Source organism: Microbacterium saccharophilum (assembly GCF_007992455.1).
GTDB classification, from domain to species: domain Bacteria; phylum Actinomycetota; class Actinomycetes; order Actinomycetales; family Microbacteriaceae; genus Microbacterium; species Microbacterium saccharophilum.
In genome coordinates, this window is the sequence record NZ_BKAH01000002.1 from 346,030 (window position 1) to 389,269 (window position 43,240).

General features: G+C 70.1%; 35 protein-coding genes, 1 tRNA gene and 1 pseudogene (1 of these 37 cut by a window edge). 23 read left to right on the forward strand and 14 right to left on the reverse strand.

Features of this window, described 5'->3' with window-relative positions:
• The 3 genes from MSA03_RS03605 to MSA03_RS14620 all read left to right on the forward strand — a co-directional run.
• A protein-coding gene (locus tag MSA03_RS03605; RefSeq protein ID WP_147049651.1) for an ABC transporter ATP-binding protein crosses the window boundary here: on the forward strand, positions 1–544 show its 3' portion. It extends 389 nt beyond the left edge of the window; 544 of the gene's 933 nt are visible here — the last part of the coding sequence; its start codon lies beyond the left edge, outside the window; its stop codon occupies positions 542–544.
• Entirely contained in the window at positions 541–1,623 is a 1,083-nt protein-coding gene (locus MSA03_RS03610; RefSeq protein WP_147049652.1) for an ABC transporter permease, read from the forward strand. Before MSA03_RS03605 ends, MSA03_RS03610 begins: the two co-directional genes overlap by 4 nt.
• A gap of 131 nt (positions 1,624–1,754) precedes the next feature.
• Complete coding sequence (locus MSA03_RS14620) at positions 1,755–4,874, forward strand: S8 family serine peptidase (RefSeq protein WP_147049653.1); 3,120 nt, start codon at positions 1,755–1,757, stop codon at positions 4,872–4,874.
• Between the two features lie 70 nt (positions 4,875–4,944).
• Here the strand turns inward: MSA03_RS14620 and MSA03_RS03620 are convergent, their stop codons facing one another.
• The 5 genes from MSA03_RS03620 to MSA03_RS03640 all read right to left on the reverse strand — a co-directional run bounded on the left by MSA03_RS03620 (position 4,945) and on the right by MSA03_RS03640 (position 8,268).
• On the reverse strand, positions 4,945–5,283 hold the full coding sequence (locus tag MSA03_RS03620) for a DUF8738 domain-containing protein (RefSeq protein ID WP_244946306.1): 339 nt from the start codon (positions 5,281–5,283) through the stop codon (positions 4,945–4,947).
• A 187-nt stretch (positions 5,284–5,470) separates the two neighbouring features.
• Positions 5,471–6,421: a manganese catalase family protein gene (locus MSA03_RS03625; protein ID WP_147049654.1), complete on the reverse strand. Its 951-nt coding sequence runs from the start codon at positions 6,419–6,421 to the stop codon at positions 5,471–5,473.
• Between the two features lie 122 nt (positions 6,422–6,543).
• Positions 6,544–7,119 carry a DUF3618 domain-containing protein gene (locus MSA03_RS03630; RefSeq protein WP_028497299.1) on the reverse strand — a complete coding sequence of 192 codons (576 nt, stop codon included), beginning with the start codon at positions 7,117–7,119 and terminating at the stop codon, positions 6,544–6,546.
• Entirely contained in the window at positions 7,116–7,529 is a 414-nt protein-coding gene (locus MSA03_RS03635; protein WP_028497300.1) for a phage holin family protein, read from the reverse strand. The genes MSA03_RS03630 and MSA03_RS03635 overlap by 4 nt, the downstream gene beginning before the upstream one ends.
• Entirely contained in the window at positions 7,507–8,268 is a 762-nt protein-coding gene (locus MSA03_RS03640) for a hypothetical protein (protein WP_147049655.1), read from the reverse strand. Before MSA03_RS03640 ends, MSA03_RS03635 begins: the two co-directional genes overlap by 23 nt.
• Positions 8,269–8,491: 223 nt before the next feature.
• Here MSA03_RS03640 and MSA03_RS03645 point away from each other — a divergent pair, with 223 nt between their 5' ends.
• The 3 genes from MSA03_RS03645 (at position 8,492) to MSA03_RS03655 (ending at position 13,237) form a co-directional block, all read left to right on the forward strand.
• Positions 8,492–9,316 carry an FUSC family protein gene (locus MSA03_RS03645; protein WP_147049656.1) on the forward strand — a complete coding sequence of 275 codons (825 nt, stop codon included), beginning with the start codon at positions 8,492–8,494 and terminating at the stop codon, positions 9,314–9,316.
• Positions 9,317–9,358: 42 nt separating this feature from the next.
• Positions 9,359–9,748, forward strand: a complete 390-nt coding sequence (locus MSA03_RS03650; protein WP_147049657.1) for an ester cyclase — start codon at positions 9,359–9,361, stop codon at positions 9,746–9,748.
• A 123-nt stretch (positions 9,749–9,871) separates the two neighbouring features.
• The gene (locus MSA03_RS03655) at positions 9,872–13,237 is read left to right on the forward strand and encodes a DEAD/DEAH box helicase (protein ID WP_170245443.1); all 3,366 of its coding nucleotides are present in this window, start codon (positions 9,872–9,874) and stop codon (positions 13,235–13,237) included.
• 16 nt (positions 13,238–13,253) lie between these two features.
• On the opposite strand, the gene MSA03_RS03660 is transcribed toward MSA03_RS03655, so the two are convergent.
• The gene (locus MSA03_RS03660; protein ID WP_244946307.1) at positions 13,254–13,907 is read right to left on the reverse strand and encodes a nuclease-related domain-containing protein; all 654 of its coding nucleotides are present in this window, start codon (positions 13,905–13,907) and stop codon (positions 13,254–13,256) included.
• A gap of 309 nt (positions 13,908–14,216) precedes the next feature.
• Here MSA03_RS03660 and MSA03_RS03665 point away from each other — a divergent pair, with 309 nt between their 5' ends.
• Both MSA03_RS03665 and MSA03_RS03670 read left to right on the forward strand, forming a co-directional pair.
• Entirely contained in the window at positions 14,217–15,359 is a 1,143-nt protein-coding gene (locus tag MSA03_RS03665) for a glycoside hydrolase family 32 protein (RefSeq protein ID WP_147049659.1), read from the forward strand.
• Positions 15,356–16,270, forward strand: coding sequence for a carbohydrate kinase family protein (locus MSA03_RS03670; RefSeq protein ID WP_147049660.1), 915 nt, complete (start codon positions 15,356–15,358; stop codon positions 16,268–16,270). Before MSA03_RS03665 ends, MSA03_RS03670 begins: the two co-directional genes overlap by 4 nt.
• 38 nt (positions 16,271–16,308) lie before the next feature.
• Here the strand turns inward: MSA03_RS03670 and MSA03_RS03675 are convergent, their stop codons facing one another.
• Entirely contained in the window at positions 16,309–17,328 is a 1,020-nt protein-coding gene (locus MSA03_RS03675) for an ROK family protein (protein WP_244946308.1), read from the reverse strand.
• A 316-nt stretch (positions 17,329–17,644) separates the two neighbouring features.
• On the opposite strand from MSA03_RS03675, the gene MSA03_RS03680 reads away from it, so the two are divergent.
• The 8 genes and pseudogenes from MSA03_RS03680 to MSA03_RS03720 all read left to right on the forward strand — a co-directional run bounded on the left by MSA03_RS03680 (position 17,645) and on the right by MSA03_RS03720 (position 27,375).
• Positions 17,645–18,922 (forward strand): extracellular solute-binding protein, encoded by a 1,278-nt coding sequence (locus MSA03_RS03680; RefSeq protein ID WP_147049662.1) that lies wholly within the window; start codon positions 17,645–17,647, stop codon positions 18,920–18,922.
• Positions 18,922–19,872 carry a carbohydrate ABC transporter permease gene (locus tag MSA03_RS03685; RefSeq protein ID WP_147049663.1) on the forward strand — a complete coding sequence of 317 codons (951 nt, stop codon included), beginning with the start codon at positions 18,922–18,924 and terminating at the stop codon, positions 19,870–19,872. The genes MSA03_RS03680 and MSA03_RS03685 overlap by 1 nt, the downstream gene beginning before the upstream one ends.
• On the forward strand, positions 19,872–20,714 hold the full coding sequence (locus tag MSA03_RS03690) for a carbohydrate ABC transporter permease (protein ID WP_147049664.1): 843 nt from the start codon (positions 19,872–19,874) through the stop codon (positions 20,712–20,714). The genes MSA03_RS03685 and MSA03_RS03690 overlap by 1 nt, the downstream gene beginning before the upstream one ends.
• A 2-nt stretch (positions 20,715–20,716) precedes the next feature.
• Positions 20,717–22,309, forward strand: coding sequence for a glycoside hydrolase family 66 protein (locus tag MSA03_RS03695; protein ID WP_147049665.1), 1,593 nt, complete (start codon positions 20,717–20,719; stop codon positions 22,307–22,309).
• Positions 22,296–24,032: a glycoside hydrolase family 13 protein gene (locus MSA03_RS03700; protein ID WP_147049666.1), complete on the forward strand. Its 1,737-nt coding sequence runs from the start codon at positions 22,296–22,298 to the stop codon at positions 24,030–24,032. Before MSA03_RS03695 ends, MSA03_RS03700 begins: the two co-directional genes overlap by 14 nt.
• 144 nt (positions 24,033–24,176) lie before the next feature.
• Positions 24,177–24,860, forward strand: a complete 684-nt coding sequence (locus MSA03_RS03705; RefSeq protein ID WP_147049667.1) for a GntR family transcriptional regulator — start codon at positions 24,177–24,179, stop codon at positions 24,858–24,860.
• Positions 24,857–26,107, forward strand: coding sequence for an MFS transporter (locus MSA03_RS03710; protein ID WP_147049668.1), 1,251 nt, complete (start codon positions 24,857–24,859; stop codon positions 26,105–26,107). The genes MSA03_RS03705 and MSA03_RS03710 overlap by 4 nt, the downstream gene beginning before the upstream one ends.
• 5 nt (positions 26,108–26,112) lie before the next feature.
• A pseudogene (locus MSA03_RS03720) lies at positions 26,113–27,375 on the forward strand (glucodextranase DOMON-like domain-containing protein).
• A gap of 124 nt (positions 27,376–27,499) precedes the next feature.
• Here MSA03_RS03720 and MSA03_RS14305 read toward each other — a convergent pair.
• Positions 27,500–27,575, reverse strand: a tRNA-Met gene (locus MSA03_RS14305).
• 89 nt (positions 27,576–27,664) lie between these two features.
• The gene (locus tag MSA03_RS03725; protein ID WP_028497304.1) at positions 27,665–28,066 is read right to left on the reverse strand and encodes a YccF domain-containing protein; all 402 of its coding nucleotides are present in this window, start codon (positions 28,064–28,066) and stop codon (positions 27,665–27,667) included.
• A 94-nt stretch (positions 28,067–28,160) separates the two neighbouring features.
• Between MSA03_RS03725 and MSA03_RS03730 the strand changes: the two genes are divergently transcribed.
• From MSA03_RS03730 to MSA03_RS03745, 4 genes are read left to right on the forward strand one after another with little or no spacing between them, the layout of a single operon-like run.
• Positions 28,161–29,333 (forward strand): PP2C family protein-serine/threonine phosphatase, encoded by a 1,173-nt coding sequence (locus tag MSA03_RS03730; protein ID WP_147049671.1) that lies wholly within the window; start codon positions 28,161–28,163, stop codon positions 29,331–29,333.
• A complete protein-coding gene (locus MSA03_RS03735; protein WP_147049672.1) occupies positions 29,330–31,288 on the forward strand; it encodes a glycosyltransferase family 2 protein in 1,959 nt (652 codons plus the stop codon). Before MSA03_RS03730 ends, MSA03_RS03735 begins: the two co-directional genes overlap by 4 nt.
• Complete coding sequence (locus MSA03_RS03740; protein WP_147049673.1) at positions 31,285–31,617, forward strand: STAS domain-containing protein; 333 nt, start codon at positions 31,285–31,287, stop codon at positions 31,615–31,617. The genes MSA03_RS03735 and MSA03_RS03740 overlap by 4 nt, the downstream gene beginning before the upstream one ends.
• The gene (locus tag MSA03_RS03745) at positions 31,607–32,026 is read left to right on the forward strand and encodes an ATP-binding protein (protein ID WP_147049674.1); all 420 of its coding nucleotides are present in this window, start codon (positions 31,607–31,609) and stop codon (positions 32,024–32,026) included. The genes MSA03_RS03740 and MSA03_RS03745 overlap by 11 nt, the downstream gene beginning before the upstream one ends.
• Before the next feature lie 91 nt (positions 32,027–32,117).
• Here MSA03_RS03745 and MSA03_RS03750 read toward each other — a convergent pair whose 3' ends face one another.
• Positions 32,118–33,605: a serine/threonine-protein kinase gene (locus MSA03_RS03750; protein WP_244946309.1), complete on the reverse strand. Its 1,488-nt coding sequence runs from the start codon at positions 33,603–33,605 to the stop codon at positions 32,118–32,120.
• Positions 33,606–33,724: 119 nt separating this feature from the next.
• Entirely contained in the window at positions 33,725–35,257 is a 1,533-nt protein-coding gene (locus MSA03_RS03755; RefSeq protein WP_147049675.1) for a M16 family metallopeptidase, read from the reverse strand.
• A 96-nt stretch (positions 35,258–35,353) separates the two neighbouring features.
• On the opposite strand from MSA03_RS03755, the gene MSA03_RS03760 reads away from it, so the two are divergent.
• The 3 genes from MSA03_RS03760 to ligD all read left to right on the forward strand — a co-directional run bounded on the left by MSA03_RS03760 (position 35,354) and on the right by ligD (position 39,951).
• Complete coding sequence (locus MSA03_RS03760; RefSeq protein WP_028497310.1) at positions 35,354–37,798, forward strand: ATP-dependent helicase; 2,445 nt, start codon at positions 35,354–35,356, stop codon at positions 37,796–37,798.
• Between the two features lie 74 nt (positions 37,799–37,872).
• Positions 37,873–38,871 carry an SseB family protein gene (locus tag MSA03_RS03765; protein WP_147049676.1) on the forward strand — a complete coding sequence of 333 codons (999 nt, stop codon included), beginning with the start codon at positions 37,873–37,875 and terminating at the stop codon, positions 38,869–38,871.
• Between the two features lie 54 nt (positions 38,872–38,925).
• A complete protein-coding gene (gene ligD / locus MSA03_RS03770; protein WP_028497312.1) occupies positions 38,926–39,951 on the forward strand; it encodes a non-homologous end-joining DNA ligase in 1,026 nt (341 codons plus the stop codon).
• Between the two features lie 3 nt (positions 39,952–39,954).
• Here ligD and MSA03_RS03775 read toward each other — a convergent pair whose 3' ends face one another.
• The 3 genes from MSA03_RS03775 to MSA03_RS03785 form a co-directional block, all read right to left on the reverse strand.
• Positions 39,955–41,145, reverse strand: coding sequence for an AI-2E family transporter (locus MSA03_RS03775; protein WP_051526436.1), 1,191 nt, complete (start codon positions 41,143–41,145; stop codon positions 39,955–39,957).
• 32 nt (positions 41,146–41,177) lie between these two features.
• Entirely contained in the window at positions 41,178–42,488 is a 1,311-nt protein-coding gene (locus MSA03_RS03780; protein ID WP_028497313.1) for a threonine/serine exporter family protein, read from the reverse strand.
• 195 nt (positions 42,489–42,683) lie between these two features.
• Positions 42,684–43,240, reverse strand: a 557-nt coding sequence (locus MSA03_RS03785; protein ID WP_443093794.1) for an ATP dependent DNA ligase, incomplete at its 5' end; no start/stop codon positions are given.

The following is a 43,240-nucleotide window of genomic DNA, read 5'->3' on the forward strand; positions in this document are numbered from 1 at the left end:
CGACGCCCCGGCGCGGGTCCTCTCCCGCGGTCAGAAGCAGCGGCTCGGCCTCGCCCGAGCGCTCGTGCACGACCCGCAGGTCCTCCTCCTCGACGAGCCGGCGTCCGGCCTGGACCCGCAGGCGCGGATCGACCTGCGACTGCTGCTGCGGCGTCTGGCCGCCGAAGGGCGCACCATCCTCATCTCCAGTCACATCCTCTCCGAGCTGGAGGAGGTCGTCGACGACGCCGTCTTCCTCATCGCGGGGGAGACCGTCAGCGCCGAGCGCGTCGCCGCGGCCGCAAGCCGCGGACGGATGTGGCGTCTGCGCCTGGCCGACCGCGACGCGACGGCCGCCGCCCTCCCGGTCGCGCAGGCGCTCGGCTGGGATGTGAACCACATCCCCATCGAGCGCCGCGACCTGCTGCTGCACTTCGCCACCGACACCGACGCGGCGGCCGGGATCGCCGCGCTCGTGCGCGCGGGGCTCCCGGTGGCCGAGTTCAGTGCCGCGACGGGCCTCCTCGAACACACCTTCCTCGACCTCGAAGGGGGTGCGCGATGAACCTCGCCCGACTGTGGACCATCGCCCGGCTGGAGCTCGTCCAGCGGATGCGGACGGTGTCGTGGTTCGTCCTCCTCGGCATCTTCGCCACCCTCCTCGCGGGGGTCACGCTGCTGTCGTTCTTCGCCTTCCAGCGCACCGAGCAGAGCGGCGCCGCGATCTACTCGACGGTCGTCTACATCACGCTGCTGCTCGTGATCCTCGTCTCCCCGACGCTGAGCGGGAACAGCATCAACGGCGACCGGGATGCCGCGACCCTCGCCCCCGTGCAGGTCACGCTCGTCACGACCGGGGAGATCCTGCTCGGCAAGTTCCTCGCCGCGTGGATCACGGGCCTCGCGTTCGCCGTGGTCGCCGTGCCGTTCCTCGTCATCGCCTCGTTCGGCGGCGGCGTGCAGGCGGCGACGGTGCTGGTGTCCCTTGCCATCCTGGTCCTCGAGACCGGCATCATCGCCGCGATCGGCATCGCGATGAGCGGCATCCTGCCCCGCCCGCTGTTCTCCGTCGCCGCGACCTACCTCGTCGTCGCGGCCCTCGCGATCGGGAGCGTCATCGGGTTCGGGCTCGTCGGCGCGAGCATCACGAGCGAGGCCACGAACTCGTACCGGACGGCCGTGTACGACGACACCACCGGCGAGCCCGAGTGCAAGGACGGCGCCGAGAACTGCTGGAACGATCCGGAGGAGATGATCTGCGGCGAGTGGCAGGTCGACACCTGGCACGTCCCGCGCTTCGACCACGTCTGGTGGATGCTGGCGGCGAACCCCTTCGTCATCCTCGCGGACGCCACCCCCACGCAGTTCGACCGGCAGGGGAACGCCGTCGACGCGTTCGGCGCCCTCAAGTTCGGTGTGCGCTCCGCGCAGCTGCCGCCCGAGCTCGAGCAGCGCTGGGACGAGTGCGCCCCGTACGAGGAGCAGCGGTTCCCGAACGCCCGAGAAGTGATCGGGAAGACCGTGCCCAGCTGGTTCGTGGGGCTCGGGGTCCAGATCGCCCTCGCCGCCGCGCTGCTCTGGTGGGCGTGGGCGCGGACCCGCACGCCGGCGCGGCAGCTGCCTCCCGGGACGCGCATCGCGTGACCCCGTCCCGAGTAGATGAGAGCCTTCTCATCTACCCAGGACTATCGGCAACTGTCAGTCGATGCATAGCCTCCTATCAGCCTCCGCACACGAAGCGGGGGCAGTGCTCTGCACAGAAAGGCGGTCCCCCTTTGCACCGACGAATCCTGGCAGCAGCCGGCGTCATCGCGCTCTCGCTGCCCACGTCCGCGGCATTCGCCGCGACAGCCGACGACGACCCGTCGTCGCGTTTCACCCAGACGGAGGCCACCGGTCAGATCGACTCGAGCTTCCGTCCCGCCGCGCTCGACGCCTCGGGCCGTGTCACGGTCGTCATCGAGATGGCGGGCGACCCCGTCGCCGTCGTCCAGGCCGAGAAGGGGCGCGACCTCACCGCGGATGAGCGGTCATCGGTCAAAGCACAGCTGAAGCAGGCGCAGGACTCGATCCGCGGCTCGATCACCGGCAAGGGCGGCAAGATCCAAGCCCAGATGCAGTCCGCGTACAACGGCTTCCAGGCCTCCGTGCCGGCCGCCGAACTCGACGCCGTCGCCCAGCTCCCGGGCGTCGTCGCGATCCACCCGGTGCGCACCTACGAGATCGACAACGCCGTCTCCGTCCCGTACCTCGGCGTCCCCCAGGTCTGGGAGAACACCGGCTACACCGGCGAGAACGTCAAGGTCGCCATCCTCGACACCGGCATCGACTACACCCACGCCACCTTCGGCGGGCCCGGTACGGTCGCCGCGTACGAAGCCGCCAAGGCCACGTCGACTCAGCCCGCCGACCCGGCGCTCTTCGGCCCCGACGCGCCGCGCGTGAAGGGCGGCATCGACCTCGTCGGCGACGCCTACGACGCCGGCGGCACCGGCGCCGCGCTGACCCCCGTCCCGGACACCAACCCGCTGGACTGCCAGGGGCACGGCTCGCACGTCGCCGGCACCACGGCCGGCAGCGGCGTCCTCGCCGACGGCTCCACCTACGCGGGCGCCTACGACTCGACGACGTCGTCGAACTCGTTCCGCGTCGGCCCCGGTGTCGCCCCACAGGCCGACCTGTACGCCGTCCGCGTGTTCGGCTGCGACGGGTCGACGGATGTCGTCGTCCCCGCCATCGACTGGGCCGTCGCGAACGGCATGGATGTCATCAACATGTCGCTCGGCTCGTCCTTCGGCCGCGGGGATGACCCCGACGCCGTCGCCGCCTCCAACGCGGTGGGCGCCGGCGTGGTCGTCGTCGCCTCCGCCGGCAACTCCGGCCACAACCCGTATCTGACCGGTTCGCCGGGCACGGGCGACGGCGTCATCGCGGTCTCCGCGGTGGACAGCGCGGAGAGCTTCCCCGGCGCGACGATCACCGTCAACGGCACCGCGATCGAAGCGATCAACGCCAACGGCGCGTCCCTCGAGGGCATCGGCGACCTCACTGTCGTCCGCCTCGTCGACGACCCGGCCACGCCCGAGAACGAGGCCCTCGGGTGCTCCGTCGCGGCGTACACGAAGGCCGGAATCACGGCAGGCGGCAACCAGCTCGCCGTCATGCAGCGCGGCACCTGCGCCCGGGTGGCGAAGGCCATCTACGCGCAGCAGGCCGGAGCGGCAGCGGCGGTCATGGTCAACTCCGACAACACGCTGCCTCCATATGAGGGCATGATCACCTCGAACCCCGACGACGGCACACCGTACGTCGTGACGATCCCGTTCCTGGGCGTCCGCGCCTCGGACGGCGCCGCGCTCGTCGCCGGTGCCACCGCGACCCTCGCGGCGGCGCAGATCGCCAACCCCGGGTTCCGCGGCTACGCGTCGTTCACCTCCTCGGGCCCCCGCAGCGGTGACAGCGCCATCAGCCCCGACGTCGCGGCGCCCGGCGTCTCGATCGCGTCGGCGGACGTCGGCTCCGGCAACGGGGCGGCGATCATGTCGGGCACGTCGATGGCGGCCCCGCACGTCGCCGGTGTGGCGGCCCTGTCGGTGCAGGCGCACCCGGCCTGGTCGGCCTCGCAGGTGTCGGCATCCATCGTCTCCACGGCGGACCCGGAGAAGGTCGCCGGTCAGAGCCTCACCCTCGGCGGCGTCGGCCTCGTCGACACGGCGCAGGCTGTCGCGACGACCGTGACGGCGACCGGTGACGCGTTCCGCACGGAGAGCGGCTGGGCGCGCGAGTCGGCGCTGAGCTTCGGCTTCCAGGAGTCCCAGATCGGCTTCGGCGGCGTGAAGACCGTGACGATCCGCAACGACGGCAGCAGCGCCGTCACGTACGCGGTGTCGACCACGCCGTCCGCGGCGTCGCAGAACGCGAAGGTCAATGTCAGCGCGAAGTCGGTGACCGTCCGCCCGGGCGGCACGGCCAAGCTGCTCGTGACGGTCGCGGCCCTCGCGAAGGACATCCCGACGTCGAACGCCGGCGACGACCAGTTCTCGTTCTACGAGATCTCGGGCGACATCGTCCTCACGGCGGCGGACTCCACCCTGCGGGTTCCGTACCTCCTCGTGCCGCGCTCGAACAGCACGGTGACGGCGAACGCGACCGGCCCCTGGTTCTCCAAGAACCAGAAGGTGAAGGACGGCACGAAGCAGGTCACGCTGCGCAACACGCGCGGCGCGCTCGACGCGGACGCCGACTTCTACACGTGGGGCCTGTCCGACGCGAAGGATGCGACGAAGTCGCTTCCGGACAACGGGTACGACATCCGCGCGGCCGGAGTGCAGTCGTTCGATGTCGGCGGCGGCGACAAGCTGGTCGTCTTCGCGGTGAACACCCACAACCGCTGGTCCAACGCGGCGAGCAACGAGTACGACGTCATCATCGACACGGATCGGGACGGCGAACCCGACTGGATCGTGCTGTCGTACGACTCGGGTGCGGTGCGCGCGGGAAGCGCGAACGGGCTGGCCGAGACGTTCCTCGTGAACGCCGAGACCGGTGCGCTGTACCCGAGCGGCTTCCTCACGGCGGCTCCGACCGACAGTAGCACCCTGCTGCTGCCGGCGTTCGCGAGCGACCCCGGGATCACGGGCGCGTTCAACTACACGGTGCAGACCTTCGGGCTCTCCGGTGGCGAGGATGCGGTCCCCGCGTGGGCCACCTACGACCCGGCGGCGCCGGCGATCAGCAACGGCCAGTACGAGACGGTCCCGACGCGCGGCAGCGTGACGGTGGACGTCGCGGTGGATGCGGCCGCCTACGCGGCGCAGCAGCCGCTGGGCAGCATGATCGTCGTGCTCGACAACAAGTCGGGCGCTGACGAGGCCCTGCTCGTCAAGATCAAGTAGCACCGATGTGGGGAGGCCCGGATGTGCGAGCATCCGGGCCTCTTCGCGTGCGCGTCGCCGCGCTCAGCGCTCAGCGCTCGCAGAGCGTGGGGGAGTCGCCGGTGCCGAAGCGGTAGTCGTACTGCGCGTCATCCGTCGCGACGATCACGCGCACGCCGTCGATGATGGCCTGGGTGTAGGACTGGCCGGGCTTCGCGCAGCCGAGCGACCCGTCGGTGAACGTCACGGCCTCGGCGGAGACGATCTCCGGAGTGCCGGAGACGCCGCGCGACTCGAGATCGGCGAGGATGGCCGACCAGCGGGCGTCGGAGAGCTGCACGGGCGCACCCGTGGGCATCAGGGGACTGGTCGTGATGAACGGAGGCCGGCTCGAGCCGGAGGGTGAGCCGGGCGTGGCGTCGTCGGACATGGGACTCCCTGCACAGGCGGTGAGCGCGAAAGCGAGAGCGGCGGCGGATGCCGCGACCATGTGACGTCGTGTTCGCATGGCGCCTCCCTCGAAGCCGTTCACGTGACACTGCCAGCGTAGGGCCGTGGTCTGCGAAACGGCGGGGAGTTTCCGGCATCCGCCGCCTGGTCTCAGCTCATTCGGCGTCTCACTTCATGCGGCCGAAGGTCGCGTCGATGTCGGCCATCTCCATGGCGGCCGTCGCCTCGATGAGGGCGCGGAGGTCGGCGTCGGCACCGGGGGAGAACTCCTCGGGACGCTCCGGGGCGATCGTCATGGGAGCGCCGGCGGGCGTCTGCTCGCTGGCATCCAGGTGCGTGCCGTCACCCGACGGGGACATCCCCTGCACGATCTTCCCCGCCTGCGACTGGCCCGTGAGGTCGAACGAGTAGATCTTGCTCTGGAGGCCCATCTCCAGCAGCCGCTTGACCTCGGGGAACGACTCCGCGTTCGTCTTCGGGATCGGCAGCGATGTGCGCCAGTTGACCCCCAGCGTCTCGAGGGCCTTCGCGTAGGCGTTCTCGTGCGCCTGATCACGCACGATCAGATAGGAGATCGTGGACCGGGCGGTCTTGTTGTCGGTCATCTCGTAGAGGCGGCATTTCTGCAGCCGACCGGTGGATTCGAGCATGAGGTTGTAGAGCAGGTCGAGCACGAGGTTGCCGGAGTTGTACACGTAGCTGCCCATCCAGGGGTTCCCGACGGCGTCGACCGGGAGGGCGCCCTGCGCGCCGACGAGGTAGTGGTGGATGTTGTCCTCGGACAGCGCGATGTTCAGGGGGACAGCGCCACCGGAGCCCGGCTTGTCGACCGGATCGGCGGGCTTGCCCTGGTAGCGCGGCGACCCGTCGAGGAGACGCGCGATCGTCGTGCCGATCAGCTCGACGTGGCTGATCTCCTCGGTGCCGATGCCCTGGATGAGGTCCTTGTACGGCTTGCCGTCGGGGCCGCGGAAGTTGATGCTCTGGAAGAGGTACTGCATCATCGTGCGCATCTCCCCGAACTGTCCGCCGAGCCCCTCCTGCAGGGCGTTGGCGGCGGCCGGGTCCGGCTCGTCGGCGGCGATCTCGTTGATGAATTCCTGGACGTGGAAGTACATTGATGCCTCCGGGGTGGATCAGTCAGGATGGAGGTGTCAGGGGCCTCCGTTTTGCCTGGCGGGGTGGACGCTGCGCGCCCTGCGGGGCGAGGGCAGGTGCCCCCGCCCCGACGGTTGCGCGGTCAGCTGCCGCTGATGTTCGACCGCGCCTGCTGCGCCTGATCGGACACCGTGCCGGCGGCGTCGGTCGCCTCGCTCTTGACGTTCTCGACGGCCTCGGTGGCGCGGTCCTTCACCGCCGCCGCCGCCTCCTGCGCCGGTGCCTTGAGGTCGCCGGCGACCTCCTTGGCGACACTCGCGACCTCGTCGACGAGGGGCTGCGCGGTGTCCTTCACCGACTCGGCGATCTCCCTCTCCTTGCGGGAGGCGGGGATCAGCGACGCGACGAGCAGGCCCACGCCGAAGGCGATGAGGCCTACCGCGAGGGGCGCGCCCTCCGCCTTCGCCTTCACATCGTGGGCGATGTCCGCGGCGCCGTGCGCCACGCCGGACGCAGCCGACGACGCCGACGACGAGGCGTCGTCAGCGGCGCCCATGATCCGGTCGCGGACGGAGCCGAACACTCCGCGGACCTTGTCCGCCTGGCGCTGGGCGATCTTGGACGGGGTGACCTTGTCGGCGAGGGCGTCGACGTCGAGCCCCAGCTCCTCCCGGGTGCGCTCGATGTCGGCGCGGATCGCTTCGGGTGAATCGCTCATCGGTTCTCCTCATTTCTCTTGAATGCTTCGGGGATCTCCTGCAGCGTCTCCACGGTCTGCGGAGCGCCCTTCACTTCGTTCAGCTGCTTGCGACCGACCGCGTACAGGATCGCGGCGATGATCGCCCACAGCACGGCCACGACGACACCGGACCAGCCCGCGCCGATCAGGTCCGACAGGGCGGCCCAGAGCGCGATGGACAGGAACAGCACCGTCATGGATGCCGCGTACCCGGCCCCGCCGAGCATCCCGGCGCCCTTGGCCGACGTCGTCGCCGTTTCTTTCAGTTCCGCCTTCGCGAGCGCGAGCTCCTGGCGCATGAGCGTCGAGAGGTCGCGCGTCACCTCGCCGAGCAGATCGCCGAGCGATGTGTCGGCGGCGCGGCGCTCAGACGGAGTCGGATCGCTCACCTGACACCCCCTGTCCGGTACCGCTCAGGCTCGTGCCACCCTGTGCCGTGCCACCCATGCGCGACTCGGACTCGGAGTACCGCGGCGTCTCCGCGTACGTCGGGGTCGTCTCGATGACCGGCGGCGGCGGGACGACGGTGACGTTCGACGGCAGAGCGGGAGTCCCGGATGCCGGCGCCCACGCGTCGGCCTCGGACTGCTCCTTGGCGTTGGTGGCCAGTGCGCGCGTCAGGCGCCCGACGAGCACTCCCGCGACAAGGGCGCCGCCGATGAAGGCACCGGGGCGACGCCGTGCGAACGCCTTGACATCCGTCAGCACCGCCGACGGGTCGCGGCTGCTGAGCCAGGAGGCCGCACCCGAGACGCGCTCGGAGACCTTCTGGACGAGGTCGCCGGCGACCCCGCTCCCCTCGGAATTGCGCGCCATCGATCCGAGCTCGTCGCCGAGCGCGCTGAGCCCCGTGGCGATGCGCTCCTGCTGCTTCGAGGCCTGATCGGTGAACTCGTGCCGGGCCTGGTGGTACAGATCGGTGACCTGCGCCTTGGTCTCCTGCGCGACGGAGGCGGCCTCGTCCTTCGCGGTCCCGGCGACATCCTTCGCCGCGCCCGTGGCCGTGTCCTTCATGTCGGCAGCTTCCTGCTTCGCGGTGTCGAGGGTGTGCGACTCTCCGCTCCCTGCTGTCTGGGGCTGGGCTGTCTGGGGCTCGCCCGCGCCCAGGCCGTCATTGCCGTATGACATGGTCTCTCCTTCGTTGGGGACCCATCGGGTCGTCGATGGGATACCCGGTCTACGTGGCCGTTCCGGCGTGGCGGAGGGGCTTGCATCACGCCGCGAGGTATGGCATGAGCGCGCGCGGAGGTCTGCCGGAGTGCCGTTCCGGCGCCGATCGCCGATCCGCAGGCCGGGGGCTCCGGAGTCAACCCCCTCCGTTGGTCCAGGTGAGCGCAGTTACCGTGACGGGATGGCCCGAGATCCCTCCGTCGCGCGACGGCGCCGCCTCGCGGGCGCTGTCCGCACCGCCGGCGGCGAGGTTTTCGCCGCCTCCCGGCTCGTGCTCGCGCTCAAGACAGCGATTGCCGTGGCCGTCGCCTGGTATCTGGCTCCCCTGGTCCCCTTCGCCGACGCTGAGTACTCCTACTACGCTCCGTTGGGCGTCCTCGTGGCGATGTACCCGACCGTCGTCGATTCGGCGAAGTCGGGGATTCTCGCACTCGTCGGGCTGGCCTGCGGGATAGCCCTGGGCCTCGGCGGCCTCGCAATCGTCGCCCTGGGGGCGCCGGCGATCGTCGGAGTCGCTTTCGTCGTGGGTGCGGGCGTGGCGCTCGGCGGCATCCGCGCGCTCGACGCCGGGCGCGACTGGATCGCCATCGCAGCGCTCTTCGTGCTCCTTCTGGGCGGGCACGAGACGGAGGAGTTCTCCAGCTCCTACATTGTGACCATGGCCTTCGGCGTGCTCGTCGGGGTCGCGGCGAACTATCTCCTGCTGCCGCCGGTCTACCTCCGCGACGCCGCGGCGCGCCTGTCCGAGTTGCGCGAGCATCTCGAGGAACAGCTTCGGCTGATGGCGGAGATGGTGGATGTGCGGAAGGTGGATGCCGAACGGCTCACGACCGGGAGCGATGCGCTCGCCGAGCGGGCCGCTGCGGTCGCCGACGACGTCCACGAGGCCGCCCGCAGCCGGCGCGCCAACCCGCGGGCTCGACGTCTCGACGACCTGCACGACGAGAACGCGCGGCGCTGGTGGGCGCTGGGCCGGATCATCGAGATCTCGCGGCCGTTTGCATGATGCACGCACGGGCGGGGCGCGGCCGGCGTCGATAATGGGCGGGTGGAACCGTGGGAGATGCGCGCGTGGCATGCGGAGTACCTCGACGCGTGCAACAGCCACGACCTCGATGCGATTCGCTCGTTCGTCGATCCGGCCGTGCGCCGCGCGCACCTGCCGGGCGGCAGCGATGCCTGGGTCGCGGACCTGGCCGACCTCTTCCACGCGTTCCCGGACTGGCGGTGGCGACGCATCCAGCTGATCGTCGAGGACGACCGGGTCGCTGTTCATCTTCGCGGCGCCGGCACGCATCTCGGCGCCTTCCGCGGCATCGCTCCGACGCGACGCCATGTCAACGTCGCCGAATTCGCGATGCACCGGGTGGCCGACGGCCGCATCGTGGAGTCCACCGGCACAGACGCCGTCGAACTGATCATCCACCTCGGGGCATGACTCGGATGTGACGATGGAGGGCGCCACCACCTCTCTGCGGCGGTTGGTAGCCCGCTCACCGTGAGCAACTGCCACTCGATGACCGATGCCTGGGTACGCTTTCCCAGACATGGGAGAGCGACGGTGAGTTCGGCGGCCGAGCCTCGACGGCTGTCGAACTACGGTGACGGCGCTGACCTGCTCGCCGCGCTCACGGAGGCATTGTCGAGCGCTCGTGTACGCCTCTGGGTGAAGGTGCCGTGGTGGGATGTCTCGCCGCTCGCGCGGCGGCTCCTCGACGGTGTGCTCGCGGCCCACCGGCGCGGTGTCGATGTTCGCGTGCTGTGCCGGCCTGAGGCGTCCAATGACGCGGTGATGCGGACGCTCCGCGATGCCGGCGTGTCGGTCACCGCCGTGCGGTACATCCACGAGAAGGAGATCATCGCCGACGAGCTTGCGATCACGCACTCGATGAACTTCACGTCGGCGGAGATCTCGCGCAACCAGAACTCCGGGTTCGTGCACACCGATCCCGCGATGATCGAGGCTGTCGAACTCGGCTTCCGGTCGCTGCTCGAGAACGCGTCCACGGTCGCGGAGGGCGAGGAATCCTGGACTCCCGCTTCCGCACTGATTCCTGACTCGCTGCGCACGTACCTCGACCGGTTCGGTCGACTGAACCCGTTGCAATCGAAGGCCGTGCCCGTCGTGCTCGCGGCGGCGGGTCATGTGATGGTGGTAGCGCCGACCAGCTCCGGCAAGACTCTCATCGGGGAGGTCGCCGCGCTGCGTTCCATCGTGACCGACGGCAAGCCGGCGGTGTGGCTCCTGCCTGCGCGGGCCCTGGCCGCAGAGGTCGCCGAGATCGCACGGCGGTGGAACGCCCACGGCATCCGAACGATCGAACTCACCGGCGAGACCAACATGTCGAGCGACGCAGTGGCGCAGGCTCAGCTCTGGGTCGCGACGACGGAGAAGTTCGAGGCGCTGTACCGGCGGGCCTCGCTCAAGGACGTCATCGGCCGGATCGGATGCCTCATCATCGACGAAGTCCATCTGGTCGGCGACCCCTCCCGCGGTGCCACGCTCGAGTCGATGATCGCGCGGCTCCGCGTCGCCGAGGGGCGCACCCGGATCGTCGCGCTCTCCGCGACCGTGTCGAACGCCCATGAACTTGCGGCGTGGTTCCATGCGGACCTCGTGCGCTCGACGTGGCGGCCGACGGTCCTCACGACGCAGCTCGTGCCATACGACCCGCCGGTGCACGGCAAACGCGAGCAGTTCGAATCCGCGAAGGACGACATCGTCGTCCCACTCCTCCGAAGCCTCGTCGGCGCGGACCTCGGCGCCGAGTCTCCGTCCGCTGACGGCGGTTCGAGCGCGGTCGTGTTCTGCGGAAGCAAGGCCGCGGTGATCCGCACCGCCGCGCGGGCCGCCGGTGTGCGCTCCCACGGTGTCGAACTGGAGACGGTCGTGGAGGAGTGCTTCCGCCGCGGGGTCGGCATCCACTTCCGCGACGCACCCCGCGCTGGCCGCGCGCTGGACGCATTCCGCGCGCGGCAGCTGCGCGTACTCGTCGCCACGTCCGGGCTGTCGACGGGCGTCAACACGCCGGCCAAGTTCGTCATCATCCGCGACCTGGAGCTCGGGATGACGCCGCTTGAAGTCAGCCAGGCGCAGCAGATGTTCGGGCGGGCCGGCCGTGCCGGTCAGGAGCCCGAGGGATACGGGTTCATGCTCGTCCCGCGCGCCGACGAGGGAACGTGGAAGATCAAGCTCAGCGACGGCTACGCGGCGAACAGCCGCATCGTCACTCAGCTCGGCGACGCCATCCTCGCCGAGCTGCTGCTCGGATCGGTCACCGACCGCGCGAGCGCGCGCTCGTGGTTCGAGCAGACCCTCGCCTTTGCGCAGAATCGGACGTCCGTCGACCTCGACGATGTCATCGACAGCCTGCTCGCGCGCAGCTTCGCGACCGAGATCGACGGGCAGCTCGCGCCGACCGAGATCGGGATGCTGACATCCCGGCTCATGATCGAGGTCGATTCCGCGGGCGAGATGCTCCGAGCCCTCGCCGCGCTTCCGCTCCCTTCCACAGCCGATGAGGCGGAGGAGTTGGTACTCCAGACCGTCGCGAGCGCGGCCGCCGCGCTGCGGGAACGACCCGTCAATGAGCGGGCCTACACCGGCTACGTCGACGAGCTGCTGACCGCGTGGTCGCCCCGTGTGCTCGCTCGCACGCGCGACTGGTTCGGGGCCCGACTGTGCATGGCAGCGGCGCAGATCGCGCTCCGCTCGCCGGCTCGGGCCCGCGACACCCTGCCGGCGGGAGTGTCGATGGCGGAGCTTCGTCGCGCCGTCGAAGACATGCCGCGATATCTCGCATGGGTCGCAGCGCTCGGATACGCGGACGCCGCGACCTGGGCTCCCGCGGTGGCCGGCGACCTCGCCCGCCGACTGACCTGGTGGCAGCTCACGCCCCACCCAGAGCGGGGCACGGGGCGCCTCCTGTGGATGCTGGAGCGCATGCTCGATCCTCAGCATCACCGCGCCCGGATGTCCGATCTGTGGCGCCGGGCACGCGGCGCCGGGTTTGCATCGCCGGATGGGATCAACGCACGGCCGCGTGGCGTGGACGTGACTGCGGAAGGGTTCGCCGACATCGTGGGCTCGCGCGCCGACATCAGTCTGGAACCGCTCGTCGACCTCGAACTGACCTACCGAAGCCCGAACACGCACGCGCGCGTGACAGCCATGACGTCGACCGGCGCGGCACGCGCCATCGCGACGACGAGACCTGCTCAGGGCCCGATCGACATCATCCTGCCGCCGAGATCTTCCGGCACCGTCGCCGCCGACGTCTTCCTCTACACGCGCGACGGCGACTTCGGATACGCCAGCCTCCTCGCGGACGTGCCGGAGAGTGCAGCGTCCGTCGGCCCGGTCGAGGAATCGGTCGCACTCATCGCCGATCTGCCCGACGTCCACTCCGTTCTCGCGCATCCCCGCGGTGTCCGCCGGCTGTTCCAGGGCGAACGGAAACGGCTGCGGGACAGCATGCGACCCCTGATCTCCCCCGACCCGCGTCTCGGACCGGTCGCTGTCGCGCTGTCGGAGCATCACACCGAATCCCGGCTAGCGATCATCGCCCTGCGTACCAACCTTCGCGCGCTGCTGCGCGAGGCGAGCCGGACCGACCTCAGGCCGCCGCACGCCGTGCTGCGCTCACGCGAAGCGTCGGAGGCCGAAGTGCAGATCACGCTCGCCGCACTTCTCGCCGCGCTGCACATGGATACCGGCATCGCGACCGCCGACGGTCACCCGCTCGCCGTGGTCAGGGCGGACGACGGGTGGGCACTCGCGGGTCCGCGGCATGCCCAGCCCGGGCGCATCGAGCCGCTCATCCCGAACTCGCTGCCGCCGCAGATCGAGGCGGTCTCGGCGCCGCCGGAGACTGCCGAGGTGGAGACGGCGCCACGATGCGCGTGGATGTCGGAGTTCGTGCTGTAGCGACGATCCCGCTCACCTACGCGACGGGAAACGCCTCCGCGAGACACCCATGAGCGGCATCGACATCGAAAGCCGCGACGGTTGCTTCCGTCATGCGCTCGATGAGGAGGCGCGGCCAGAGGACGTGGACGTCGTCAACGGCGAACGAGCCTCCGAGGAGCGGCCAGTCGGCCTCGAGGAAGCACAGCACGCCCGCGATCGGGATCGTGTCGTCGGCGAGCACGTCGCGGACGCGCTGGACCTGCCGCTTCACGCCGTCGACGAGTTTCGTTCCGTCGCGACCGTCGATGCGGAGCGATTCCACACGCGGTCGGAAGATGCCGCCCTCGACGCGGAGTTCCGGTCGTTTTTCCTTATACCGCTTCGCGTCGATGACCCAGACGCCGGAGGGCCCGATCGCGATGTGGTCGATGTTCGCCTTCGTGCCGCGGATGCGTCGGTCGTGCAGCACGCGGAATGTTTCGGGCAGGTCGGCGAGTCGCTTCGCCATGAGCTCTTCGCCCAGCGCGCCGCGCTCCCACGCCTTGGTGCTCTGCGGGTCGTCGGAGAGTGCGAGGATCAGGCCGCGGAGCCTAGGGTGCTTCGCGCGGATCCGCTGCTCACGGACATCCCTGCGGCGTTCGTACTCCCGGCGCGCGGAGGCGCCGGCTTCGCCGTTCGATGTCTCCATTGTCGGCATCCCGACGGGCAGGACATCGACGGCCGGTGGGTCGCATTCCACGCATCGGATCGCCTTCAGCGGCCGTTCGTGATTGCCTCCGCGCCCGCGTCATGCGCCCGACCGCATAACCGACAGGTTCCTCCATAGCGCAGTCGCATGCGTTTGTCGTCGGTCCCGAGCTCGAGTGTCACGAGCCCGAAAGTAGCAGCATCCCCGGTGGCAGTACCGGCTCTCGCCCGGCCGTAGACGCGACGGCGGGAGTCGAAACTGCGGTTGCGCTGATTTTGACGCTGCTGGAGAAGCGCGGAATCACGCGGGTTGGGCCGTCCTGCCGCGGAGAATCAACGAAGTGCGGGCTGTGCTCGAGACGTGTGTCGTTCGGTTCTGATCAGAGGAACCGGTCTGGATCTGCGCGGTTTGTGTCCACACTGTGTCCACGCGGAGCTCGCGGTCGCAACAGACGTCGGTGCGGCCGCCTTCTACGCGTCCCCCGATCTGCAGCGCTGGACGCGCGTCGGTGAGTTCGCACGCGACGACCTCGGGCTGCTCGAGTGCCCGGACATCTTCGAGATGACCGCCGACGACGGTTCGACCCACTGGGTCCTCGGTGTCAGCGCCAACGCGAGGCATCGCGATCTGCCCGCGACCTACGCCTACTGGACGGGAGCGTTCGACGGTGCTGACTTCATCCCCGACGCCCACGAGCCGCGCTGGCTTGACTGGGGATTCGACTTCTACGGCGCCGTCACCTATCCGCATCACGCTGCCGACGGTCGCGAAGACCCGGGTCTGCGCCACGTCATCGGGTGGGCGAACTTCTGGGACTACCCGCACAACACGCCCACACTCGTCACGGATGGCTACAACGGGGACGATATGATCGTGCGCGACCTCCGCCTCGTGCGAAGAGACGGTGGCTATCACCTCGCCTCCTCGCCGACGGCGGCGCTCGGCGAATACTCGACCGCCACACACGAGATCGGCGACATCCGGGTCGAGGGCATCCACGAACTCGCCGTGCATTCACTCTCCTTCGAGTTGTCGTGCGAGATCGAATGGGATCCGGCCCAGCCACCCGAGGACCTCGGAATCGAGGTATGCCGTGCGCAAGGCGGATCGCGTCATGTGGATGTCGGCATCCGTCCGGGCGATGCGGTGAGCTACCTCGACCGCCGACTCACGATCAACCCCACTGCAGGCCGGACCTCGGCCGCTCTGGGCGACGCCGACGGGAGGATGGCCATCCGCCTGCTGGTCGATCGCACGAGCGTCGAGCTCTTCGTGGGCGACGGACGTGTCGTCCATTCGCACCGTGTCTTCCCGCTGGCCGGCGACGACGGCATCCGGCTGTACTCGCACGGCGGGGGGAGCGTCTTCCGCGATTTGCGCGTGCACGAGCTGTCGCTGAAGCCGGCAGCCGCTGCGGACGTCGAGATGGCCCCGGCGGGACCGGTCCCATGAGTCGTGTCGGCGTCATCGGCGAGGCCCTCATGGATATCGTGCGGCGTCCCGACGGAAGCGTGCACACCGCGCCCGGTGGTAGCCCCGCGAATGTCGCGCTCACACTCGGTCGCCTCGGCATGGACGTGCGCCTCTTCACTAGCCTTGGCCAGGATGCGTCGGCCAAGGCCATCCGCACGTGGCTTGGTGAGTCTCGTGTCGACGTCTTTGCTGCGGAGGCCGAACGGACCTCGACCGCGATCGCCTGTCTGGATGCCACCGGGGCGGCGCAGTACGAGTTCGATCTCGTCTGGGAAGCGCGACGGATGCGACTCGACGGCTGCGGCCTTCTGCACGTCGGGTCGGTGACCGCACTGCTGGCCCCCGGCGCGGACGAGGTGCTCGCGGCGGCGCAGGCGGCCCGACCAAGTGCGCTGATCACCTACGACCCGAATATCCGCCCCGCACTGCTGGTCGAGCCCCGCGCGCATCGTGACCGGGTGGAGCGGCTCGTGGCCCTCGCCGACGTCGTGAAGGCGAGCGACGAGGACCTCGACTGGCTCTACCCAGGGGTCGATCCCCTCGATGTCGCCCGCGGATGGCGGCGCAGGGGAGCGGCGCTCGTCGTCGTCACCCGCGGCGGAGCCGGAGCGGACGCGGCGACCTCTGGCGGTGTCGTCCACGTCGAGCCGCCCTCGGTCGTCGTAGCGGACACGGTCGGAGCGGGCGACACGTTCATGGGCACGCTCATCGCGGAGCTGGTGACGCGGGGATATGCGCAGCACGGCCGCGCCGCCCTGCGGGGCGTCGACGTCGGTGTTGTGCGGTCGATGCTCGAGGCCAGTGCGCGCGCAGCAGCGGTGACCGTGTCACGGCCCGGCGCCGATCCGCCGTGGGGCGAAGGGGTCCGGCCGCTGACGCGGATCACCTGACCGGTCGGCGGGCGCGGCCAGCCGGGCGCTGGGTCGCCTCACGCAGACGCAGGTCTGCGCTCTGCCGATGAGTGCTCGACGCTGGCATCGCCGCGGCCGAGGACGAACCGGCGGATGCCCAGGACTGCTGCTCCTCGGCACCACTCCTCGTTCGTTCCGGGCACCAACTCGATGCGGACTTCGGATGCGCGGGCGTCGCGATGTTCTGCCAGGCCGCGATGGATGTCGGCGCGCGCCACCTCGGCGAGCTCCACCCCCTCGCCGCCGATGACCACGAACTCGGGTGCCGTCAGGTTCGCCACCGCCGCGATGAGCTGTCCTAGCGCTCGGCCGGACCGGGACAGAAGCCGGGTGAGGGTCTCATCTCCTCGTCGAGCCCGAGAGACGATCTCCTGCCACGGCACGTCCTCGCCGGTGGCGAAGTGCACAGCGCGCTCGATGGACGGGATCGTCAGCATCGCCTCCGCGCAACCCTGGTGGCCCTGTCGGCACAGGGGGCCGAGCGGATCGAGCGGCCAGTGCCCGACGAGGCCGACTCCCGAATCGGGGCCCGTCAGCGCCCGACCATTCGCGATGCACCCGTAGCCCACGCCGATGCCCAGAGTGAGGGCGGCGAAGTTCGAGTGACCCGAGCCGACGCCGAACCAGTGCAGCGCGTCGACGAAGGCCTCGAGATCGTTCGCGCAGGCGGTCGGACGCCCCACCGCGTCCGCCGTCGCCGCCGCCAGCGGGACGTCGGTCCAGCCGAGGAATGGCGCGGAGGTGATCGTCCCGTCCGCGTCGACGACCCCGCCGACGGCGATTCCGACGGCGTCGATCGGGTGCCGCGACTCGGCATCGTCGACGAGCGCGCCGATGATGCCGACGACGTCCTCGGGGGCTCCGGAATGCCGTCGTTCCCCGAGAGTGCGCACGACGTTCGCGCGCAGATCTGTGACCACGGCGAACAGGGACTCGCCGGCGAGCTTGACCCCCAGGAAGTGATGCGCTGCCGGGACGACGTCCAGGGGAGTGGTCGGTCGCCCGCGCCCCTCTATGACCTGGGAAGTCTCCGTCACGATCCCCGAGCGGATGAGTTCGGAGCTGATGCGCGTGAGAGTCGCGGGAGCGAGATCGAGTCGTCGAGCCAACTCTGCACGACCCAACGGGCCGTGCAGCAGTACCTCGAGTGCGACGTCCTGCGTGAGCTGATCGCTCGGTTGCCACCCCATCGTGATTTACCTCCGTAGCCGAATATATCGCGCATCGAAGTCTGTGAGAAGTTGGATCTTGCGCAGGCTTTACTTCATATGCTCAAATAAATCATCGGCAACGACTGCCGCGTCGGAGGAGGGCACCCCCCTCCGTGTACCACCTGATACTGGGAGATCTGCAATGAGGCATTTACGTTCTGCGACGACGGTCGTCGCTCTGGTGGCGGCGGGTGCTCTGCTCGCCGGCTGCAGCGGTGGCGGCTCGCCGTCCGCGTCGGACGACGCGGTTACCCTCACCTTCTGGGGCACATACGGCAACGGTGGAAACAGCGCCCAGACCGACGAACTGGAGAACGAATTGATCCCCGCGTTCGAGAAGGAGAACCCGGGCATCACCGTCGAGTACGTCGACATGCCGTACGACGGTTTGAAGCAGAAGCTCACGACCTCCGCGGCCGGCGGTGAACTGCCGGACCTCATCCGATCGGACATCGGCTGGGTCGCGCAGTTCGCCAAGCTCGGGGTCTTCAAGCAGCTCGACGGCACGATGCCCGGGTTTGAGGACCTCGCCGACGCCGTCTACCCCGGCACTCTGGAGACGACCTCGTGGAACGGGCACTACTACGGCATCCCGCTGAACACCAACACCCGCGTGCTCGTGACCGACGCCGCCACGCTGCAGAAGGCAGGCCTCTCGGCGCCGCCGGCCACGTTCGACGATCTCGAGAAGCTGGCGGCAGGTCTGGACGGGTCGGGAACGTTCGCCTTCGCCGACAGTGGTCTGAGCGCCTGGAACGTCATGCCGTGGATCTGGTCGGCCGGCGGTGACATCGCCGATGCCGACCTGACCACGTCCACGGGCTACCTCGACAGCCCGGAGAGCGTCGCGGGCGTCCAGCTGCTGGTCGACCTGTATCAGAAGGGGCAGATCCCCAACCTCATCACCGGGAACACCGGCGCCACGGGCACGAGCGACGGGCTGCCGGGCGGACTGTACGCGTCGATTCTCGACGGCCCGTGGATGCAGGACATCTGGGCCGGTCAGTACCCGGACTTCGCACCGGCATATTCGCCGATGCCCTCCGGTGACGGCGGGTCGATCAGCGTCGTCGGTGGTGAGAGCCTCGTCGTGACCGAATCCACCGCGCACGCCGACGCCGCGTACAAGTTCCTGGAGTTCAGCCAGAGCGAGACCTTCCAGCTCGGCATGGCAAGAGCCGGCCAGATGTCCGTCAAGCCGGAGTTCGCGCAGAAGCAGGCTGACCTCGTGCCCTACTTCGCGACGTTCTCCGATCAGCTGGAGACCGCCCGCGCGCGCCTGCCCATTCCGCAGGCCGGCGAGGTGGACACCATCCTGAACGACGAGCTCGTGCCCGCCTTCGAGGGCAAGGTCACTGTGGCGGATGCGCTCACCGCTGCCGCCAAGAAGATCGACGCGCTCCTGGCCGACAACGGCTGATGACCCTCACCGCCGGCTCGCGCGGGGCAGCCACCGCTGCCTCGCGCGAGCCCTTCCCCCCGCGCCGTCGGCGCAAGCCGAACCTCACACCCTGGCTATTCATCGCGCCCGGGGCCATCCTGTTCGGGCTGTTCATCCTGTACCCGATCGTTCAGGCGCTGCAGATGAGCCTGTACGACTGGAACATCCTGCGCGGTGCGGCGAGCGAGTTCGTCGGACTCGACAACTACACCCGCGCCGTGCAGGACGACCGCTTCTGGCTGAGTCTGTCCAACAGCGGCATCTACATGCTGTTCACCGTCCCACCGCAGATCATCCTCGGGCTCGCGGTGGCCATGCTGCTGCGCTCCAAGGCGCCGGCGCAGCCGCTGTTCCGCGTGCTCTTCTATCTTCCGGTGGTCACCAGCTGGGTCGTCGTCTCCCTGCTGTTCAAGTATCTGTTCGCCGATCAGGGCCTCGTGAACTGGGCACTCGGCGACATCGTGCCGCTCACCGACGGCAGCACCTCCTGGCTGTCGGGGCGGTGGACGGCGCTCGTCGCGATCTGCGCGCTCGGAGTGTGGAAGGGCGTGGGCTGGTCCATGATGATCTTCCTCGCTGCGCTGCAAGGCGTCCCGCAATCCCTCGAAGAGGCGGCCGCGCTGGACGGCGCGAACTGGTGGCAGCGGTTCCGTGCCGTCACGATTCCGGCGATCTGGCCGGCGATGCTGTTCGTCGTGGTCATGCTGGTCATCGGCGGCTTCAACGTGTTCACGTCGGTTCTGCTGATGACGGCCGGCGGACCTGGCGGTCAGACCGAGGTGGTCTTGACGTTCATGTACCAGCAGGCGTTCTCCAACCTCGACTTCGGGTACGGGGCCGCCATCGCCGTGCTGCTGACAATCGTGGTGTTCATCTTCTCGGTCGTGCAGCTCCGCGTGTTCCGCGACCGTTCCGACGAGGAGGCGTGATGAAGCGCTCGAGCGTACAGCGCCGCGCCCTGACCGGGATGCGGCTGGTCGCCCTGGTCGTCGGCGCGATCGTCATGATCACGCCGTTCCTGTACATGGTGTCGACGTCTTTCAAGCCGCAGGCCTACGTGCTGACGACGCCCCCGCAGTTCATCCCCGACCCGTTCACGTGGGCCAACTACGTGCAGGCGTGGACGAGCCAGGACTTCTCCCGCTACGCGCTGAATTCGGTGATCGTCGCCGTGGTCTCCACCGCGCTGTCGGTGCTGATCAGCTCGATGATGGCCTATGGCTTCGCCCGGTTCGAGTTCCGCGGCCGCGAAGTGATCTTCCGCATCATGCTGATCGGCCTGATGGTGCCGGCGATGATGCTGATCATCCCGCAGTTCGTGCTCGCGAAGTACTTCGGCCTCTTGGATTCGCTCGCAGGACTCATCGTGTTCTACGTGGCCGGCTCGCTGGCACTGAACGTGTTCCTGCTGCGCGGGTTCTTCGCGGCGATCCCGGGTGAGCTCGATCAGGCGATGCAGGTCGACGGCGCGAACGCGTGGATCCGATACTGGCGGCTGGCCATTCCGCTCGCCAGACCGGCGCTCGCCACTGCCACGATCTTCACCTTCCTCGCCAGCTGGGACGAGTTCGCGTGGGCCCTGACCATCATCAACAGCCCCGAGAACCGCACCCTGCCAATCGCGATCCAACTCTTCCAAGGACAGAACGCGACGCAGTGGGGTCTCGTCTTCGCGGCGTCCGTCATCGCGGTGATCCCGGTCATCGTCGTGTACCTCATCTTCCAACGCCACTTCGTACAAGGCCTCACCTCCGGGGCAGTCAAAGGATGACCGTGACCGACCTGACACTCCTGCCCGCCCGCGCCAGCTTCGCGCCGGGCGAGAATCTGCACGTGGAGATCCGCGGAGCGGCGCCGGTGGACGGCAGCCTCTCTGTGTGGCGGCTCGGCGAACTCGTGCATCGCCAGCCGGTCCGCCCCGGCGCTCTCCAGACGCTTCCCGACCTGTCGCCCGGATGCTACGGCGTCGACCTCGAGCATGCGGGCGGCGTCGTCCGCACGGCGATCGAGATCACAGACGATGCGCGCGCCCGGCTGCGCTACGGGTTCGTCGCCAGCTACGCGCCCGGCAAGGACGTCCACGCCGTCGCCGACCTCGCGCGCAGACTCCACCTCAATGGCATCCAGTTCTACGACTGGGCGTACCGGCACGCGGATCTTCTCGGTGGCGGCGAGCAGTACGACGACGCGCTGGGCCAGCCGATCACTCTCGAGACGGTCCGGGCGCTCGTGGACGCGCTGCGCGCAGCGGGCGCGGCTTCGTACGGGTACGCCGCGGTGTACGCGGTCGGTCCCGAAGAATGGCCGCGGTGGCAGCAGCACGCGCTGCTGCGTCCAGACGGGGAGCCTTATGCGCTCGGTGATTTTCTCTTCATCCTCGATCCCGCGTCACCGCCCTGGCTCGCCCACTTCGCACAGGATCTGCGCGCGTCGGTGGAACAGGTCGGCTTCGACGGTTTCCACCTCGACCAGTACGGGTACCCGAAGCACGCCGCCACCCCGGACGGCACCGCGATCGACGTGGCCGAGTCCTTCCACCGGATGATCGACGTGGTGCGCGACAACCTGCCGGACGCGCGGCTGATCTTCAACAACGTCAACGACTTCCCGACGTGGGACAGCGCGTCGGCGCCGCAGGACGCGGTCTACATCGAACCGTGGAAGCCGGTGCTCACACTCGGCGCGCTTGCTGCCGTGGCGACACGGGCGCGGGCGGTGGCCGGGGACAAGCCCGTCGTCCTGGCCGCCTATCAGCACGTGTACGACCAGGCTCCCGCCGACGCATCCGATCGTGCGACGGCCTTCACCATGGCGACCCTCCTCTCGCACGGGGCCACCCAGCTCCTGGCCGGCGAGCACGGTAGGCTGCTCGTGGACCCGTACTACGTCCGCAACCACGAAGCCGAGCCGCGGACGCTCGAGTTCCTCACACGCTGGTCGGATTTCGCGCTCGAGCACGATGCCCTGCTGCTGGATCCGCAGATCGTCGACGTGACCGCGTCGTACGTCGGCGACTACAACGACGACCTCGACGTGGCCTACGCCGACGTCGCCGTCGCCGAGACGGCGGTAGCGGGGGCGGTGTGGCGGCGGGTCACCCGCGCCGACGACGGTCTCGTCGTGCACCTGATCAACCTGGCGGGGCAGGAGGACACCTCCTGGGATGCGCCGCGGAACGAGCCGGCCGCCACCGGCGACGGGGAGCTGCGCTTCCGACACATCCGCGGCCGGATGCCACGCGTGCGCGTCGCCGATCCCGACGCAGGCGGCCGCTTGAGCGATCTTGAGGTGCGTCTCGAAGAGAACCACGCCGTGGCCGTCCTGCCGCCGGTGCACATCTGGCAGGTAGTCCATGTCGCTCTCTGAGGGGCTCTTTCCCGGTGCGGACGTGCCGGCCTCGTCGCAGTGGTGGAAGAGGGCGGTCGTCTACCAGATCTACCCGCGGAGCTTCCAGGATTCCGACGGCGACGGGATCGGCGATCTGCGGGGTATCCTGCAGCGCCTCGATCATCTGGAACGGCTCGGCGTGGACGTGATCTGGCTCTCGCCGATCTACCCATCGCCGCAAGCCGACAACGGCTACGACATCAGCGACTACCAGGGCATCGACCCGGTCTTCGGCACCCTCGATGACTTCGACGAACTGCTGACGGCGTTGCACTCTCGCGGCATGAGGCTCGTGATGGACCTCGTCGTCAACCACACCTCCGACGAGCATCCGTGGTTCGTCCAGTCGCGGTCCTCGATCCACAGCGCCAAGCGGGACTGGTACATCTGGCGACCGCCGCGAGCGGGGCACGCCCCCGGCGAACCCGACCGCGAGCCCACGAACTGGGAGTCCTTCTTCTCGGGGCCGACGTGGACGCTCGACCCCGAGACGGGGGAGTACTACCTGCACCTTTTCGCGCGGAAGCAGCCCGATCTCAACTGGGAGAATCCCGAAGTTCGTCAGGCGGTGTACGAGATGATGCGCTGGTGGCTCGACCGCGGGGTCGACGGCTTCCGGATGGATGTCATCAACCTCATCTCCAAGAACCCGGACTATCCCGACGGACCCGTCCGTCCGGGTGCCGAGTACGGCGACGGATTCGCGCACTACTCCGCCGGCCCCCGCCTGCACGAGTATCTGCAGGAGATGCGCCGCGAGGTCTTCGACGGGCGCGGTTCACTGCTGACAGTCGGCGAGACGCCGGGCGTCACGAAGGACGCGGCGCCGCTGTTCTCCGACCCCGCGCGGCGCGAGCTCGACATGGTCTTCCAGTTCGAGCACGTGAGCCTCGACCACGGCGACGGGAAGTTCCGTCCACGCGCCCTCGAACCGGGGGAGTTGGCGGCATCCTTCACCGAGTGGCAGGACGCGCTCGCCGACGCGGGATGGAACAGCCTGTACCTCGCAAACCACGATCAGCCCCGCCCGGTGAGCCGCTTCGGCGATGCCGGCGAGTGGTGGCGGGAATCGGCCACCGCGCTGGCCACGGTCCTGCACCTGCAGCGCGGCACCCCGTACGTCTATCAGGGCGAAGAGCTCGGCATGACCAACGCACCCTTCGACGCGATCGAGGACTACCGCGACGTCGAATCGCTCAACTACTACGCGCGCGCCGTGGCGCGCGGAGAGAAGCCCGAAAGGGTGCTTTCGGGGCTCATGAGGATGAGCCGCGATCACGCGCGGACGCCCGTGCAGTGGGACGCCAGCGCGAACGCGGGATTCTCGACGGTCGTTCCATGGATTGCCGTCAACCCGAACCACCGTCACGTGAACGCGCAGGCGCAGTACCGCGATGCCGCTTCGGTGTTCTCCCACTACCGGGCGCTGATCGCTCTGCGACACCGGCTTGCCGTGGTCGCTGACGGCGACTTCGAGCGACTGGACGTCGGCGCGCCGGCCGTGTTCGCCTTCCGACGCACCCTCGGCGCCCAGCGCCTGCTGGTGATCGCGAACCTGTCCTCGTCGGCGGTGACCCCGCACCTCCCCGAAGCCGAGCGCGACTATTGGCGCGACGAGCGTCCGATCTTGAACAACGTGGTCGGCGAGGATCGTGCCGATGCCGCCCTGAGTCCGTGGGAGGCGAAGGTGTACGCCCGCTGACGTCGCTCCGGCGGGGACCAGCTCACCGGGTATGCCCCCGACGACGCCGGGCGGTGCCGCGCGCCGATGCGCGGGAACCGCCCGGCCGTTCGAGCGGGACTCGACCAGTCGATTCATGACATAGATGCGACTAGTATCTATGTCATGAATACGTTGGAGAGCGACATCGCCGCAAGCTCGACCCGCGCGGTCGACACGCGCTCCGCGGCGGAGATTGCTTATCAGGTCGTCAAGCAGCGGATTCTGGACGGAGAGCTGCCCGGTGGGTCGATGGTCAGCGAGGGCTCGATCGCCGAGTCGCTCGGGATGAGCCGCACGCCCGTGCGTGAGGCATTCTTGAGCCTGCAGGCCGAGGGGTGGATGCGGCTGTATCCCAAACGCGGGGCCCTCATCGCCGAAGCCCAGCCGCACGAACTCGAAGACGTCGTCGACGCCCGCGTGCTCATCGAGACGGATTCCGTGCGCCGAGTCGGTCGCGACAGCGAGCGGGCGCAGGGCCTCGTGGCCATCCTCACCGCCATCATCGAGCGGCAACGCGCGGCCTTCGTCGAGCAGGATCTCGACGGACTCGCCGAAGCCGACACCGCCTTCCACGCCGCCATCGTGGAGGCGGGTGAGAATGCCCTGCTGGGCGGATTCTTCGCGACGCTGCGGGACCGTCAACGACGGATGGTCACGCGCTCGCTCTGGCGGCGAGAGGATCGCACCCCACAGGTGCTCGCCGACCATGAGCTGCTCGCACGCCTCATCGGCGATCGTGACCCGGATGCCTTCGAGGTGGCGCTCGCGCGGCACATCCGCAACACGCACCGGGATCTGCTGTCGTGAGCGCAACCGCCGAGGTTCCGACCGTCGCTGCCGCGCCCCGCGCTGCCGCGTCCCGCGCTGCCGCGCCGTGGCTGAGCGTGGGCGCCGCGCTGTTCGCCGTCGCGTGGGGAGGGAACGAGTTCACCCCGCTGCTGGTCATGTACCGCCAGATCGACCACATGAGCGCGCTGACGGTCAACGTCCTGCTCGGTGCCTACGTGCTCGGCATCGTACCCGCGCTGCTGCTGGGCGGTCCGCTCTCGGACCGCTACGGCCGGCGCCCGCTCTTCGTGCCGGCACCGCTGATCGCCGTGGCCGGCAGCGCTCTGCTGGCGGTCGGCGCGGCTTCGGCGCCCCTGCTGTTCGCCGGCCGGGTGCTCTCGGGCGTTGCCCTGGGCCTGGTGATGGCTGTGGGGACCAGCTGGGTCAAGGAGCTCTCCGAGGCGCCGTTCGAACTCGACAGCGCCGACGGCCGCGGCGCGTCGCGTGCCGCGCTCGCGCTGACGTCGGGCTTCGCGCTCGGCGCCGGCGTCGCCGCCGCGCTCGCGCAGTTCGGACCGTTGCCGGCGGCATCCCCCTACGTCGTGCACATCGCCATCACCCTGGCCGCCTTCTTCGTGCTGCTGCAGGCGCCCGAGACCCGCCGGCGCCGCCGGGACGCCGCGCCGCTGCTCGATGACCTGCGCATACCGACCGCAATGGACCGGCGGTTCCTGCTGGTTGTCGTACCCATGGCGCCGTGGGTGTTCGGCACTGCCGCCAGCGCCTACGCCATCCTGCCGGGGCTGATGATGTCGCAGGTGCCGGGCCTGGAGGTGGGGATCTCGGGCCTGCTGTGCGTGGTCGCTCTCGGCTGCGGCGTCGCCGTGCAGAAGCTCGCCGCCCGGGTCGACTCGCCGCGCTCCGCGCGCGGCGTCGTCGCCGCGCTGGCGGTGACCGTCCCCGCGATGTGCCTGGCCGCCGTCGCCGTCGGCCTGCACTCGCTGCCCTGGGCGTTCGTCGCGGCCGCCGCGCTGGGCACCGCCTACGGCATGCTGCTGGTCGGCGGTCTGCGCGAGATCCAGCGCATCGCAGGACCCGACGACCTCGCGGGGCTCACCGCCGTGTACTACTCGCTGACCTACCTGGGCTTCTTCATCCCGGCCATCCTGGCGGCGCTCGGCGCGTGGATCACGTATTCTGCGATGTTCCTCGCGGGCTCCCTGATCGCAGCCCTCAGCCTCGGCGTGGTCGCCATGAGCGGGCGTCGCCACCTGCCGACCGGCTGACACCAGTGATCGCGGGGCAATGTCTCTGCGGGCCTCGGCGATCAACCCTCGGCACCCTGCCCGGCTCGGTCGAGGATCCGGTCGGCGACGACAACGGGCCGGGTACGTACACCTATCCGACCGGCAGCTTCGACCTGACGGGCCTGGATGTGTATCGGGACGGCGACCTCGTGCGATTCGTCGTGGCGACGGGTGGCGAGATCCACAATCCCTGAGGTGGCTCGGGCATGAGCACGCAGCGGGTCAACATCTACGTGCGCGACGGCTCGTCGACCGCGGTGAATCCCATGCTGCCCGGTACCAACACCTCCACAGAGGGCGCCTGGACGCACGCGATCGTTGCGGACGGCCGGTATGCGGATGCCGCGTTCGGTGGCGGTGTCTACGACGCCGACCACCGGCGCGTCGGCGCCGTCACCCTCGACCCGAGTGGGTCGATCGTCGCCACCGTGCCGGCCGCAGCCTTCGGGGGGAGCGACCTGGCCGCGACCGGATACCAGGTGGCCATGTTCAGCGACGCAGAGGACGGTGAGGGCGTGGGCAACGTGCGCCCCGTCTACAGTGCGGAGTGCGCGCAGGGTGTCGACTGCCCCGACTTCGTCGGCCCCTTCCGCGGCGGCGGCGGAGCAGGAAGCTTTACCGACCAGGACCCCTCGCGAGTTACCGACACGTCCGACTCGAACGCATTCGACCTGTTCACCGGCGCGAGGCCGCAGGCCGAGGTGATGGACTGGACGCGCGGTCCGGTGATCGCGCCCTACGTCGTGCTGGAACGTGCCGCCGACCCCGGCACCGACCCCGGTACCGATCCGGGCACGGACCCCGGGACCGATCCGGGCCCGGACCCCGGGGCCGATCCGGGCACGGACCCGACGATCGCCATCGCGGGCGGAACCGTCGCAGCCGGCGGCAAGGTCACGGTGACCGGCGCGGGCTTCGCACCGACCGAGTCGCTGCAGGTGACGCTGCACTCCGATCCCGTGGACCTCGCCCTGGCGGCATCCGACGCCTGGGGCGCATTCTCGACCGTCGTCACCGTCCCTCGCGACACGCCACCGGGCGCGCACCGCATCGAGGTGCGGGGAGCGGCGTCCGGCTCGGCATGGGCGAACCTCACCGTGACGGCGGCCGCCGCACCGACCGGAACGCTCGCCGTCACCGGCGCCGACGTGCCGATCCTGCTACTGACGGCGCTCGCGCTGGTGACCCTCGTGGGCGGCGCCGCACTGATCTACAGCCGCTCCCGTCCGAAACGCCATCGGCCGTAGATCGACGGCGCGATACGGATCGCTGTGCTCGGAGTGTGTCCAATTGGCGTCCAGGCGGTTATCGTCGGGCGGGGAGAAGTGGCCGCGACCCCTTGAAAACATTGGGATAGCGTGCGTTCGCGAATGGACGCGGCGTGGGGAGTCGAACCCGCAACGCACCCGGGTATGAGCCGGTGCCCGGGACCACCCGGGTCGCCGCGATGGATCGACGCTAACCCGGACCTGCGGCTCCCGTCCGTGGCGTGACACGCGGTGTCTCACCGTGACGCCGTGTTGCGGCATCCCGTTGTCAGCGAAGAGGGCGGTCGAACGCGCCCTGACGCGTCGAAACGATGTCTTTGCCGAGGGGCATGAGCGAGATCGGGATCATCTTGAAGTCGGCGAGCGCGAGCGGAATGCCGATGATCGTGATGAACAGCGCGATGCCGGAGAGCAGGTGCCCGATCGCCAGCCAGATCCCGGCGAAGACGACCCAGATCACGTTGCCGATGAAGGAGCCGACGCCCGCGCCCGGCTTGTCGACGATCATGCGGCCGAACGGCCACAGCACGTAGTTGGCGGTCCGGAACGACGCGATCGCCCACGGGATCGTGATGATCGGGATGCACAGCAGCACGCCGGCGAGGACGTATCCGAGGAACAGCCAGAATCCGGCCAGGACCAGCCAGATGATGTTCAGCAGGGTGCGCATGCATCCATTGTCGCGCGTGCGTGCCACCGATACATCCGCGCGCAGCGCGGCTCGGCGGCTTGCCAGGAGCCGCCGTTCATACCAGGGTGCAGGTATGGCCTTATTGGAGCAACCCGTCGACTCCGAGGTGGTGCGCCAGCGAGCCCTTGAGGCCCTCGAGATCCTCGACACCCCGCGCGATGAACGCGTCGATCGCATCACCCGGCTCGCACACGAGTTCTTCGACGTGCCGATGGTGAGTGTGTCGCTGCTCGACCGCGACCGGCAGTGGCGGCTCTCGGAGTACGGCTTCGACGGTGAGCGCGAAGCGCCGCGGGCGGACTCGTTCTGCGACGCCACCGTCGGCAAGGGCAGCATGCTCGTCGTCGAGGACGCCACCGTCGACGCCGACTTCGCCACCAACCCGTTCGTGACGGGCGACCCTCATCTGCGGTTCTACGCCGGTCAGCCGCTTGAGGCCCCGGGTGGCGAGACGGTCGGAACCCTCTGCCTCATCGACACGAAACCACGGCAGCTCAGCACCAAGCAGCGCGAACTCCTGCGTGAGCTCGCGTCCTGGGTGCAGGCCGAGATCGCTCGGGAGTATGAACTCGATCAGGCCGCCGTGGTCCAGAGGGCGTTGCTGCCGCGCCGCACGCCCGCCCTCCCCGGCTACACGCTCGCGGCCGCCGCGGTGCCGGCCGGGCAGGTGATGGGTGACCTGTACGACTGGGAGGTCCACGGCACCCGCCTCCGCCTGACCCTCGCGGACGTCATGGGAAAGGGCATCGGGGCGGGCATGATCGCCGCCGGCGTGCGGGCATCCCTGCGCACGGCGCCGGATCGCCCGCTGCTGGAGGCCGTGCGCGACGTCGACCGCATGCTCGCGCGCGACCTCGACGACCTGCACATGTTCGTCACGGCGCTGCATGCCGACCTGGATGCGGAGTCCGGCCGGGTCAGGTTCGTCGACGCCGGTCACAGCCTCGCTTTCATCCTCCGCGGCGATGACACCTGGGAGTCGCTGCGTTCCACGGGCCTGCCGCTCGGAATGGGCATCGATGAGGAGCGCGCAGTGGGGGAGGCCGTCCTCGAGCCCGGCGACATCCTGATGTGCTGCAGCGACGGACTGCTGGACGTGCTCGATCCCGCAGATCCCTTCGGCCACGTCCGCCGCACCCTGCGAGAGGCGGGTCCCGCCGGCGCCGTCGCGGAGGCTGTCCGCATCGCACGCGCAGCGAAGGCGCCCGACGACGTCACCGTCGTCGTCGTGGGGCGCGACGGATGACGGCCCGCTTCGTCCTCATCCGGATCCTCGCGCTGCTGTCGGTACTCCTCGGCGTCAACTATGTGGCGTGGCGCTGGCTCGCTTCCGTGAACTGGGAGGCTTGGTGGATCGCGGTACCGCTCGTCATCGCCGAGACCTACAGCCTCATCGACACGATCCTCTTCGCGGTGACCATGTGGCGCGCCAGAGACCGGCCGGCCCCCCGCTCCGCGCCCACCGGAACAGCCGATGTCCTCATCGCCACGTACAACGAGCCGATCGAGATGGTCATGGCGACCGCGCTCGCCGCCCAGCGCATCCGCTACCCGCACGAGACCTGGATCCTCGATGACGGCGCTCGCCCGGAGATGGAGGCCGCCGCTCAGGCCGCCGGGGTGGGCTACATCACGCGCTCCGCAGACTGGGTCGGCAAGCCCCGACACGCGAAGGCGGGGAATCTCAACAACGCCCTGCTGCAGACCGACGGGGAGTTCCTCCTCATCCTGGACGCCGACCAGGTGCCCGATCCGATGATCCTCGACCGCACGCTGGGGTACTTCGCCGACGATCTCGAGGTCGCGCTCGTGCAGACGCCGCAGTGGTTCGTCAACGTGGACGAAGCCGACCCGCTCGGCAGCCAGGCGCCGCTGTTCTACGGGCCGATCCAGCAGGGCAAGGACGGCTGGAACGCCGCGTTCTTCTGCGGATCGAACGCCGTGCTGCGCCGGGATGCGCTCATGCAGCTCGGGATCGTGGGCTACGTCCGCAACCTGGAGCAGTCGGTCGCGACCGCGCTGCGCGCAGCGCGACGGATGCTGCAGCGCGCGGTCGCCGACCGATCCGCCCCGCCCGACGTGACCGCCGAACTCGTCCGTCTGCAGGACGTCGTCGAGCGTGCCCGTGCCGACGCGGCATCCGGCACACCGATCGCCGACGTGACCTACAACGTGCACAGCGCCATCCAGGAGTCATCCCGGCGGCTCGTGACGTCCGATCTCCGGGCGGCACGCGCCGACCTCACGGCGATCGCCGAGCTGCCCGTGCAGCATGACGCCGAACTCGACGCGTTCATCGTCGACGAGACGGCGCTGGATGCGCTCGCCGTGCGGGAGCTGTCGCCGCTCGGTGCCGTGGCCGCCGTCGACGCTCTCATCGAGGCACTCCGCATCGACCGCCCCGATGAGGCGCAGCCCGTGCAGCCGCTCGCCACCATCTCCATCACCGAGGACATGGCCACCGCCATGCAGCTGCACTCGCTCGGGTGGCGGAGCGTCTACCACCACGAGATCCTCGCGCACGGACTCGCACCCGAAGACCTGCGGACGATGCTGAAGCAGCGGCTCCGCTGGGCCCAGGGCACGATGCAGGTGCTGCTGCGCGACAACCCGCTCATGAAGAAGGGGCTCGCCGCCGGGCAGCGGCTCATGTACTTCGCGACGATGTGGAGCTACCTGTCCGGCTTCGCCGCGGTCGTCTACATCGCCGCGCCCATCATCTACCTCCTGTTCGGCGTCCTGCCGGTCACGGCGTGGACGGTCGATTTCTTCGCGCGCTTCCTGCCCTACTTCCTCATCAACCAGGTGCTCTTCGTCGTGGTGGCGAAGGGGATCCGGACCTGGCGGGGACAGCAGTACTCCCTCGCACTGTTCCCGATCTGGATCAAGGCGTGCACGACGGCGTTCGCCGACGTGGTGCTCGGCAAGTCGCTGAGCTTCGTGGTCACACGGAAGGACGGACGGGCGGCCGGCGGCCCGCCATGGCGCGAGATCTGGCCGCAACTGACGGCGATGGCCCTGCTGAGCGTCGCCCTCGTCGTCGGCGTCGGCCGCGTCATCGTCGGAACGGGCGACGGCACCGGCACGCTCGTGAACTCCGTCTGGGTGCTCTACGACCTGGCGGTGCTGAGCGTCATCATCCAGGCCGTGCGGTATCGCGGCTACACCCCCCGGACGCTCGACGAGAGGGCAGACGTATGAACATCACCGTCCACACCGTGAACGGCGCGGCCGTCGTCGCCGTGGCAGGCAGGCTCACCGCGACCGGAGCTCCCCGGCTGCGGCAGGCCGTCGAGGACGCCGTCGCCGCCGGCACCCCCCGCGTCGTCATCGACATGAGCGACACGGAGTTCATCGACTCCTCCGGCCTCGGCGCGCTCATCGGCGGTCTCAAATCGACGCGACTGGCAGACGGCGACCTCCGCATCGCGGCGGTGCCGGAGGCCGTGCGTCGGGTCCTCAAGCTGACGAACCTCGACCGCGTGCTCCGCGAATACCCGTCGGCGGAGGCGGCGTTCGATGGGCAGTGATGCGCTCGCGAGCGAGTACATCGAAGGCCCCGCCGACCTGACGCTCGTCGACGCGGTCCACGACGCGCTCGAGGACCTCTGGCGCCGCGTGCCGGAGGTGTCGGACGAAGATCGGATGCTGTTCGCCCTGGCGGTCAGCGAGGTGGCCACGAACGTCGTGGAGCACGCGGAAGGCCCCGAGCATGCCACGGTCACCGTCCGGCTGGAGGTCGACGCGGCCATGCTCACCGCCGTCATGACCGACGACGCCGACCCCGCGCTGATCCGCCTCGATCGCGTGGCGATGCCGGGGGAGGATGCCGAATCCGGCCGGGGCCTCGCGCTCGCGCTCGCCGCGCTGGATGACCTGGAGCATGATCCGGGGGACGGCAACGTCTGGCGGCTGCGCCGGCGCCGCCGCGACGCCTGAGGCCACGGCGTCGGCGCGCTCGCGGCGCCGAAAAACCACATCCCGCATGAGAAACCACTGTGGCGGTGTTTCTCATGCGGGATGTGGTTTCTCAGGGCGTCTTGCCGGGCTTCTGCGCGTCACGCGCGGCCTTGTCGGCCGCGCGCTGCTGGGCCGCCTGCTCCTTCGCGGCGTCGCGCGCGGCCTGCTCGGCGGCCTTCTGGGCGTCGCGGGCGGCCTGCTCGGCGGCTTTCTGCTCGTTCTGCGCGGCCTGCTCTGCGGCCTTTTCCGCTTCGCGGGCCGCCTTCTCGGCCTCGCGGGCCGCAGCCGTGGCATCCTCCGCCGGGTCGCTCGGCGTGCTCTGCCGGACGTCGCCGGCGGGCAGGATGGGCTCCACCTCGTCCTCGGTGACCGCCTCCTGCACGGAGCTGACCGAGGGCGCAGGCGTGGGTCCCACCGCCGGAGCCACGCCGGACTGCAGGTGCATGCCACCCACCCACAGGCCGACCTGGAGGAACAGCAGGGCGCCGGCCGCGGCGAGCGGGAGCAGCACCGCCGCCCGCCGGCCGCGGCGGCGCGGCATCGGCGCGACGGCCGCGGTGGCCGGGTCGCCGGTCTGCGGAGGAGTGTCGACCGGCGCGGAGGCCGGCGCGTCGCCGGAGACGGCGGCCGCCGCCGGGAGCCCTGCCGGCAGCGCGAGGGGGACGGTCTCGGGCGGGTGGCCCTCGACCGCCGCTGTCGAGACCGGTGCCGGCGCCACGGAGACGGGCAACCCGGCGACGCGATCGAGCACCTCGAGTGCGGTCGGTCGCGCCGCGGGATCGGTCGCGGTCATGTCCTGCAGCAGTTCGGCCCAGTCCCGTCCCATCCAGTCGGGGATGACGGGTTCCTCGATGAGCCGCGTCATGACGGCGCCGATACCGGACGCGTGCGGGAATGCGCGGTGCCCGGTGAGGGCTTCGAGGAGCATGAGGCCGAGCGAGTAGATGTCGGCCGGCCCGCCGGCGGGTTCGCCGCGCACCTGCTCCGGGGCGAGGTACGCCGCGGTTCCGATGATGAGGCCGGGAGTGGTGAGCCGTGTGGAGTCAGCGAGGTAGGCGACCCCGAAGTCCGCGAGCTTCGCGCGGTGCCGGCGTCCCGGCAGCGACGTCGGCGCGAGGAGCACGTTGGAGGGCTTTATGTCGCGGTGCACGATCCCCGCGTCGTGCACGACGTGCAGCGCGGCGGCGAGCTCGGCGGCGATCGCCGCCACCTCGCCGGCCGCCATCGGCCCCTTCGCGAGCTCCCCGGCGAGGGAGGGGCCGTCGACGAGCTCCATGACCAGGTACTCGGGCTTGCCGGGCACGATGCTCGCGTCGAAGAGCGTCACCAGCGACGGATGGTTGAGCGAGGCCAGCAGTGCCATCTCCATGCGCGCACGTTCCGGCGTGGCGTGGGCATCGGCATCCCCGCGCAGCATCTTGATCGCGACCGTGCGGCCCAGCTGGAGATCCTCGGCCCGGAACACCCGTGCCATGCCGCCCTGGCCGATGCACGCGCCGAGCTGGTAGCGACCGTCGAGCAGCGCCGCCGTTGCCATCTCCTCCACCGGCTGTGTCACGTCGATCCTCCCCAAAATCCGCCCGAGGGGCGCGATGGATGCGACGCTACCGGCGCGGGGTCAAAGCGACTTCCGGGTTGACTTCGGCGTGGTTTCCTGCAAGACGGGGGAGTGGCAGGTCACGCGGGAAGCGGCGTCTCCAGGTCGACGCCGGCCTGCACGTCGCCGGGGATGCGCGTTCCCAGCAGGTCGTGCAGCTTGGCCGCACCGCGCCACTGGTCGAGGTCGACGATCATGAAGTGCCCTTCACGACCGACGAGACACCAGAAGCGCTGCCCTTCCGAGTAGAGGGCCACCGGCATGCTGTCGAAGCGCACCTCCATGGTCCCCGCGCTGGAGGCGAAGGTCACGCGTTCGAGGTCGACGAACAGGCTGGCTCCGCGCAGGCCGCGGAACGCGCGGCCGCCGAAGACCTCGACCTCCGCGGGCATGACGTGCCGCACCCAGTCCCCCCGGGAGAGGGTGACGGCGAGCGGTGTGGGGTCTTCCGCCGGCGGCATGCCCAGCGCGGCCGTGACCTCGTCGTCGTCCGGGAGCGGGGTGTCGCCGGCGAACGTGATGAAGCGGGTCGTCATGGCGTCGGCGATCACCCGCTGGACGTCTGCGGCCGTGACGGCGTGCAGGTCGACGGCCTCCACATCGTCGCGTTCGCGGCGACCGCGGAGCACGCCGGCGGCGATCGCGTCCAGCTGCGCGGCCTGCGCCAGCGGGTCGTCGTCGGCGGCATCCCACGCCTCGATCTGCTCACGAATCGCGGCCTCGTCCGGTCCCGTTTCGGCGAGCTCACGGAGCAGCTCGACGGCGCCCGTCGCCGCCGCGAGGGCGTCCTCGGCGCGGGGATCCATCGCATACCCGACGAAGGTGGCGCCCGCACCGAGGGGGAAGGCGAAGCCGTTCACGGAGTACACCAGGTGCCGCTCGGTCCGCAGCCGCCCGAGTAGGGCGTCCTCCAGCAGGGTCCGCGCGACCGCGGTGTGCGCGGCATCCGGGGAGCGCAGGACGAGCGAGAGGACGAGGGGGACCTCGCCGTTGGGGATCCACGCCTCATGCCGGATCGGCTCCGGGGGCGTCCGCTCCGGGACGGGCCGCGCGGGGGGCAGCGAGAGCGTGAAGCCGTCGGGGATCGGTCCGGTGAAGGTCAGCGCGGCGTTGCCGGCGTGCAGCCAGGTGTCCGCGAAGCGCAGCGCGTCGGCCCGGGTGTGGGAGCGGTGGGCGGGACTTCCGAAATCGAGCAGCCCGAGCGACTGGTTCCCGAACCGGTCGATGAGGTTCCCGCGGCCGATGCGCTCGTCGCCCTGACCGAGCTCGGCGGAGATGATCCGCCGCTGCTCGAGGACGTCATCGGCCGTGATCTCGTGCAGGGACGACACCGCGGCGGCCACGCGCGTCAGGAAGTCGCCGACCTGCGCGGGGGAGCCCTGCGCGAAGAACGCGATGACCTCGTCGGAGGTCGTGGCATTGTGCGTGACAGCGACCTTTCCCACGCGCTTCATGATCAGGTGCTCGAGCAGATGCGCTGTCCCGGCGCTGCGCGCGGTCTCGTCGCGCAGGCCCACGCCGAAGACGAGCGTCCCCGTGAAGGTCGTGGCGATATCGGACACATAGGCGGGGAGGCCGGCGACGTCGAGGACGCGGATGGCGGGCGAGGGCATGGGCCCATCCTGGCCGACCGGCGGGCTCCCGCCCGGCACCCGGCGTGCGAGACACGCCGACCGGACGTCGGCGGCCGCGCCTAGACTTGAGGGGACATGAGTGACCCGATCAAACCAGTCATCGTCGGGGCAGCACGCACCGGCACGCGTGCCGACGACGACCTCCTGAAGGGACTCAATCCACCGCAGCGCGAAGCGGTCACCTATCGCGGGCAGGCGCTGCTCATCGTCGCGGGCGCCGGGTCGGGGAAGACCCGCGTCCTGACCCACCGCATCGCGTCGCTGCTGCGCGGCCGGGAGGCGTGGCCGAGCCAGATCCTCGCGATCACCTTCACCAACAAGGCCGCCGGTGAGATGCGCGAGCGCGTCGCGCAGCTCATCGGGGACAGCGCGCAGGGCATGTGGATCTCGACGTTCCACTCCGCGTGCGTGCGGATCCTCCGCCGCGAGGCGCAGCAGTTCGGCTTCACGAAGAGCTTCACCATCTACGACTCCGGCGACTCGCGCGCGCTCATCAAGCGACTCGTCAAAGAGCATGAAGCGGATGCCTTCGGCCTGACCCCGGCATCCGTCCAGGGCCGCATCTCGAAGCTGAAGAACGAGCTCGCCGACGCCGAATCGTTCGCGCGGACCGCGAACATGTCCGACCCCGCCGAGCGGCTTTTCGTCGAGATCTTCGCGGACTACCAGCGCGCGCTGCAGCGGGCGAACGCGTTCGACTTCGACGACCTCATCGCACAGACCGTCTACCTCTTCCGTGCGTTCCCGCACGTCGCGGACGTGTACCGGCGCCGGTTCCGCCACATCCTCGTGGACGAGTACCAGGACACGAACCACGCGCAGTACGCGCTCATCCGCGAGCTGACCCGTCCGGTCGTCGGCAAGGCGGGCGACGCGTTCTCCAGCGGCGGCATGATGATCTTCGAGCCGGAGCAGGCACCCGAGATGGAGGGTGCGTCGCTCACGGTCGTCGGCGACTCCGATCAGTCCATCTACGCCTTCCGCGGCGCGGACATCCGCAACATCACCGAGTTCGAGCGCGACTACCCGGGCGCGAAGGTCGTGCTGCTGGAGCAGAACTACCGTTCGACGCAGAACATCCTCTCCGCGGCGAACGCCGTCATCGGCAACAACTTCGACCGCAAGGACAAGAAGCTGTGGACCGACGTCGGCGCGGGGGAGCCGATCATCGGCTTCACCGGCTACTCGCAGCACGATGAGGCGCAGTTCGTGGCGGACGAGGTCGAGGCGATCCGGAAGGCCGGCGTCGAGTACTCGCAGATGGCCGTCTTCTACCGCACGAACTCGCAGTCCCGCGCGCTGGAGGAGATCTTCATCCGCTCGGCCGTGCCGTACAAGATCATGGGCGGCACGAAGTTCTACGACCGCGCCGAGATCAAGGACGCCATGGCGTACCTCATCGCCGTCGCGAACCCGGCGGACGAGCTCTCGGTCCGCCGCATCCTGAACCGGCCGCGCCGCGGCATCGGCGATGTGACCGAGACCGCGATCGCCCGCTACGCGGCGGAGGAGGGCATCACCTTCCGCGACGCCCTGGCCAACGCGTCGGCGCTGGGCGTCGGCCCGAAGATCCAGCAGGCGATCGTGCGCCTGGACGCGGTGCTCGCGGAGGCGGCGGAGATCATGCTCCCGTCCTCCGGCGAAGTCGCGCCGCCGACCTCGGTCGCCGAGGGGCTCTCGCTGCTGCTCAACAAGTCGGGCTATCTCGACGCCCTGCGCCAGAGCAAGGACCCGCAGGACGAGGCGCGCGTGGAGAACCTCGACGAGCTCGTCGCGGTGACCCGCGAGTTCGCGCGCAACAATCCCGACGGGACGCTGCTGGATTTCCTCACCGAGGTCGCGCTCGTCTCGGATGCCGACGATCTCTCGGATGCCAGCGGCTCGGTCTCGCTCATGACGATGCACACCGCGAAGGGCCTGGAGTACGACGCGGTCTTCGTCACAGGCGTCGAAGAGGACCTCATCCCGCACCGCATCTCGGCGGGGGAGCCGGGCGGACCGCAGGAGGAGCGGCGCCTCTTCTACGTCGCCCTCACCCGCGCCCGGAAGCGCCTGTACCTCTCGCTGGCCATGACGCGGGCGCAGTTCGGCGAGGTCACCGTGGCCATGCCGAGCCGGTTCCTGCAGGAGATCCCGCACGAGCTGATCGACTGGCGCCAGTCGCCGGGCGATGTGAACTCCCGTGGCGGCATGCAGTCCCGGGCGCTGAACGCGCGCCGTCCCGGCGGCGGGGGCGGCTTCGGCGGCGGCGGGAAGCGCTACGGCGACGACCTCGTCCCTCTTCCCCCGCGCGAGAAGAGCGGCTCGATCGAGAAGTTCGCGAACCGCATCCCGGCGAAGGTGCGCGACAACGGCGATCTCGAGCTCGGTGCGGGCGACCGCATCCGCCATGACGATTTCGGCGAAGGGCGCGTCGACATGGTCACCGGCGAGGGGGCGAAGCGCGTGGCGCACGTCCGGTTCGACACCGCCGGCCCGAAGAAGCTCCTCATCAAGATCGCGCCGATCAGCAAGCTGTAGGCGGCGCGTGAGGATCCCCGACGATCGCGCGAGCTCCCGGGAGTCGCCGATGCGCAGCGGGTTAGGCTCGCAGGATGGCCCTCTTCTCCCGCCGTCCGAAGCCCGCCGAGACGCCGGCTCCTCCGTCGGCCGCTGAGCCGGCCGCGGCCCCGACCGACGCGCAGCCCGCCATCGTGCTGCCGGACGAGATCATCCCCCAGGTGGGCATCTCCGTCTCCACGTTCGGGCAGGCCGCGAGTGCGCCCCCGGTGATCCGCCCGGCCGCCGAAGCGCCCCCGCGCAGCGAGACGGTGCCCGGCATGCCCGACAACGTCGTGCTGCGCGCCGCGCTCGCCGCGCTTCCGGAGAAGCCGCAGAACCTCGACGTCATGAACGTCATGCGGCAGGCGCTGCAGGGCCACCTCTACCTGCGGGTGCGCGGCGACGCCCGCACGCTCGTCGCGGAGGGCAAGCCGCTCTCGCTCGCCGTCTCGACGATCGAGGACAAGCGCTTCCTCCTCGCCTACACCGGTGGCGAGCCGCTGCAGTCCGCCGTCCGCGCCGACGGTGACAGCGGCACGTCCGCGCTCGGTCAGCCCGTGGGGGTCGTCTTCGCGAACGCCCTGGCGGGCGACTACGCGGGCATGATCCTGGACCACGCGACCGCCGGCGGCCGGATCGTGCTCCCGATCGAGCTCATCCGCAAGGCGCTCGAGGAGGGCGACCCCGAGCTGACCCTCAAGAACCTCCTCGGCCGCCCCCGCGACCAGAAGACGGCGGTGGACGTGGCTGAGGCCCTGAGCCGCGTCAAGCTGTGGGTCGCGGCCGGCCCGGCCGACGAGAACGGCCGTTTCGGTCTGGCCGAGGCCCGGACGCCCGACGGAGCACGGACGCTCGAGGTGTTCTCCCATCCGCTCGAGGTCATCGCGATGCGTCGCGGCGACCGGCCCCTGCCGCTGACCGGCGCGCAGCTGCACGCCGCGGTGATGGGCGATCCGGCCATCACAGGCGTCGTCGTCGACCCGGCCGGCCCCTGGATCAGGCTAGACCGTGAGGCGCTGCTCGCGGCGCTCGCCCCCGGCGACGCGGGCTGAGTCGACGCGCCACCCCCTCGACCCGTGTCGAGCGCTCCGCCTAGGGTGGGGCGCATGGCGACTGAGCGGACGACGGTGACGGTGCCCGGACCCCACGGCCCGCAGGACGTGTCGGTCTCCAGTCCCAATCGGATCCTGTGGCCCGAGCTCGGCATCACCAAGCAGGAGCTCGCCGAGTACGTCGCCGCGGTCGCCGACCCGTTCCTGCGGGCGAACGGGCATCGCCCCGTGTCGCTGGAGCGCTTCCCGGACGGGGTCGACGGGGAGAGCTTCTTCTCCAAGAACCCGCCCAAGGGAGCCCCCGACTACGTCGGCGAGGTGATGTGCACCTACAACAGCGGACGCCGTCATCCCCAGGTCGTGCTGGACAACGCCGCGGCGATCGTCTGGGCCGTGCAGATGAACACCGTCGTGTTCCACCCGTGGGCGTCGCTGGCCGCCGACACCGACAACCCGGTGGAGCTGCGCATCGACCTCGATCCGCAGCCGGGCACCGACTTCGCCGACGCCGCCGCGGTCGCGCCCGCCCTCCGCGACGTCCTGCGGGAGGCCGGCCTGGAGGCGTGGCTCAAGACGAGCGGGAACCGCGGCATCCACGTCTTCAGTCCCATCGAGCCGGCCCACGAGTTCCTCGACGTCCGGCACGCCGTCATCGCGGCGGGACGCGAGCTCGAGCGGCGCATGCCCGACCGGGTCACGACGAACTGGTGGAAGGAGGAGCGCGGGCAGCGCATCTTCCTCGACTTCAACCAGGCCAACCGCGACCGGACGATGGCCGGGGCTTACAGTCCCCGTGCCCTCCCGTCCGCGACCGTTGCGACGCCGATCACGTGGGACGAGCTGGCGGCGGGCGTCGACCCCGCCGCGTTCACGGTGCGGACCGTCCCGCAGCGCCTCGCGGACCTCGGCGACCCCTGGGCCGACCTGCAGGCCGCGCCGGGCCGCATCGACACGCTCCTGGAGTGGTGGCAGCGTGACCTCGATGCCGGTCTCGGCGAGCTGCCGTTCCCGCCGGAGTTCCCGAAGATGCCGGGGGAGCCGCCGCGCGTGCAGCCGAGCCGCGCACGCAGCGCGGACTGATCCTCAGGCGATCGGGCGGGTCACCGGCGCGTCCGCGCCGACCTCCTCGCGGTGCTTCGGCCGGGCCCACCGTACGGGCGTGTGCGGTCCGTCCCAGACCTGGATGGCGCCCCACGCCACGGCGGTGATCGGCACGGCGAGGACGGCGCCCACGATGCCGGCGAGGACGGCGCCGACGGTCAGGGCGACGAGCACGACGAACGCATGCAGCTTCATCGACCGGCCCATCAGCACCGGCTGCAGGAAGTTCCCCTCGAGCTGGTTCACGAGCACGACGACACCCACGACGATGAGCGCGACGACCCAGCCGTTCGCGACGAGCGCGACGAGTGCGGCGAGGATGCCGGCGACGGTCGCGCCGACGATCGGGATGAACGCGAGCAGGAAGACCAGGACGGCCAGCGGGATGGCGAGCGGCACCTGGAGGATGAGGAGACCGATCAGGATGCCGATGGCGTCCACGGCCGCGACCGTCGCCGTGCCGCGGACGTACGACCCGAGGGTCTGCACCGTCTTGTCGCCGATGCGCACCGCACGCTCGTAGCTGTCCCCACGGAACGGGCGCAGCAGGAACGCCCACATCTGCGGGCCGTCCTTCAGGAAGAAGAACAGCATCGTCACCATCAGGACGAGACCCGTGATGAAGTTGGCGACCGCGCCGACGCCGGCGAGGGCACCCGACCCGAATTGCGCGCTCGTGACGAAGTCGGTCAGCGACGCGATCCACTCGTCGATCTGCGCCTGGTCGATGTCGATCGGCAGCGTCGCGGTCCACGCGAGCAGGTCCTGGAACCCCTGCTGCGCCTGCGTGTACAGCTCATCCCACTGGTCGCGCACCGCCCAGGCGATGAGCCACGACAGCGCTCCGAGGATCGCCGAGATCGTCAGCAGCGTCAGCAGCGTCGCCACCACCGCCGGGACGCCGCGCCGCCGCATCCACGACATGACCGGGGCGAAGGCGGAGGCGAGGATGAGCGCGATCACGAGCGGGATGGTGACCACGGTGATCTGCTGGATGCCCCAGACCGCGGCGGCCGTGATCGCGACGACGATCATCACCTGCAGGGCGCGGGTCGCGGTGCGCCCGAGGCCGTCGGCCCACAGGCTCCACGGCCGGCCGGGGGCGTCGACGCGCAGCGGCGTGCCGGCGGTGTCGAAGCGGACGGTCTTGGGGGTCGAGCTGAACAATCCCATGGCTCGACGCTAGACGACGCGGCGCCGCGCGGTCATCCTCTGCGCCGAGACCATTCGCGTTCCGTGAGCACCCGCGACACCGTCAGGCCGATCGCGAGGGCGACCACGACGAAGACCGCCTGCACCCCGTTCTGGATCGCGGCCAGCGTGTCGCCGTCGATGACGCCCGCGATCGAGCGGTACGCCGCGGCGCCGGGGACCATGATGAGGACCGCCGGCACCGTGAGCGTCACGCGGGCGGCGCGCATCCGGTCGGAGACGAAGAACGCGCCGAACCCGACCGCGATCGCCGCGACGGCCGCGGCGACGGCGGGCATGGTCCCCGCGTCGACGAGGGCGAGTCGCGCGACGTTGGCGATGGCGCCGAGCGTCGCCGCGACGAGTGCGATCGCCCAGGGCGTGGCGAACAGCGCGGCGAAGCCGAGCACGCCGATGAAGCCGGCGATGAGGCGCACGATCGACAGGACGGGCTCGTCGAAGGCGGGTGCGGCGGTCTGCGAGACCGAGACGCCCACGAGGGCGGCCGTTCCCCAGACGGCCGTCCCGGTGGCGAGGAGGATGAGGCACGCATAGACGACGCGCGCGATCCCGGCGTTGAGGTCGAGGCGGGCGAGGTCGAGGGCACCCGTCACGAGGGGGAACCCCGGGACGAGGTAGAGGACGGCGCTGGTGAGCGCGGCGTCATGCTGCCCGCCCGGCACCCCGGCGAGGTCGAGCAGACCGGCCGCGGCGAGGTAGACGCCCAGGGCGACGAGTGCCGACGTGAACACGAGCAGGAACTCGTTGACGTGGATGCGACCCAGGAGCATCCGCACCCACTGCCCGAGACCGGCCGCGATCCCCACCGCCAGGCACTCCTGCCAGCCGCCGTTGTTGAGCAGCGCGAACGCGGCGCAGGCCAGCGCCGCGGCGAGGATCTTGACGGGGTCCGCGACGCGGCGGGCGCGCTGCTCCACCGCGTCGAGGCGCTCCTGCAGCGATGCCGCGGTGGTCGGCGGCGCGAGATCGTTCGTGAGGCGCTTGAGGTGGGTGAGCCGGTCGGCGTCCACGGCCGGGCGGCCGATCTCGACCACCCGGGTGCGGAACATCTGGCCGCGGCCCGTCGTGGCTACGAGGTCGGTCATCCCGATCCGGGTATGCAGCTGCGCGATCCCGACGGCCTCCGCGGCACGGTGCATGCTGTCGCGCACGCGCGCGGCGGATGCGCCGGCGCCGAGCATCATCGACCCGAGCCGCACGACGGCATCCGTCCGCGCGATGAACTGCACCGGCTCCAGCCGCAGCTCCGCCGTGTGCGACGACTCGCCGGACGGGTCTGCGGGGGGTGCGGACGGGTCGGTCATGACTTGATCCTCGCACCGCCGGACGGGTTCCGCGAAAGGCGTTTATTCACGGCCCGCCGCGGATCTGCGTCACCCGGCCGTGCGTAATGTCATGGGCACAGGACGAGCAGCGGCAGCTGATCGGACGCAGATTTCGGGCCCGCACGACGAGCCGCCGGATCCCGGCGCCGGTGCGGGCCCGATCTGCGTGCGGCGTCAGTCCAGCACGTCGCCGAGGTCGTACGCCGACACCGTCTCCAGCTGGTCGAACCGGCAGGAGCGCGGGTCGCGGTCGGGGCGCCAGCGCTCGAACTGCACGGTGTGCCGGAAGCGCTCGCCCTCCAGCTGGTCGTAGCGCACCTCGAGGACGCGTTCCGGACGCAGCCGGACGAACGAGACGTCCTTCGAGCCGCTGAACCGCGACCGGTCGGTCTCGCCCGTGACGGCGGCACCGTCCTCGTCGCGTTCGACGAGCGGCGCGAGCTCGTCGATGAGCTCGCGGCGACGCGCGTCGCTCCACGCGGCGACGCCGCCGACGCTGCGCAGCGTGCCGGCCGCGTCGTACAGCCCCACCAGCAGCGAGCCGACGCCTTCGCCGCTCTTGTGGATGCGGTACCCGAGCGCGACGACATCCGCGGTGCGGGCGTGCTTGATCTTGAACATCGTGCGCTTGCCGGGAGCGTAGGGCTGTGCGAGCGGTTTGGCGACGACGCCGTCCAGCCCCGCGCCCTCGAACTCCGCGAGCCAGCGGCGGGCGAGATCGCGGTCACGGG

What these genes read in the sequence shown, in the direction of transcription:
- MSA03_RS03610 (WP_147049652.1), top strand. Translation starts at nt 541, where the DNA reads ATGAACCTCGCCCGACTGTGGACCATCGCCCGGCTGGAGCTCGTCCAG.
- MSA03_RS03620 (WP_244946306.1), bottom strand. Translation starts at nt 5,283, where the DNA reads ATGTCCGACGACGCCACGCCCGGCTCACCCTCCGGCTCGAGCCGGCCT.
- MSA03_RS03625 (WP_147049654.1), bottom strand. Translation starts at nt 6,421, where the DNA reads ATGTACTTCCACGTCCAGGAATTCATCAACGAGATCGCCGCCGACGAG.
- MSA03_RS03630 (WP_028497299.1), bottom strand. Translation starts at nt 7,119, where the DNA reads ATGAGCGATTCACCCGAAGCGATCCGCGCCGACATCGAGCGCACCCGG.
- MSA03_RS03640 (WP_147049655.1), bottom strand. Translation starts at nt 8,268, where the DNA reads ATGTCATACGGCAATGACGGCCTGGGCGCGGGCGAGCCCCAGACAGCC.
- MSA03_RS03645 (WP_147049656.1), top strand. Translation starts at nt 8,492, where the DNA reads ATGGCCCGAGATCCCTCCGTCGCGCGACGGCGCCGCCTCGCGGGCGCT.
- MSA03_RS03660 (WP_244946307.1), bottom strand. Translation starts at nt 13,907, where the DNA reads ATGGAGACATCGAACGGCGAAGCCGGCGCCTCCGCGCGCCGGGAGTAC.
- MSA03_RS03670 (WP_147049660.1), top strand. Translation starts at nt 15,356, where the DNA reads ATGAGTCGTGTCGGCGTCATCGGCGAGGCCCTCATGGATATCGTGCGG.
- MSA03_RS03680 (WP_147049662.1), top strand. Translation starts at nt 17,645, where the DNA reads ATGAGGCATTTACGTTCTGCGACGACGGTCGTCGCTCTGGTGGCGGCG.
- MSA03_RS03685 (WP_147049663.1), top strand. Translation starts at nt 18,922, where the DNA reads ATGACCCTCACCGCCGGCTCGCGCGGGGCAGCCACCGCTGCCTCGCGC.
- MSA03_RS03690 (WP_147049664.1), top strand. Translation starts at nt 19,872, where the DNA reads ATGAAGCGCTCGAGCGTACAGCGCCGCGCCCTGACCGGGATGCGGCTG.
- MSA03_RS03700 (WP_147049666.1), top strand. Translation starts at nt 22,296, where the DNA reads ATGTCGCTCTCTGAGGGGCTCTTTCCCGGTGCGGACGTGCCGGCCTCG.
- MSA03_RS03705 (WP_147049667.1), top strand. Translation starts at nt 24,177, where the DNA reads ATGAATACGTTGGAGAGCGACATCGCCGCAAGCTCGACCCGCGCGGTC.
- MSA03_RS03725 (WP_028497304.1), bottom strand. Translation starts at nt 28,066, where the DNA reads ATGCGCACCCTGCTGAACATCATCTGGCTGGTCCTGGCCGGATTCTGG.
- MSA03_RS03730 (WP_147049671.1), top strand. Translation starts at nt 28,161, where the DNA reads ATGGCCTTATTGGAGCAACCCGTCGACTCCGAGGTGGTGCGCCAGCGA.
- MSA03_RS03735 (WP_147049672.1), top strand. Translation starts at nt 29,330, where the DNA reads ATGACGGCCCGCTTCGTCCTCATCCGGATCCTCGCGCTGCTGTCGGTA.
- MSA03_RS03740 (WP_147049673.1), top strand. Translation starts at nt 31,285, where the DNA reads ATGAACATCACCGTCCACACCGTGAACGGCGCGGCCGTCGTCGCCGTG.
- MSA03_RS03745 (WP_147049674.1), top strand. Translation starts at nt 31,607, where the DNA reads ATGGGCAGTGATGCGCTCGCGAGCGAGTACATCGAAGGCCCCGCCGAC.
- MSA03_RS03755 (WP_147049675.1), bottom strand. Translation starts at nt 35,257, where the DNA reads ATGCCCTCGCCCGCCATCCGCGTCCTCGACGTCGCCGGCCTCCCCGCC.
- MSA03_RS03760 (WP_028497310.1), top strand. Translation starts at nt 35,354, where the DNA reads ATGAGTGACCCGATCAAACCAGTCATCGTCGGGGCAGCACGCACCGGC.
- MSA03_RS03765 (WP_147049676.1), top strand. Translation starts at nt 37,873, where the DNA reads ATGGCCCTCTTCTCCCGCCGTCCGAAGCCCGCCGAGACGCCGGCTCCT.
- ligD (WP_028497312.1), top strand. Translation starts at nt 38,926, where the DNA reads ATGGCGACTGAGCGGACGACGGTGACGGTGCCCGGACCCCACGGCCCG.
- MSA03_RS03775 (WP_051526436.1), bottom strand. Translation starts at nt 41,145, where the DNA reads ATGGGATTGTTCAGCTCGACCCCCAAGACCGTCCGCTTCGACACCGCC.
- MSA03_RS03780 (WP_028497313.1), bottom strand. Translation starts at nt 42,488, where the DNA reads ATGACCGACCCGTCCGCACCCCCCGCAGACCCGTCCGGCGAGTCGTCG.